Genomic DNA, 57,671 nt, shown 5'->3' with positions numbered 1-57,671 from the left:
TGGGCAAGTGTGTATAAAGGAAATGACTTGCCAAAGGCAGTTTGGTCGGTTCTTTCACGAGTTCTTTGAAAAGAGCTTTTGAGGCACGCAAGGCATCGTGACGCAAGTCAATGGCTTTTAACTTGTTATTGCTAGTGATATTTTTTTGGTATTTATCGATTTGGTGTTTCGTCTGATTCATCGTTTCACGGAACAATTCGATCTCACGAGCAGTCATTCCGCTTTTCAAGTAATGGGCTTCTCGTTCTCTCGTTAAAGAAGGCAAAACTTGTGGATCGGCTGCTGGAACTTTACGCCCTCTAATACCGACGTAGACTAAAATTGCACCGACGATTAATAATAGGCTCGCAAATGAATCGCCTACTACGTTAAAAATAATACTGATGAGGACGATCGCACCAACGATCAGCCAGATGTTTTTTTTCATTTTTCCTCCTCCTAAAAATCTCTTGGACAAGTAGATTGGGTTATTCGACATCTTTATTTTAGCATGTTCACTAAAAGAAAAATATCAGACTTGGGGTGGATTTTCCGATTTTTAGTAAATTCATAAGCTTTCTTGCTATTTCTTAAGAAGATATTTTTTCTAAATTATGCTAAAGTGTTTGATAGATAAGACGTATGAGGAAAGTTAGGTGTCGATAGATGTTAGAATTTAAAGATTTTGAAGAAAAAACGATCCAACGGAATGAAATTTTCCATGGTAAGATCATTGATGTGGTCGTTGATGATGTCTCCTTGCCAAATGGCGGGACCAGTAAACGCGAACTAGTCTTTCATCCTGGTGGTGTTGCCGTGATCGCCTTGACAAGTGAGAACAAAATGCTGTTTGTTCGCCAATTCAGAAAACCGTTAGAGCGAGTGATTTTAGAGATACCAGCAGGAAAAATCGATCCAGGAGAAGGCGCTCGTCCAGATTTGACTGGCGCCCGGGAATTAGAAGAAGAGACCGGCTATCGTGCAAAAACGCTGGAGCACGTTTCTTCTATGTACCTTTCACCAGGCTTTGCTAATGAGCTCTTGCACGTCTATTATGCCAAAGAGCTGGAAAAAGTGACAAATCCCTTACCGCAAGACGAAGATGAAGTGCTGGAAGTCTATGAATTGACCTTAGAGCAAGCACAAGCCGCTATCGCTGATGGAACGATCTGTGATGCGAAGACCGTGTTTGCGATCCAATTTTGGGAGTTGCTGGAATTGAAACGGAGGAACGGACTTGCCTAAAGAACCATTGATCACCCGCAGTGAGCTTCGACGCAGACGCGAAGAAGAACAAGCGGCAGCTGAACGCAATCAGCAAATCGTAGAAAAACAAAGCAAGAAAGAATGGAAACAAAAAGAAAAACAAATTGATAACCACTACCGAAAAGTGCGCAAGAAAAACAAAGAAATCACGAAGACCCGTGCCGGTGAGAACCAGAAATCTCGGGATCTGAACCGTTTTTTAATGAAAGCCATCGTGATCGTCACTTTATTGTTAGTCGTCGTCGGTTTGGCGATCTTTTTGTTGTGATTCATCTAGTACTAAGAAAAAGCCGCCCCTGCATCTTCTGCAAGTGCGGCTTTTTTGTTATTCGGTCGGCTTTTTCAAAATAGCTAAAAACATGGCAGCTGGCTGATTCATGAACAAATGATCCGCTTCATGAAAAACGGTAAAGGAAGTGGCAGTAAACCCAGTCGTCTCTGCCAGTTGAGTCAATGCGGCAGGGTCAAACCCATTATGAACGAGCGGGTGAGACACGGCGGGATTTTTGAGAAAATCCACTAGATAAAGGGTTCCTCCTGGCTGTAGCAAGGTGTATAGTTTTTCCATCATAGCGGCTGTGTCAGGAATATGCAGCAAGACGAGGGATAGCAGCACCGCGTCTGCTTTTGCTTGTAAGGATTCTTGCAGCAGATCGTGGACAGTTGCAGCAGCATTGGCCAGCTGCAGTTGGTTGATTTTTTTTTCAGAAACCTCGATCATGTTAGGGGCAGTATCCCAGATGGCTAAGTGCTGGACATAAGCTGCTAAGGGCAGACTTACTAGGCCGGTACCGCCGCCGATATCGATCAGAGTTTGGTGCTGGTTGTCATTAAAATAAGGTTCAAGGGTTTGGGTGACTAATTGTGCTAACGCGATCCGTTCAGGGGTATCGTATTTTGCTGCCATGGCGTTGAAAATTTCAGACATAAGTGCCTCCTTTTATAATGACAAAAAACTGTTCGTTTCGTCAAAACTAGTTTATCATGAAAGGAGAAAAACACGTCAGTAGATACGTGGGAATTTCTGTTGTTTTTCATTTTAAAGGGTGAAAAATAAACGAGAAGCAGGAGGCAAACACATGAAAATTGGTATTATTGGTGCAATGGAGGAAGAAATCAAGGCGTTGCGGGAACAGTTGATTTCACCGCTTTCTTGGGAACGCGGCGGCGCACTATTTATTTCAGGAAGTATCGGCAATCATGAAGTGATCGTCGTTCGTTCAGGTATCGGCAAAGTTCTGGCATCGATCACCACTAGTTTATTGATCCAACAATACGGGGTCAATATGGTGATCAATACTGGATCAGCTGGTGGGATCGGTGCCGGCTTACAAGTAGGGGATTTAGTGATTTCAGATAAAGTGGCCTATTTTGATGTCGATGTGACGGGCTTTGGTTATGAATATGGCCAGCTGCCTGGCGGGATGCCTTTGTATTATGAAGCCAGCCGCTATTTGATCAGTGAGATGACGAAAGCCGCAGAAGCGACTCATCATACCGTGAAAAAGGGACTGATCGTTACCGGTGACAGCTTCATTCATGACCCGCAAAAAGTACAGGAGATTTTAGGACATTTTCCAGATGCCTTGGCTTGTGAGATGGAAGGCGCCGCGATCGCACAGACCGCGCAGCAATTCAATATTCCTTTCTTGATCGTGCGCGCGATCAGCGACACCGCCGATCACGCAGCAACCGTCTCTTTTGATGAGTTTATCTTAGAAGCTGGCAAGCGTTCCGCTGAAATGGTCTTGGCATTCGTTGAAACATTAAAGTAACTTAAAAAACAAGAGAGCCGATTCGTAAGAGGAGGAAGGAAGCATGAGAGCATTACTATCCATTGATTATACGTTTGATTTTGTTGCAGATGAGGGACGATTGACCACGGGTGCTGCTGGGCAAGCGATTGAAGCTGCCTTAGTGGCTCGGACGCAAGCCTTTATCGAAGCCGGTGAGTATGTCGTTTTTGCCATTGATCGTCATGAGGAAACAGACAACTATCATCCTGAAAACCGCTTGTTCCCACCCCACAATCTTGCGGGCAGTACGGGGCGACATCTCTACGGCCGTCTAGCACCGCTTTATGAAAACTATCAGGAAGCGCCAAATGTCTATTGGATCGACAAGCGTCATTACTCCGCGTTTAGCGGTACCGACTTGGACATCCGACTGCGGGAAAGAGGGATCACGGAATTGTACCTGACCGGCGTTTGTACCGACATCTGTGTCTTGCATACAGCAGTGGATGCCTATAATTTAGGCTACCAACTGGTGATCGATGCAGATACCGTTGCCAGCTTTGACGCAGTCGGACATGAATGGGCACTACGCCATTTTGAAAATACCCTGGGCGCGAAAATCATTTCTGCGAAGGAGGAAGCATAAATGGGATGGATGGATCAATTAAAAGCAAATTTCAGTTTCAGTGAACTGACTAGCCTTTATCAAGCGTATCAAAAAGGGGATCTTGATGTAAAGGCGTTGTTGAACAATGACTTCTTACAAAAGTATACGGATTTTCAGAACTTGGATGAGTTTATGGCTAAATTAGGCATCCAGAATGAAAACCAAATCTTCGACTTTCTAAAAGACCGCCCCAATCGGCAAAAAGCCGATCAAGTCGTCAATGAGCATTCCCAATTTGATTCTGTGATCAGTATGATGAAAAAAGCTTTACAGAAATAAACAACGATAGAAGAAGGAGCCTTCGAAAATCAATTGATTTTCGAAGGCTCCTTCTTTATATATTAATTGGTGGGTTATGTAACAAATTGATTTTTATTTGCTACCACATACCCCAATTATTAAGCTGTCTAAAGTTTAGCCGGCTGTTTCGTGTACCCGCTAAAGTATTGATGGCAGCAAGATCAATAATAGATACGTACATTGTCGCCATAGCGGTAACATACATGGTAGCGATTCCCGCTATCCCAATTGGATTTGCACCCATAAGTAGAAGAAAGACAGAGTCTAAAACGGTGTCATACATCCCTTTTAAAGCCTTTTTCGAAGCTTGATCGATGGTTTCTTGTGTATCGATCATCTTGGAAATTTCTTCCATGAATTTTTCTGGGGAGTTTATGGATTGTATTGAAGGAATATCTTCAGTGAAATATTCATGGAGATCCTCAATAATAGATTCCCGATCTTTTATGTCTTTATATCTCGCAATGGATTTTTTTACGTTAGATACATGATTTCCTAAGGTATATATATCTAGATTTGAAAAATAATCTTTGAGACTAGTTACCGTATCATAAGATGATAACGCAAAATTCAAGTACTTGGCTCCCGTAGTGGTTCTAAGGAAGGCATTGTAAGCATTGGTGTCATTGAAGGTGTAATACTCAGGGTAGTAACGAAGGGGAAGTCTGTCACCCACCAGCCCAGCATTGCGATCATAATCATGCACATCAAAATAATAAAGCATAAATGTGTGCATAAGTTGATCATTGGTGGGATTGTTCCCGTAAATTCTGGTGGCAAATTGTTTGACTTTAGGAAACTCAAAAGGAACGACCGGCGTAACAGCTGGTAAATTTCTTTCTGAACGCTCCTCTGTTGGCATTAGTGACTGGTACTGTAAATTTTCAAAATCGATACTCGTATTAGCAAAGATTTCCAAAGATAAACCGATTTCTACTAGCTCTTCTTCAAGGGCGACCAATAGATTCGCTTTTTCGTAATGGTCATCAGGAACATCTGCAAAATTGCCACTCTCACTGACAGCATATGCCGTGATTGGTGAGAAAAAACCACTCAGTAAAACGACAAGTAACAATATAACTGAATATTTTTGCTTCAATTTTTGCTTCATTTCAATTCCTCCTCATAATTAAAGTTTGACAACACGTGTTATACAAGTTAAATTTATCATATAAAAAGACAAAAATGAATTATTTTATTTAAATTTGATTAATTTTTTTAAAAAATGTAGGATTAGTTATTTCGCCTTAATTTTTGAAGGTATCCCTAAGCAGATAACCTTGCTTGCTAAAAGAGGAGGGAAGTGAAAAAATTCAAGATATTCGACGATGATACAACTAAAGGAAAATTGTATGCTGTGATTGATTATCTAGTGATCACCTCAGCCCTTTGTTTTAGTGCATATCATTCTTTTCCGCTTACGATTCCTAAGTATTTACATATTCCGGGGACGAACGAGTATATGGTAGGTGGCTTATTTAGCGTATTAATGTCCTACTCTCTTTATAAGACCTATTTGTTGAATGCGCATAAAAACATTCCTAAAGAAAAAAAACATAGTATAGAAATCAGTTTTTTTCTCGGCTTACTCGTCTCTTTTATTTTGCTTTTATTCAGATCAGAAAGCTTAATTAATCATTTGCTTTTTCGAAACCAATTACCTTTGGAACAGATTATGTATCACTTAGATCGATTGTATTTTCTCAATCTACTTATGTTACTGTTCGCTTTGATACGGTGTTTATTCGCTTTTGATTACTATCAAGCCTTTTATTACAAAAAAAGAAAATGCTACATGGGCTATATTTATGTATACAGCTTTTTATTTCTAGTAGGAGGTGCACTCTTCTATATGTGGATCATGTCCATAAACTTTTTATTTCGCAAATAGTGTCTTCGGAGTTTACGTCCATACCTCAGTGCCGTAGGAAAAGTTTTTTCAAAAATATACTCAGTTATGAATAGCATAGGGGGCTTTGTATTGGGGAAAACGGATCAAGTGACGTTATACAAGCGAAAAGGAAAAATCTATTCCATCATTGATCATATAATTATGGGGGCTGCAATATTATTTGAAACATATCATAGCTCCCCAATTAGACCTATAATTCGTGGGAGATCAGATATTCGTGGGATTGGGTTGTCGGCTGTGAGCGCAATGGTGTTTTTGCTAGCTTGGGAGACAACTTTAAGTTTAAACCGTCATGAGCTTGTTCCTGAATACAAAAAGCATCTCGCTGGAATTGAGCACGCTTTCTTCTTCTTGGTTGGTTTTTTTATCTTGATTTTCACTGCCGATCCCTTGATTGGTTTACTATCGCGAACGATACCGGTAGAGAAAATCACCTATCATCTGGAACGGCTCTACTTTCTTCATTTTTTTATGATGTTCTATATTTTGTTGCGGTGTGTATTGGCATTCGATTATTATCAAGCCTTATATTATGAAGATAGAAAATGCAGGATGTATTATGTCTTGCTTTGTTTTTTCGTAGGCATAGTTATCACTCGTGTTCTTCTAGGGGTTCTTTCGTTAGTTGTCTCGTTCATCTATCACTTCTAAAAAATCCATTAGCAAAAGACAAGACTCAGCTGATTAAAAGATTGTCTTTCAATCGAATAAGTTTGTTACAGGATTGCTTTATTTAAATTGTGAGGAGGTTTTTAATGTGTTGAAAAAAAGATATCAACCCCTTGATAGTTATCAGCGAAAAGGGAAGATCTATTCCATCATTGATTATGTAATCTTTGGGAGCGCAATAATTTTTGAGAAATATCATAGATTCCCACTCAGGCCTTATAGACCCCCAATCAGACCTATTGGAACTCTTGGAACTTCAGATATTCGAGAGATTGGGTTAACGGCTGTGAGTGCAATGATTATGATATTAGCCTGGAATACAACTTCAAGTTTAAACCGTCATGAGCTTGTTCCTGAATACAAAAAGCATCTCGCTGGAATTGAGCACTTTTTCTTCTTCTTGGCTGGTTTTTTTATCTTGATTTTCACTGCCGATCCCTTGATTGGTTTACTATCCCGAACGATACCCTTAGAGAAAATCACCTACCATCTGGAACGGCTCTACTTTCTTCATTTTTTTATGATGTTCTATGTTTTACTGCGGTGTGTATTGGCATTCGACTATTATAAAGCCTTTTATTATGAAGATAGAAAATGCAGGATGTACCATGTCTTGCTTTGTTTTTTCGTAAGCATAGGTATCATTCATATTCTTCTGGGGGTTCTTTCGTTAGTTGTCTCGTTCATCTATCACTTCTAAAAAATCCATAGCAAAAAGACAAACCCTAGCTATCTATGGTTTGTCTTTTTCTTACGCTATTGTTTACCAGATCTGCACACGATCTTCTGGTGCACGATACATAGGGTCACCAGGTTTGATATCAAAGGTGGTATAGAATTCATCGATGTTTTGGACTTGGATATTGGCACGTAGTTTCGCTGGTCCGTGGACATCGATCGACAGTAAGAGCTGTTGGTATTGTTCTTTGGCTTTTGTACGCCAGATCTTCGCCCAATTGGTGAAGAAGTCTGCTAAAGAAACATCGCTTTCTTTTTGCGCTGCTTCTAGCGCACAGCTTAGTCCGCCTGCATCGGCGATGTTTTCAGAAACAGTCAACGTTCCATTTACGGTACCGCCGGCAAAGGGCAGTCCATCAAACTCGTCGATCATCGCTTGAGCTAAGCGTTCAAAGTGGGCCAAATCTTCCTCTGTCCACCAATTGTTTAAATTACCATATTCATCAAATTTTGCCCCGTTGTTGTCAAAGGCGTGGGAGATCTCATGAGCAATGACCGCGCCGATCCCCCCATAATTTGCGCTGGTGGATTGTTCCAAACTATAAAAAGGTGCTTGTAAGATTGCCGCTGGGAAAACGATCACGTTTTTAAATGGGTGATAGTAGGCATTCACGGTAGCGGCGGACATTTCCCATTCCTCGCGATCCACGGGCTGCTGCCATTTTTTGAAGGCATCTTCTCGGAACAAACGATTGAAATGCAGGGCATTTGCCAGCAGACTTTTCTCTTCATCGGTATGCAATTGGTCATAAATGGCAGGAACTTGATCAGGGTACCCGACATGGATGCCTAAACGATTCAATTTGATGATCGCTTTTTGGCGGGTTTCTTCACTTAACCACGTGTTGTTGCGCAAACGATCTTGGTAGACAGCAATCATTGTTTCCACCATGTGTTTGACGTCTTTTTTCGCCGTTTCCCCAAAGTACTTGCGTCCATAATAATCACCGATCACTTGACTAAAATGACCCATCGTTAAATAATAAGCCGCTTTTTGTTGGGGAGCCGCTTCATCGATCCCTGATAAGTAGCGGCTGTAGGTTCCGCCTAACTGACGCAATTCTTCACTCAGATAGCTAGTATAGCGCAAGCTTTGGTTGACGATCATCCAGCCTTTCAAGAGTTCAAAATGGCTATCAGAAACAATAATGTCAAAGGCTTCAAAGTAAGCGGGTTCCGTTACGATCAGCTCTTCTGGTGTCCCTGGTAAAAGGGCCGTCAAGAGTTGTGTAAAATCGATCTTGCTGGCTTGCTTTGCAAATTCTTCCAAGGAGCGAGGATTGTAATTTTTGCTATAATCCGCACTTTCTTCCGCACTGCGGACATGAGGGGCGATCAATTTATCAAAAGCGATCGCTTGCTCTACCAACGATTCCGCTTCTGCTTGGTCTTTTCCATAAGCAACTAAAACGTTGACGGCCATCTCAAAGTAGACTTGCAGCATTTCGCTTGCTTGGGGATTTTCTGTGTAATAAGTTTTATCCGGCAAAATAGTAGCAGGCGGATAGACCGACAAAGTATTCATTTGCGCATTTTTCATGTCTGCATCGACATCTAGTTGGAAAGGCAAGGCAATGCCCTCTAAAACGAAACTTGCCAGTTGCTGATTCAATTCCTCATAAGAACGCAACGCTTCGATTTTTGCTAATAGTGCATTTGCTTCAGTAGCGCCAGCTGCCTCTCGTTGGTCAAAATCGCTGGCTAAGCGGTAAAAAGCCACAGCATCCTTCATGCGGCCTTTTGGCGTAGCATGGGGATCGTGTGCCATATTTTCAAATTCTGCGATCATTAAGGAATCGATTCCGTCAACGAGATCTTGGAATCCACCCGTAGCGGGTTTATCTGCTGGAATAACAGCGGTCTCCAGCCACTCGCCATTTACATAGTCATAAAAATCATCTTTTAACAAGGTTGTCATGTCTTTCGCTCCTCTCGCTTTCTACTATTATGAAACAAAATCTGTAAGGACGCAAAGAAAAGTTTTCTAGACGAAAAAGGGTTTTGATCCAAGTAGGAGGAGAATCTAAGGTATAATAAGAAAAAAGGCAGGTGAACGAGATGGAACAAGTAGAGTGGAAAGGGATCGCCGAAGAGCGGTTTCGTCCGTATAAGCAGTGGGTCACTCCTTCAGGGTATTTATGCGGCACCTATGCGGCAGCCGTCTTTTTGGCCTACTATCAAGATTACATCGATGAAACGATCATCCCGAAAGCGTTTCGTAGAAAAAAACAGCGGGATCTGACAGTAGTGACGGAAATGCTGCGGGTGCTGATTCAGCCTCATGGGTTGCCGACGATCGCTTGGCAGGTCAGTCATGGATTGACTCGGTTTTTCGATCAATTCCAATTGCCTTACCGCGGACGTGCGACTGTTGTTGGCGGCTGGCATCGAGCGTGCAAACGAATCGATGAAGGCAAACCGGTGATCATCGGTATTTTGAAGCCTTTAGGCAGCACGTATGGCAATCATTGGGTCGTGGCTTACGCCTACGCTGAAACCGCCAGCGGAGAACGCTATTTTAAAGTTCATGACAACTGGGGCAACTACAAAAAAGTAATTCCCGCCAGTTGGGTAAACGGTACCGTCACACTTCCTTGAACGAGACGGTTAAAAAAACAGTCACTTTGTGCTAGAATAGAAGAAAACAACCACATTCATTGGAGGCAATCATGGGCGAAAGTTATAAAGATAGTTCGTTGAAAATTTTTAGTTTAAATGGAAATTTACCATTAGCAGAAAACATTGCGAAAGTTTTCGGTACAGAACTAGGGAAGTCAAAAGTGACACAGTTTAGTGATGGAGAGATTGCCATCAATATTGAAGAAAGTGTGCGGGGCGACCATATTTATATCATTCAATCGACGAATGAACCCGTCAATGATCACTATTTAGAGCTATTGATCATGATCGATGCGATGAAACGGGCTAGTGCGAAGACCATCAATGTCGTTTTGCCTTATTACGCATATGCGCGGCAAGACCGAACCGCCAACCCGCATGAGCCGATCACTGCAAAATTGATTGCCAATATGCTGGTGGAAGCAGGGGCTTCTCGAATCTTGACGCTTGATCTGCATGCCGTCCAAGTTCAAGGATTTTTCGACATCCCAGTGGATAATCTCTTTACGATCCCATTGTTTGCCCATTATTATCGCGAACAAAAAATGACGGGTGACGACTATGTCGTGGTTTCACCAAAAAACAGCGGTGTCCAACGGACCCGTAGTTTGGCAGAATACTTAGATACAGCGATCGCGATCGTCGATCAAGATGAAGCCGATAGCGGCTATGTGATCGGTGATGTCGTTGGGAAAAAATGTATTTTGGTTGATGACATTTTAAATACCGGCCATACATTGGCAAAAGCGGCAGACTTGTTGAAGGAAGCTGGTGCCAGTGAAGTGTATGCATGTGTCTCTCACGCCTTGCTTTCGCCGCCTGCTAAAGAAATTTTGGATCAATCAGCGATTGAAAGTATTTGTGTCACCGATTCTTGTTGGACCAGCGAAGAACGCCATCCAGAAAAACTGCACTACATTTCTTGTGCCGAATTGATGGGGGAAGCCGTTCGCCGTATCCACGAAAATACACCAATGAGTCCATTGTTCCGCCTGGAAAGCAAAGAGTATAAATAAAAATATGAAAAGCACCCGCTATCCTTAGGGACAGCGGGTGCTTTTGCATGTAAGGGGAAGTGGATCAGACCCAGCGGATCAGTTCAACTGGTTTCGGTTTAAGACCGTTTCTCGTTTGATCAGCTTATGTGGTACGACCAGCTGTACGCCGTTTGAATCTTCGTGATTCAATTGCGCCATCAGCCGTTCGGTAGCGATTTTTCCTAAGGACAACACGTTGATATCGATACTAGTCAAATACGGATGGGTCAAAGTAGCAAAGATCGAATTGTTGAAACTGATGATGGATAAGTCGTCGGGGACTTTGTAGCCATACATCGTCGCTAATTGAATGATCCGCACAGCGAACAGATCATCGATCACGACGATGGCCGTTGCTTGGGATTCTTTGATCGTTTCTTCAAACGTGACGTAATCTTCCGCTTTTTCAAAGGTCAATGCTGGATAAAAGGGGAGATTTGCCAGCATCATGGCTTTTTGGTAGCCGAAGAAACGCTCGAAATACAGGTTTTCATGGGTCGTATTGGTAGCAAATAATATCTTCGTATGCCCTTGGGCGATCAGATGCTCGGTTGCTTGCTTGCCTAACAACTGGTTGTCATTATCGACAAAAACGATTTTGTCTTCATTGCTGTATGGTTGACCAATCAAAGTAAAAGGGACTTCTTTTTCGACCAGATAGTCGATGATGGGGTCTTTTTCATCGGAATAGACCAAGATAAAGCCATCTACTTGTTTTTGCAGGTGCATCCGTTCCACGTTTTTTAGTAATGTAGCAAAGTCACGGGCGGAGGCAACGGCAACCGTCATTTGATGATGGCGGGCCTCTTCATTGATGGCTTCGATCGTTTCTAAATAAAAGGGGTTTCCTAGTCGTTCTTTCGAATCAAGAGGCGGCAAGATCACGCCAATGGCACTGGATATCTGTTTGCCGAGATTTCGAGCCGCAAGATTGGGGACATAGCCCATTTCTGCCATTACTTTGCGCACTTTCTTCTTGGTATCTTCAGAAATGCTGGGATGATCGTTTACGACACGAGAAACCGTGGATGTAGCGACGCCAGCCTTTTTGGCGACATCTTTGACCGTAATGCTCACTGATTTCCCTCCTTTTTTAGCTTATAGTATCACAAAGTGTCGGCACAAGGGTAGAGCCAATCAAAAGAAAGAAGAAATGCAGACATTTCTTCTTTCAGAAGGCTTGTTTAGTTGATCGCTGTACTGATTTCGTCTTCTAAAACATAGTCTTTGCCATACAACTTGATTGGCAATGCCTCACCGCTGATTTTCTTCAAAGTCACCGTTGACTCATTGACGGAAACAAAGAGCAGACGTCCACGATAGTTGATGTGGAAGGCGTAGCGGCTCCAAGTTTTAGGTAAGAATGGCGCAAACCCTAAGTGATCGTGATCAGTTTTCATTTGAGCAAAACCTTGAACGATCGCTAACCAGCTGCCGGTCATAGAAGTGATGTGCAAGCCATCATCGGTATCATTGTTGTAATTGTCCAAATCAAGACGAGCAGTCCGCTCATACATTTCCAACGCTTTTTCTTCCATGCCTAATTCCGCTGCCAAAATCGCATGGATACTTGGAGAAAGGGAAGATTCATGCACTGTCATCGGCTCATAGAAATCAAAGTTCCGTTGTTTTTCTTCTTTGCTGAATTGATCGCCGAAGAAGTAGATACCTTGCAAAACATCGGCTTGTTTGATAAAGCAAGAGCGCAAGATATGATCCCACGACCAATTTTGGTTTAACGGCAAATGTTTTGGATCAAGATCGGAAACGGGCATCAAGTCTTTGTCTAAGAAGGTATCATGCTGGACGAACACACCAAGCTCTTGGTCTTCTGGGAAGTACATATTGTCGATGATGTCTTGCCATTTGGCTTGTTCTTCGTCAGAGATCGTGACAGTCGCTTCGTCTTTGAAGGCTTCATAGCTGGCTAAGGTATAAGCTAAGACCCAAGTAGCCATTTTATTGGTGTACCAGTTGTTATTGATATTGTTTTCGTATTCGTTTGGTCCTGTAACGCCATGGATCATGTATTTTTGCTGGCGTTTTGAATAGTGGACACGATCTGCCCAGAAACGTGAAATCGCGCTTAACACTTCTAATCCTTCTTTTTTCAGGTAACTTGTATCGCCAGTATAATTCGTATAGTTGTAGATGGCATAAGCGATGGCACCATTTCGGTGGATTTCTTCGAAAGTGATCTCCCACTCATTGTGGCATTCGATCCCAGTGAAGGTCACCATTGGGTAAAGGGCACCTGCTAAGCCTTGTTTTTGCGCATTGATATGGGCTTGCGGCAATTGGTTGTGACGGTATTTCAACAAGTTACGGGTCACTTCTGGTTTTGCTAATGCCAAATACAATGGAACTGCATAGGCTTCGGTATCCCAGTAAGTCGCACCGCCATATTTTTCACCAGTAAAGCCTTTCGGTCCAATGTTCAAGCGCTCATCTTCGCCATAATAGGTTGAAAACAATTGGAACAGGTTGAAACGAATCCCTTGTTGCGCTGCAGCATCGCCTTCAATGATCACATCGGCTAAATCCCAGCGGGCTTTCCAAGCAGCGACTTGTTCTGCACGCAATGCATCGTAATCTGCTTTGTATAAAGTGCCTAATTCGGTGACTTTTGCTGGATGATCATGAACGGGAACATCACGACTCGTAACGATCAAGACTTCTTTGATTAATGAGAAGGTGTCACCGGCTGTTCCAGAAAAGGCAAAGGTATCAGCAACGCAAAGCTCGCTTTTCACGGAATCGATCGGTGTTTGGCTATGACGCATAGCAGAAGTGACAGTAAAGCGTTCAATGTCAAAATTATTTTCTACGGTCCGAGTGGTCAAATAATGGAAGGTTTCGGTTTGGCCATGAGCCAATTCTTCCCAGAAACGTTCGTCGTAGTTGCTGTCTTCGTTATGGACATTGTTATCTAGTTTAGAAACGACTTTGATCTCAGCGTCGCCTTCAATGATCTCAGCGTCCATCTTAATGAGGGCAAGTTCACGTTTTACGATGCTCAAGAAGCGTTCAAAAGAGAATTTTACGGTGGCGCCTGCCAAAGTGACAGTAAAGTTGCGGCGTAAAATCCCGGTTTCCATGTCTAGTTCTAAACGGAAATCACTTGGGCTGATTTTTGCTAAGTCAACTAATTGGTCATTGACAAATAGGTCCATTGCAATAAAGTTGACCGCGTTGATCACTTTGCCAAAATAGTCAGGGTAGCCGTTTTTCCACCAGCCGACACGGGTTTTGTCTGGGTACCAGACACCAGCGATATAAGTACCTAAGTGATGATCGCCGCTGTATTGTTCTTCAAAGTTGCCGCGCATTCCCATGTAGCCATTCCCGATACTTGTTAGCGACTCTTGCAGTCGACGATTTTCTTTATCTAAGGTAGATGTCGCGATTTTCCATGGATCGATCTCGAACAATCGTTGGATTTTTTTCATGAAAGTCCCTCCAGAATCTTTTTGATATCTCTATCATAAGCGCAAACGATTGCATCGTCAAGTGAAAGTTGTTGCGTTTAAAGAATTTCCTGTTAGGAAACATTGAGAAAGAGAGATCCAGTTATATAAAGGTGAAAAAGCGAATAGAATCCCTTTTGATATTTCTGGGTTTACAAAATCTTTTTTCTCCGTTAGAATGAAATCATTAAGAAACCGATTGCGTAAATCGATTCAGGGAAGGAAGAAGGAAGATGAAAAAATTATTGAGCTTCGAATTTTGGCAAAAATTCGGAAAAGCGCTAATGGTGGTTGTCGCTGTTATGCCAGCTGCTGGTTTGATGATCAGTATTGGGAAAACGATCCCAATGATCAATGCCGACTGGGCATTTTTGATCACTACAGGAGGCGTCATTGAAAACATTGGTTGGGCAATTATTGGTAACCTGCATTTATTATTTGCATTAGCTATTGGTGGTAGTTGGGCTAAAGAGCGAGCTGGTGGGGCATTTGCTGCCGGGATCGCCTTTATTTTGATCAACCGGATCACTGGTTCGATCTTTGGCGTGACGAGCGCGATGTTAACCGAAGAAGGCGCCTTTACCCATACGTTGTTTGGGACAAAGATCATGATCGACGGTTTCTTTACTAGTGTATTAGAAGCACCTGCTTTGAACATGGGTGTCTTTGTCGGGATCATCGCCGGTTTTGTGGGGGCAACAGCTTACAACAAATACTATAATTTCCGCAAATTACCGGATGCGCTTTCCTTCTTTAACGGCAAACGCTTCGTCCCTTTCGTGGTGATTGCCCGTTCAGTAGTCGTCGCATTAGTATTATCGATCGTTTGGCCTTACATTCAAGCCGGCATCAACAACTTCGGTTTATGGATCGCGCAATCACAAGAAAGTGCGCCCGTTTTAGCACCGTTCTTGTTTGGAACCTTGGAGCGGCTGCTCTTACCATTCGGGCTGCATCATATGTTGACGATCCCGATCAATTACACCGAATTAGGTGGAACCTACACGATTCTTTCTGGGGCACAAGCCGGCACCCAAGTCTTTGGACAAGACCCATTATGGCTTGCTTGGGCAACGGATCTAGTGAATATGCGCAATGCTGGCGATACGTCACAATATCAATTTTTATTGGAAAACTTTGTTCCTGCCCGCTTTAAGGTTGGACAAATGATTGGTTCATCTGGGATCTTGATGGGCTTGTCTTATGCCATGTATCGCAATGTCGATGCGGACAAACGGCACAAATATACCTCTATGTATTTATCAGCTGCTATCGCTGTCTTCTTGACAGGGGTAACGGAACCGTTGGAGTTCATGTTTATGTTTGCTGCCGTACCGCTTTACATCGTTTATGCAGTCGTACAAGGGGCTGCGTTTGCGATGGCGGATATCGTCAACTTACGGGTCCACTCTTTTGGGAATATCGAGTTGTTGACCCGTACCCCAATGGCGATCAATGCCGGCTTAGGACAAGATTTGATCAACTTTGTGTTAGTGACCATCGTCTTTGGTGTTGGGATGTATTTCTTGGCCAACTTCTTGATCAAAAAATTCAACTTTGCAACACCAGGTAGAAACGGCAACTACGAAACAGAAGGAGCCAGCGATGCGCCAGCAACAGCTTCGGCGGATGGCAATTTGAACCCAGATTCGCAAGTCGTGAAAATCATTCATTTATTAGGCGGACGTGAAAATATCGCCGACGTTGATGCATGTATGACCCGTTTACGGGTCTCTGTGAAAAATCGAGAAGCGGTCGGCGATGAAAAAGCATGGAAAGCCGCAGGGGCTTTAGGCTTGATCGTAAAAGACAACGGCGTGCAAGCAGTCTATGGACCGAAAGCAGATGTTTTAAAATCAGACATTCAAGATATCTTAGATTCTGGTGTCACGATTCCCGAACCGACGGCTAGTCAAGCACCAGTAGAAACCACTACCCACCAAAGCCAAGGCGTGACAGCTGAACTAGCTGCCGTTGCCACTGGAGAAGTGATGCCGATCACCTCTGTCAAAGACCAAGTGTTTGCGGAAAAAATGATGGGTGACGGTTATGGCGTGCGCCCAGAGCAGACGATAGTTGTCGCACCAATCAGCGGGAAAGTCACCAACATCTTCCCAACGAAACATGCGATTGGCTTGCTTTCTGATGAAGGCATCGAAGTATTGGTTCACATGGGCTTAGATACCGTTGACTTAAACGGTGCCCCCTTTACGGTAGCTGTCACTGAAGGACAACAAGTGGCGGTGGGTGACAAGTTAGCGGAGATGGATCTCGCTGCAGTAAGTGCTGCTGGCAAAGACACCACCATCGTTGTAGTGTTGACCAACAGCGATCAAATCGATTCCTTTGAATTGACCCAAATCGGTAAGCAACAAGCAGCCGCAGTTGTTGGAATCGTAAAACTATAATAAAATGACAAGCGGGTCGACTCTTTTGTTGACCCGCTCTCTTTTATTTTTTTAAGGAATCGTACAAGCAAACCGAGAGAAGGAGCCTTATTCATGAAGGTATTAACATTGAACACCCATAGCTGGTTAGAAGAAAATCAGCTCGAAAAATGCAAGATGATCGCACAAGAGATTGCAACAGGCGACTATGACATCATCGCCTTGCAAGAAGTCAACCAAACGATCGCTGCTCAAACCATCGTTCCTGATGGGCTTTATTGCCCCACAGATACGCTGGTGGAAATCAAGGAGGACAATTTTGCTTTGCGTCTAGTGGAAGAACTACAACTGTTAGACTGTGATTACTACTGGTCATGGACCTACAGTCACGTAGGCTATGACATTTACCACGAAGGCAATGCCTTATTGTCCAAACAGCCCATCATTGCCAAAGAATACCTTGCTTCACAAGCCACGGATGTCTGGGATCATACCACACGCAAAAACCTGAGCGGCGTGACTGAAGCCGATGGACAGATCGTACAAGTCGTTAGCTGTCATTTTTCTTGGTGGCAAGACGGTAAATTTGCCTACGAGTGGCAACAGACAGAAGCATTTTTAGCAGAACGGGCAGATACCTTATTGATCCTAGGAGATTTCAACAACGATGCGGCCAGTTCTGGTCATCAACTCGTCCTTGACAGCTCCTTACAGCTGCAAGACAGCTTTTTAACGGCTACCGAAACGATCGGTGAAGCCTCTGTCGTTAAAGCCATTGATGGTTGGCAAGACAATCGAGAAGCATTGCGGATCGATTATGTTTTTGCATCCAATGACCTGCAAGCAACGGAATATGAAGTCGTTTTTGACGGAACGCGTACTCCGATCGTCAGCGATCACTTTGGAATCAAAGTGGTTTTTGCTTCAAAAACAGAGCCAAACTAGCAGAAGCGACAGCAAAAAAGCAGTGCCAACTGGCACTGCTTTTCTTTTTGGGGAAGTTAAATCGCTGATCGAACAAGGAGGAAAAAGAATAAACTCAATAAAAGAATGAATGCTAATGCCCCATAGGTAAAACTCTTTTCGCCCCAGGTTGCGTTTTCCTCCTGACTCGAAAGACTCCTTCTTGTAAAAAAGACGAGTCCTGCGCCGATGACATTCGCTGTCAGTAACTGTTGAAAGAAGATCAGGAATAAATACTGACCCAAAAGGCCTTTTTTACTCATGGAAAACCGTTGAATAAAGTACAGGCAAGCCCCTTGCAGCAAAAGGAGACTACTTAACAAGACCCCTAAAGCGGCTAACGGTTGCGAGTTGAGGTACTGGGCAAAGGTCATCCCATGGTTGAAGGCAGTCAAGGAAAGATAAAGATAGTAAGCACCGGCGATCAAAAGCCAATAACTCAGTAAAATCAATGGAAACGCCCATTTTCGTTTAGTCATGGTTGCCCTCCTGTAAAGTGAATAGTCCGTAGGAACGGATCAAATAATCAATCAAGCAGCTTAGTCCAATCAAAGACTGGCTAGGGATTTTCTTGCGACCGATTTGAAAAAAATCGCAATAATAGGTCAGGTGAAACGTTGAATGGCGAGCAAAATAATTATCTCCTGGCGCACTCAATGTCAAAACGGGAATCTGACGAATCGCAAAAGTCGTCAGATTCTCTTTGACGTTTTCTGTTTCGCCGCTCAGTGAGGCGATGATCACACAATCTTCGGCAGTGATCATCGGCATGACCATATCAAATTCCGTTTTGTTCGGCAATACGATCACTCGTTTTTCCATAGAAAGCATCATTTTGGAAAACTCCTCCAGTGCTTTCTTTTGGGAAAACCCAGTTGGGTAGCAGTAGATGGTTTTGCTGCGGTCAAACAAGCGGTTGAGGGCAGCTAAGTCTACCGTTTTTACATAGTTGAGGGTGGCGAAAATATCCTCTTGTTGCTTTTCAAAAATCGTTTTTTGCTGCGAAATCGTTGTTGTCTGTTCTTGCTGATGCCGTAGAAAATATTTGAACTCGGAATAGCCAGAAAAACCAAGTTTTTTCGTCAACCGTAAAATAGAAGACTTGGAGACGTGAACCTGCTCGGATAGCTCGACGATCCCCATAGATAGAACGGTGTCGCCGTTGGAAAGAATGTAGTTTAGAATGCCACGATCAAGTTCACTTAACTCTGATTGGTGCTGTTGAATCAAATACTGTAATTTCACAAAAACCCCTCCTTATTGATTAAGTATAGCTGAAAAGCCAGGAGGGGAGGCGAAGAACGCTGGCTAGTGTAATTCTGGCCAAAAGGCTTGATTTGCTTCAATCAATTCATCGAGTAATTCTTTGGCTACACGGGCATTTGGGACCACTTTTGAAAGAATCAGTGCTTGCCATAATTTCTGGTAAGAACCCTCTGCCCAAGCCTCCACGACTAATTTTTCTACGGCGACTTGTTGCTCCATCAATCCTTTTTGGAAGCGAGGGATCTTGCCTTGTGTGATTGGTTCTGCCCCGTTACTGCCGACGATACAAGGCACTTCCACCATTGCCTGTTCATCAAAGTTGACGATCGCTCCTTCGTTAGGCACGATCAACAGCATACGTTCTTGCGTGTTATAAGCAATCGCTCGTGCAAGGTCCACGATGTAGCTGGCGTGTTCATCCACTTCAAGCGTGGTGTCAGTCGCTGTCTGGTTTTCTACGATGCGTTGGCATTCACCAAAGACGTGTTTTTCGCGGCCAGCCATGACTTCATTTGCCCGTGTAAAAGATGGGTTGGTGTGCGCCACTTCATCTTGAGGGAAAAAGTAATATTTCAAGTAGGTATTTGGCAAAGTGGATGGATCAACTTCGTACACTTCTTTTGCTTTGTCAAAGGTGTGCATCCAGCTGGCATCAGCATGTTGGCTCGCTTCGATTTCTTCTGGCAATGAATAGCCGTATTTTGCCACATGCGCCTGGATCTGCGGCAGCAAATCATTGCCAGCTTTGTCTCGTATATCTGTCCACCAGCCAAAGTGATTCAAGCCATAATAGCGAACCACCAACTCTTTGCGAGAAGCTAAACCGATCGCTTGCGCCATCCGTTCTTCGATTCCCACTGGCATATCACAAATATTAATGATCTTGGCATCAGGGCGCAATTTACGAGTCGCTTCTGCGACGATCGCTGCAGGATTGGAATAATTCAACATCCATGCATCAGGGGAATATTTTTCCATGTAATCGACTAACTCCAATACACCGCCGATAGAACGCATCCCATAAGCGATCCCGCCAGGACCACAAGTTTCTTGGCCGACCACACCATATTTCAAAGGGATTTTTTCATCCTTTTCGCGCATCGCATACAAGCCAACTCGGATATGCGCCATCACAAAATCGACATCCTGAAATGCGGTTTCGGGATCAGTGGTTGCTAAAAATCTGATTTCTGGTGCGCGTTCTTTCAATAAAATCTCGCAAGCTTGTGCAACTTTTTCTTGTCGTTCTTCCAAATTGTCGTAAAACTTGATTTGGCGAATCGGGAAACGATCCAAGTGTTCCAAAAGCATCAAGACGATTCCTGGGGTAAAGGTACTGCCGCCTCCGGCGATCACGATTGAAAATTTTTTCATTTTTGTTTCCTCCTTAGTCTGATACAGCTAATAATTTTTCGAATTGTTCTCTCACTTGTGGCACATCCAGGCCAACGATCACTTGGAAGGCGTTGCCGTTGCGAACAACACCATGGGCACCAGCGCCTTTAAAGATGTCATCTGGCAGCACTTGGTCTTGATCTTTAACGGTGATTCTTAGGCGAGTGGCACAATTAGTGACTTTATCGATATTATCGCGACCGCCAAACCCTTCTAAGTAGACTGCGGCTTGTTCGGTGTAGCGATTGGCACCAGCAATCACTGGCGTTCCAGTGTTGGCTTGTTTTTCTTTATAATCTTTTTTGGTGTACAGTTTGACTTCGCTATTGTTTTCTTCCCGTCCTGGTGTGGCTAACTTAAATTTGAGGATCAAGAAGCGGAAAACAAGGAAATAAAGGGCAGTAAAGGCTAACCCGATCACCAGCTGCGTGAAGATCATACTGCGATGATTTTGAAATAGCGGAATCCAGACCTTCGCCAACAGATCGATCAAGCCGCCTCCCATATCTCCAACGACCCCGAAGGCAAACATCGTTGCCGCCATGGTCGCTGCTAAAACAGCGTGCACCGCAAAGAGGGGTGGTGAGATAAAGAGGAAGGTGAATTCCAATGGCTCAGTGATACCAGCTAAAACGGCAGTTAAAGTGGCAGGGATCAAAATCGCTAAGACCTTCTTTTTGTTCTCAGGCTTGGCTGTGAAATAAAAAGCAGCAGCGATTCCTGGTGCAGCAAAGATCTTAGAATTGCCATGTAAAGCAAAGCCCCCTTCAGGGAAAAGCTCTTTCAATGGTCTGGTGGATTGGGCAAATTCTTGTAAATGTGCCATCCAGTATTTGGAGATTCCTTCTTCGACGACAGCTGGACCAAAAACAAAGGGGGTATACACGAAATGATGGAGACCTGTGGGAATCAATATTCGCTCTAAGAAAGTATAGAGCCAGACCCCAAAGACCCCAGCACTTGCTAGAAACCCTTGCATGGACCCAATGCCAGCTTGGACTTTCGGCCAAATCAATGCGATCAAGAAAGCAACTGGCAGCATTAAAAAGAAACCGAGGATCACGACAAAGGAAGAGCCTTGGAAGATTCCGAGAAAATCAGGCAGCTTCGTATCGAAAAACTTGTTGTGAAGATAGACGACGATCGCCGAAATAAAAATTGCTCCGATAATACCAGTATCTAATGTTTTAATGCCAGCGATCATTTTCAAGCCACTCTCACCGCCGGGATCAGCTGCAAAGTTGACACCGAAGAAGTTACCAAAGTACTCGATCATGCCAGAAATAAAATAATTACAAGTAATATAGACGACAAAGGCTTCCATTGCCGCTCGCGCATTGGCTTTTTTTGCGAGACCGATCGGTAATCCAATGACAAATAATAATTCCATTTGGTTGAAGACCGTCCACGCTCCGTTTTCAATGATCGTCCAAATGTTGTACCAAGTAGAGCCTTCAGTGGCGATGCTCCCCACAAGCATCGGATTTTTAAAGATAATACACAGCGCGACCATGATCCCTGAAAAGGAAAACAAGAGGACCGGGGTAAACATCGCACCGCCAAACCGCTGAACTTTTTCCATCATAATTTCTTAACATCTCCTTTCAATTTTTACTACAACCTCAGTATAGAAAAGAAAGATAGCGGTTACAATAAAGCGAGGCAGCATAGGAACGTAGAAGCAAACAAAGAGAAAAAGTGGCAACTGCGGGGAAATTTCCCATAAAAAAACAAACCTGCGAAAAACAGGTTTGTTTGCTACGTACGTGTATTTAAATTTCGACGTTGCCATAACGATTGGCAAGGGCGGTGCGGATCAAGCGCTCTGCCAAATGCTCATTTCTTGCAAGGAGCGGTCCGTGGAAGTAAGAGCCGAACACATTGCGGTAAACCACGCCTTCGGTTTGGTCTTCGCCATTGTTTCCTTGTCCTTGGATAACTTTCCCCAATGGTTTTTCCCCTTTACCTAAGAAAGTACGGCCATTATGGTTTTCAAAGCCATAATAGGTCTCATCGAATTCTTCATTGTGGATCACGATGTCACCGATGAACCGATTGTTTTCTTGGCTTAAGGTGTAATGATCCAAGGCACCGATCCCATTGATTTTCTCGCCGTTGGCACCGATGTAGTAATGACCCAGTAATTGATAGCCGCCGCAGATCGCCAGCATGACGCCATCATTTTCGATATAGCTGGTCAGGGCTTCTTTTTTTGATTGGATATCTTGTGAAACGATCACTTGTTCAAAATCTTGTCCGCCACCGAAGAAGACGAGATCATATTTTTCAGGATCGAAGGGCTCGTGAATGCTGACGACCTCTGCGTTGAAGGTCACGCCTAGTTTTTCGGCCACGTAGCGCAGCATCAAGAGATTGCCGTTGTCGCCATAAGTATTCAAAAGATTTCCATACAAGTGGGCAACATTCAGTTGATACTTAGTCACGACTCATTCCTCCTTTGATATAGCCTTTTTCCGCAAGCTTTTTGCGGAGCTGCAAGACTGCAGTGTAAGTCGCTAAAATATAGACTTTTTCTGTTGGTAGGTCTTCGATTTGCTTGATGACGTTGTCAAGTTCAGGGGTTTCAATGATTTTTTCTTCAGGGATCCCCGCAACTTTTAGCCGCAACGCCATATCTTTGTGACGATCACCACCAGCGATCACTTGAGGAATCCCCATATCGGCAAACGCTTCATGGTCGCCATCCCAAATCCAGCTGACGTCGATCCCATCTGCGTAGTTGGCATTCAACAAGCTGACTAGCGAGAAAGGATAGGGTGACAGGCCGATCATATCAATGACTTGGTTCAAACCAACAGGGTTTTTAACTAAGACTAACGTACATTCTTTGTCACCAATGCGGATCACTTCTTGACGACCAAAGACTTTTTCGTCATAGGCCAAACCAGATTTGATTTTTGCAGGTGCTACGCCATAATATTCTGCAACCGCAGTTGCCGCCAGCGCATTGTAGACATTGTACATCCCACCAACTTCGATGCGATAGTCATTGCCATCGATCACAAAATCAGCAGAGGTGTTGTCCATTGCGGTCATTTCCGTCAGTTTATAATCCAATTCTGGTCGATGGAAGCCGCAATTTGGGCAGTAGTATTTTCCAAGATTGGCATAGGTGATCATTTTATAGTGTAAAATGTGATGACACTCAGGACATAACACGCCATCCGTATTGTAATGGGCCATCTGCTCTTCATCTGGCAAATGATCAAATCCATAGTATTTCCGCGGATTGACAGTTGCTACCGAATTGAACAGTGGCGAATCCCCATTGCAGAGGATCGTAGCTTCTGGTGAGTTTGCGGCACCTTCAACGATCATTTTATAGGTCGTATAGATCTCGCCATAACGGTCCATTTGATCGCGGAAAATATTGGTGAAAACGAACAATTCCGGTTTGATGTACTTCGTTACTTTGCTGAGACTGGCTTCATCGATTTCTAAAACCGCAAATTTTTTGCCTTTTTTAGGGCGTGCCGATAGAAAGGTTGAAACGATCCCTTGGACCATATTGGCGCCGGTGGGGTTCGTCAATACTTCATCAAATTCTTGGCGCAAAATATTGACAGTCAAGGCAGTCGTCAATGTTTTGCCGTTGGTGCCTGTGATCACGACGACTTGGTAATCTTTCGCCAAATGATCTAATATATGTGGATCAACTTTTAATGCTAATTTACCAGGCAGGCTTGAGCCGCCTTTGAAAAAGTTCTTTAATACCCATTGAGAGATCTTACCGACTGAAACAGCCAGATGACTTCGTATTCCCATAATGTAACCCTCCATTAGAGCGAATGCTTTCATTGTGCAAATTCAATTTATCATACCATATACCAAGAAAAAGGTTAAATTGCTTTTGCGATTCTTTAAATTTCTGCAAAGACCATTCTGATAAATGGCTCTTTTACTTGCGATGATCAAAGGCTTGAAAAGCAAAACAGCAAACCTTCTGCCAGGTTTGCTGCTGCTTTAACCGATAATGATTTTTTCCGTTGGGTACTCGTAGCCTAAGTCACGTGTTTCTTTTGGTACGAATAACATCAAGGTGTACAGCATACCGACACGGCCGATAAACATCAAAAGAGCAATCACGAGTTTGCCGATAGTTGATAAATCGCCCGTGATTCCTAAAGAAAGCCCTGTGGTTCCAAATGCCGAGGAAACTTCAACAATGATGGCGATCAAAGGGATATCCTCGATGGCGGTCAAGAATAAGACGCAAAAGAAGCACATGCCCATCGAAAGCATGAAGACCACCACTGATTTACGGACGTCATCTTGATCGATGCGGCGACCGAAGATATTGATATTGTCCTCACTTTTCAAGAAGGCATAGAGGTACAGCCCAATGATGGCAATGGTCGTCGTCCGAATCCCCCCACCAACAGAGCTGGGACTACAACCAATAAACATCAGCAAGGAGAAAACGATCAACGTCGTGGTTTGGAAGTTGCCTAAGTCATGGATCTGCAGGCCAGCATTCCGCGTTGTCATGGAATAAAACATGCTGTTCATCCACATACCACTAAAGCTGTAATCTTTGAATAAATAATCTTTCTCAAGGAAAAAGATCGCTAATGTACCGCCGACAAAGAGGATCACGAAAGCCAAAACAGCAATTTTTGTGAATAATGAAAAGCGAAACGGCAAGCGGCGGCGTTGTTTTTTCATTTTAAAAAGAACCCATTCTCGAAAGTCCATGATCACTGGAAATCCGATCCCCCCGATAAAAATCAAAATCATGATACACGTCAGGAAGAAATAATCATGGGAAAACGGCAAGATGGAATTGCCCGTCACATCAAACCCTGAGTTGGTCACAGCAGAGATCGCTTGATAAAACCCATAAAAGATCGCATCTCGCCAATTGTCATAATAGCCGTAAAGATGAAAATAAACAGCGAAGATCGTACCTGCTACCACCTGACAAACTAAAATGATTGTAAACGTCGTTCGAATCATCCGAACGATCCCACTAAGCTTTGGCTGATTCATATCCGTCATGATCAACTGGCGCTGCTTTAAACTGATTTTGCGCCGTGAGACGATCGCAAAAAAGGTCGAGATCATCATGATCCCTAAACCGCCGACTTGAAAGAGGACTTCCAATAAGATGACCCCGTGGTCGTTAAACACGTCATTAATCGGAAAAGTAGTCAGCCCAGTGACACTGACCGTGCTGACCGCCATAAAGAACAGATCGATAAACGCGACATGAGAGCCGGGTTCTCGAAAGAAGGGAAGTGAAAAAAGCCCCAAAGAGACCACCGTCATCACGATATAATAAAAAACAATCACTTGGATTGAAGATACATTCTGGGAAATAAACGTCTTGCTCCTGCGCTGCGTCAAGCGGGCAAAGCGGGTAAAGTTCATTACAAAAAACCCCTCACTAAATAAACTATCCCCAGTATACCAAAGAACCAAGTAGATTTGAAAGAAAGCAGGATAGAATTTATGTGGGGCAGAAATTGTGTAAGGAAACGTTTCTGGAGTGATTCTTTTCATTCGGGCAAAGGAGCCGCCAATCAATCCTTGTGTTTGGCAGCGATGGTCTGCCTTTGAATGATCTTCAATCATTGTAAGGATTTTTGAAAAGGTAGGCACGATTGAATGGTGTAAAGCAGTAGTCGCTTTTTTGAGAGGCACTATCCCTTCAATCGATTTTTTAGCAAGAAAAAGGATGCGGAAGTTGTATATACATGTTAAAATAATAATGTAAGAAAAACGCTTTCTTTAATGAAGAAAGCCAGAATGGAGAGAAGTAGATGAATGCCAACCCTTATGATATCAAGTTAGTAGCTGTCGATATGGATGGAACCTTTATGCGCACGGATTATACGTATGATGTTCCCCGCTTCAAGGCCGTGTTGGCCCGCATGAAAGCAGTCGGCTGTCAGTTTGTCGTTGCCAGCGGCAATCAGTATTACCAGTTGCGGGCTCAATTTCCCGGCTATGATCACGAGCTGAGTTTTGTTGCAGAAAACGGAGCACTTGTCAAAGACAAAGAAACAGTGCTTTTTGCAGCGGACATTCCCCGAGAAACGGTTCTAGCAACCTTAGAGTTGTGTAAAAAATACCCCGAAGTTAAAAATGTAATGTGTGGGCTAAATAGCGCTTATTGTGAACGGGGAACGGTCAGTGATGCTTTTTTTGAATTGACAAATAAGTATTACCACAAATTGCAATGGGTCGATGATTTTGCTCAAGTAGAGGACACGATCTTAAAATTTGCCCCAACCGTTCCTGTCGAAAAAACGGCGTATTATTCGGAACTGTTTCAAAAAGAACTAGCTGGTTTGCTAGTGCCAACAGGCAGTGGGCATGGTTCCGTGGATCTGATCGTGCCTAACTGCCACAAAGCATCAGGATTGGCACGCTTGGTAGAGCGATGGGGGATCACTCCTGAGCAATGTGTCGCTTTTGGCGATGGCGGCAATGATTTGGAAATGTTAGCCTATTGCCAGAGAGGCTATGCGATGGATAATGCGCCAGAAAATGTCAAAGCCGTTGCCACCGCTGTCTGTCCCTCAAATGATGAGGATGGAGTATTAGTCACATTAGATCAGCTGTTCCCGATAGTCTAGGTGTTCTTTAAGATTCTTAAAAAAAAGTAAGTAGTCCGATCAATTTTCTCGATTTTCAGAAGAAAACGCTGGCAATTTATGAGAAGATAAAAGAAGAAAAAGATAGCAGCGACGATCCGCACGGAACAATAGCGAGAAAGTGGACAAAAAAGCGCATCAAATTTTTTGAAAATCGAGACGGAAATGGGGAGTATCATGAAAGACGTAAAAATTATTTTTTTCGATGTTGATGGCACACTGATCGATATGAGCAAAAAGCAAATCTCTGAAAGAATGTTAGCCACATTAAAAGCCTTGAAGAAGCAAGGGATCCTGTTGTGCATTGCGACTGGCAGAAGTCCCATCGCGTTGCCGCAATTTGAAGGCGTGACCTTCGATGCGTTTTTGACCTTTAACGGATCGTATTGTTTTAATCAAGCAGAGGGGATCCACCAAAACCCCATTCCTAAAAAAGATGTTCAGCAAATCATAGAAAATGCGACAGCGCTCAAGCGTCCAGTAGCAATCGCAACGAAGGATCGAACGGTTGCCAATGGCAAAGATGCTGATTTAGTTGAGTATTTTTCCTTTGCTCACCAAGAAGTGATCGTGGCAGAAGATTTTGAAGAGTTGATCCAACAGCAAGACATTTTCCAAGTGATGTTAGGTTCAGGGAAAGAAGACTACGCCAAAGTGATGGCAAATACCACAGAGGCGAAAATCACCGCCTGGTGGGATCGGGCAGTCGATATTATTCCAGCCAGCAGCGGGAAAGGAAGCGGCATTGCCAAAATGCTGGCTTACTATGGCTTGGATAAATCCGAAGCCATTGCCTTTGGCGATGGCAACAATGATATTGAGATGCTGGAGGCAGTCGGCTGGGGTCTAGCAATGGCCAATGCTTCGGATGAGTTAAAAGCGATCGCCGACGAAGTGATTGGTCACGTAGCCGAGGAAGGCATTTATCGATACTGCTTAGAAAACAGGTTGCTGGGTGAAGTCGTGCAGTGATGGGCAATGCGCCAGTTGCTGTTGCCCGCTAAGAACATGCGCAGCCAGGATCGCTACTGCGTGTCAGTTTGATCAAATAAAAAAAACTGTTTCCGAAATGCATTAGGGAAACAGTTTTTTTATTGATATAAAGTTGTTTAGCAATGTGTACGGTTTACAGCGCCTCTACTGCTTCGATCGCCTGATAGACTTTTTCGGGTGTGATCGCAGGATCGATCAAAATAAAGGTTTCTTCTTTTTTGACAGCATAGGTCAGAACCGAGGCGAAGTAATCCCGATCAAGGCGCGTCACGTGGAGATCCTTCAGCTTCATCGGCAAGTGCAAAGCTTCGTAAAACGGCCGTAATTCTTCAATCACATCAAAATCATTGGTATAGGCAAGCTGGACCCAAATGCAGTAGGCGACTTTATTGCCGTGCAAGACACTATGGGTCTCATTCAAATAAGACAAGCCGTCATGCAGCGCATGCGCACCGGACGTGCGGCCAAACTCTACTGCAAAACCGCCAACTTCGCCTGCCAAAGCAATGATCGCGTCGGTGATGCGGGCAAAGGCGGGTGTCAGCTGCCCAGCTTCTAGGTCTTTGACAGCTTGGATCGCATCGGCAATCAGCAAGTTTTTGATCAAAAGAGCGCTTTGGAAACCTAGCCTTACTAAGGCAGTCTTGTCGTCTTCTGCCATGTTGCGGACAATGGCTTCCATTTCATAATATTTGGCTAAGGTATCAGCGATCCCTGCGATAAAGTAATCAACAGGTGTGGCTAGTAAAAAACGGGTGTCGACGATCGTCATGTAGGCACCTTTTTTGGCATAGTCGATTTTACAAATCGTATGATCGGGGTAATAGGCGACGATCACCGGGGTAAAGGGCGCACAGTTGGAAACCAATGTAGGGATCACGATCAGCTCTGCGCCAAGGGTTTGGGCGGTGATTTTTGCTGTATCAGCGACCTTGCCGCCGCCGATTGCCACCACGGCATCTGCTTGCTGGATCGCTTCAGCTAAGGTTTGCGCATTTTCATAACTCGATGATCCATCGTAGCGGTAGATCGGGTAGTCAAATGAATGAGGGTAATAGTTCAAAAACACATCGAATGACTGCTCCCCAGTGATCACAGCAACTTCTTGGAACTCACTTAAATACTCTGGCAAATCAGCTAAGACCCCATCGCCAGTAATATACCGATTAGGACCTGGACGGACTTCATTGGCTAACATCAAACAAACACTCCTTTATAATCGTCAGAATTTTCTAATCAGTGTAGCGCGAAAATGCCCTGACTGTCAATTTCCTTTTGGCAAAAGAAACAGAAAACAGCCGATCTGCCTTGAGAGCAAATCGGCTGTTAATGATGAATCGGGAGGCATGCTCCAAAAATGTTAGGCCCAGTTTTGGCGAATAAAGCCAGCTCGTCCTGAGCCTTCGCTATAAGCATTGTAATGGGCTGCATTTTTTTTGTAAAAATCTTGATGGTAGTCTTCTGCAGGATAAAAAGGTTCTGCTGGTTCGATCTTCGTTACGATCGGACGGTCAAAGCGGCCGCTAGCTTGCAACTGCGCCTTTGATTTTTCCGCAACCGCTTTTTGTTCTTCACTATTGTAAAAAATCACTGGACGATAGGAATCACCACGGTCGGCAAACTGACCAAACGCATCCGTGGGGTCTGTCTGCTGCCAATAGATGGCAACCAATTCTTCATAAGAGATGACCTCAGGATCAAAGGTGATCTCAACTGCTTCGGTGTGACCGGTGGTTCCTGTCGTTACTTGTTGGTAGGTTGGGTTAGGCACATGGCCGCCAGTAAAGCCAGAAACCACTTTGAGGATGCCTGGCTGCGAGTCAAAAGGTTTCACCATGCACCAAAAACAACCGCCAGCAAAAATTGCCGTATCTTTCATAGGTATTCCTCCTTTGCTTCTATGGTATGCTTCTAGTAGAGAAAAACAAGAGATATGCTTGTAAGAAGGAAAAAAGCAGAAAATGAGTTCTTTACGAGAAAACAAAATGAGAAAGAGAGGCACAACCAATGTTAGATAAATCAATTCCATATGCAGAAATCTGGATGAAGCGAGCGCACAAAAGCACACCGATCCAGCCTGTTCAATCCGATAACTATTCATTACGCAGCTACCAAACAGGAGACGAAAGGCATTGGGCACGGATTGAAACATCCGTCGGAGAGTTTGACAATGAGGCCGAGGCATTGGCGTATTTTGAAAAGGAATTTATGCCCGAGCAAGCACAGCTAGGACAACGAATGTTTTTTGCCCTTGATCAATCAGGTACACCGGTCGGTACGGCTACCGCTTGGAAAAAAGCCAAGCAAGACGGCACACCGGTTCCACTAGTCCATTGGGTAGCAGTAATGCCGCAAGCTCAACGTCAAGGGATCGCTCGCGGCTTGGTCACGCAAGTCGTTTCTGTCTTGGAGGCAGCCAACGAGCCGATGTATCTTCATACGCAAACCTGGAGCCATGCAGCAATCACGCTGTATCAGCAGCTCGGATTTGTGATCATTGCAACGGATATCAATGGGAATGAAAATCCAGAATATTCGCTGGCTTGTCAAGTATTGGCAGAAGTTGCTCAAAAAGCCAGAAACGAGTAAGAGATGCTGGCGGCAAAAAATCCGTTAATTTTTCGTAAAACTCTTGCGTAAAAGGCGGCAGATGTCGAATTTAAGTCTGTAAAAATTCTCCTTTTTCAAGTATAATACCAAAGGAGTATGAGGAAGGATGGGCGAGATGGCACAGCTTTTTTTTAAATATGGCGCAATGAATAGTGGGAAAACGATCGAGATACTGAAAGTTGCTCACAACTATGAAGAACAAGACAAACCAGTCGTGATCATGACAAGTGGATTGGACACGAGAAGCGGTGTGGGAAATGTTTCGAGCCGCATCGGCTTAGAACGAGACGCGATCCCGATTTTTGATGAAACGGATCTGTTCCATTTGATCAAAGACCTCGGTTACAAACCTTATTGTATTTTGATCGACGAAGCACAGTTCCTAAAGAAGCATCACGTGTTGGCTTTCACCAAAATCGTGGACGAGCTAGGTATCCCTGTGATGGCCTTTGGTTTGAAAAATGATTTCCGCAATGAATTATTTGAAGGCTCAAAATACTTGCTGCTTTACGCAGATAAAATCGAAGAGATGAAAACCATCTGCTGGTTCTGTCATAAAAAAGCAACCATGAACTTGCACTATATCGACGGAAAACCCGTTTACGAGGGCGACCAAGTACAAATCGGCGGTAACGAAGCGTATTATCCTGTTTGCCGCAAACATTACTTTCACCCGGGAATGAAAAAAGAAGGAGAATAATCAATGTACGATCAGTTACAAGCAATCGAAGACCGTTACGAAGAATTAGGCGAATTACTAAGTGATCCAGCCGTGATCTCTGACACCAAACGCTTCATGCAGCTTTCAAAAGAAGAAGCCAATACACGGGAAACGGTGGAAGTCTACCGTCGTTACAAAGAAGTCGTTGAGGGAATCAAGGATACCGAAGAAATGCTTGGGGAAAACCTTGATGCGGAAATGGCAGAGATGGCCAAAGAAGAACTCTCTGACTTGAAAAAAGAAAAAGATGTTTTAGAAGAACGCATCAAAATCTTGTTATTGCCCAAAGATCCGAATGATGACAAAAACATCATCATGGAGATCCGTGGTGCAGCAGGCGGCGATGAAGCAGCCTTATTTGCTGGCGATCTTTTCAATATGTATCAAAAATATGCGGAAAACCAAGGCTGGAAAGTCGAAGTCATGGATGCCAACGTCACTGGGATCGGTGGGTACAAAGAAGTCATCATGATGATCACTGGCGACAACGTCTTTTCAAAATTGAAATATGAGAGCGGCGCCCACCGAGTGCAGCGGGTACCGTCTACCGAATCACAAGGCCGAATCCATACGTCTACGGCAACGGTCGTGGTTATGCCCGAAGCTGAAGAAGTCGAAATCGATATCGCAGACAAAGATATTCGGACCGATATTTACCATGCCTCTGGTGCTGGTGGTCAGCACGTCAACAAAACAGCTTCTGCTGTTCGTCTGACGCACTTGCCAACAGGGATCGCTGTTGCGATGCAAGATGAGCGTTCACAGCTGAAAAACCGTGAGAAAGCGATGAAAGTCTTGCGGGCACGGGTCTATGACCAAATGCAGCAAGAAGCACAAAGTGAATACGATGCAAACCGTAAATCAGCAGTGGGTACCGGCGATCGTTCTGAACGGATTCGCACCTATAACTTCCCGCAAAACCGCGTAACAGATCACCGTATCGGGTTGACTATTCAAAAATTGGATCAAATTTTAGCTGGAAAACTCGATGAAATTGTTGATGCACTGATCGTTTACGATCAAACATCAAAATTAGATGAGATGCAAAATGGCTAAAACCTATCGAGAAGTCCTTTCACGGGCTTCTTCTTTTTTAGAAACGAAAGGGCTGGACGGGTATGCGATCCAATACCTGTTTTTACAGCGAAAAAACTGGCAGCAACTCGATTGGCTGCTGCAGATGGACCAACCCATCTTAAGGGAAGATGAGGCACAGATCGCAGCAGATCTTGAACAGCTGTTGCAGCATGAACCACCGCAATATTTATTAGGGTATGAAGAATTTTATGGGCATCGCTTAAAAGTGACCCCTGCAACCTTGATCCCGCGTCCAGAAACCGAAGAGCTGGTGGAAAAGTGTTTGGCAAAATTACCAGCAGATCAGCCGCTGCGAGTCGTAGACATCGGCACAGGTACTGGAGCGATCGCCATTGCCTTAAAATTGGCACGTCCGCAGTGGGCCGTAAGTGCCGTGGATCTTTCAGCAGAGGCATTAGCCGTTGCTAAAGAAAATGCGGCAGCCTTAGGCGCGGAGATTCGCTTTTTCCAAGGAGATACCTTAGAACCCGTGGCAGATCAGCAATGGGATCTGATCGTTTCCAACCCGCCATATATCAGCGCTGAAGAGTGGCCGCTGATGGATATCAGCGTAAGAGAAAAAGAGCCTAAAATGGCGCTTTTTGCTCAAGAACAAGGATTGGCGATCTATAAGCAATTGGCACAGCAAGCACCGAATTGTTTGGCGCCTAACGGGCAAATGGCGCTAGAAATCGGCTTTCAGCAAGGGTTAGCTGTTCAACAGCTTTTTGCAGCCGCTTTTCCCAACAAAGAAGTCACCGTAGTAAAAGATCTTGCGGGTCAAGACCGGATGGTGTTCGTCAGTCATCCACAAGATGTGGATAAATAAATTTTTTTTGCTACAGAAAAATTGCAAAAACCTTATGAAATGAACGACTTCTAAATAAACCGAGTTATAAACAGGGTTATCCACACTTGACAAACGACTTATCCACAAAATGTGGATAAGAAATGAGAAAATGTTGATAAGTGTGGAAACTTCTCAAAAAAGGATGTGGATAAATTGTGGAAACAAAAATTTTTGATCAATCACAGTTAAACGAAGCAGCAGCTATCTTAGCTGAGGGGGGATTGGTGGCGTTCCCGACGGAAACTGTCTATGGACTAGGGGCTAGCGCGCTTTTGCCAAAGGCTGTCGCGCAAGTGTATCAAGTCAAAGGACGACCTAGTGACAACCCTTTGATCGTTCATATTGCCGAGCCAGAGCAGTTGGAACCGTTTGTGGATAACAAGCATCCTTTTGCTGATAAATTGATGGAAACTTTCTGGCCTGGGCCCTTAACCTTGATCTTTTCGATCAAAAAAGACAGCTTACCTAGCATCGTTACTGGCGGCTTATCCACAGCGGCGTTTCGGATGCCCAACAACACCAAGACGTTAGCGTTGATCAAACAAGCCCAACAGCCATTGGTTGGTCCTAGCGCAAATACATCTGGTAAACCAAGCCCAACATCAGCTGCGCATGTTCAGCATGATCTGGCAGGCAAAATCGCTGGCATCTTGGACGATGGGGTGACACAGATCGGTGTCGAATCAACGGTCTTAGATTTGAGTGACCCAACGGCACCGCCGATCATCTTACGCCCTGGTGCGATCTCTAAAGAACAGCTTGAAGCAGTCTTACAAACAAAAGTCCTCGTCGATCAGCATTTAGTAACAGAAAGTGAAGCACCCAAAGCGCCGGGCATGAAATATAAGCACTATGCACCGAATACCAACGTCATGATGGTCAATGACCAAGATTGGTCGGCAGCCATGGCTTGGGCGAGAGAACAGCAGCTTAAGGTAGGTGTTTTAGCTGGACCGACGATCGCCGAGCAGGTCCGCTTCGAAGCTGCAGCCATCTATTTATTTTTTGATGACAGTGTGGAAGCCGCGACAAAAGGGCTGTTTGCTGGTTTACGGGCGTTAGATGAATCGATTGCTGAGCTAGATGTCTTATTCGCACCCACGTTTCCAGAAAGCGGCTTAGGGGCTGCTTATATGAATCGGTTGAAAAAAGCTGCAAATCAAAGTTTCTTTCAAGAAAATTAGCAAAAAACCAGAATTCATTATAGGTAGCTTATGAAGAAATGTGATACAATGCTACCATTAAGGTAAAGGGGTGTTGTAAGCATGGATTATCAAACGTTTGATCCCGAATTGTGGCAAGCGATCGAAAAAGAAACGAATCGTCAACAAAACAATTTGGAATTGATTGCGTCTGAAAATATCGTTTCAGAAGGTGTAATGGCTGCGCAAGGTAGTATTTTGACAAATAAATACGCTGAGGGTTATCCAGGTCGTCGTTACTATGGCGGTTGTGAATTTGTTGATGTGGTAGAAAACTTAGCAATTGAACGGGCGAAAAGTATTTTTGGTGCGGCATATGCCAATGTTCAACCGCATTCTGGTTCTCAAGCCAACACAGCAGCTTATTTAGCGTTGATCGAAACAGGCGATACAGTATTAGGGATGGATCTTTCCGCAGGCGGTCATTTGACTCATGGCTCACCAGTGAATTTCAGCGGCAAGACCTATAATTTTGTTAGTTATGGTGTTGATCCTGCAACAGAAGTCATCGACTACAATGTCGTTCGTATTTTGGCGCGTAAGCATCAACCGAAACTGATCGTTGCTGGTGCCAGTGCTTACTCACGTACGATCGATTTTGCGAAGTTCCGTGAAATCGCTGATGAAGTTGGCGCAAAATTGATGGTGGATATGGCGCATATCGCTGGTTTAGTAGCGGCTGGTCTTCATCCAAACCCAGTTCCTTATGCGGACATCACGACTTCTACGACCCATAAAACATTACGCGGCCCTCGAGGCGGCTTGATTTTAACAAATGATGAAGACTTAGCGAAAAAAATCAATAGTGCCGTTTTCCCTGGTATCCAAGGCGGCCCATTAGAGCACGTGATCGCAGCGAAAGCTGTTGCTTTTAAAGAAGCACAAGATGAGTCGTTCAAAGAGTACTCTGAACAAGTCATCCGCAATGCGCAAGCAATGGCGAAAGTCTTCAACCAAGCACCACAAGCCCGCTTGGTCTCTGGTGCAACAGACAATCACCTATTATTGATCGATGTGCGCGGCTTTGACTTGAACGGAAAAGAAGCAGAAGCATTGCTGGATCAAGTCAATATCACCGTCAATAAAAACTCGATTCCTTTCGAATCATTAAGTCCTTTCAAAACGAGTGGGATTCGCGTGGGGACACCAGCGATCACTAGTCGTGGCTTTAAAGAAGAAGATTGTGTCGAAGTGGCGAAATTGATCGTCAAAGTTTTAGAAAAACCAAATGATGAAGCCGTTTTGGCAGAAGTAGCGGCGCAAGTCAAAGAATTGACGGACAACTATCCACTTTACAAAAACAAATAAAATGGGACTGTGACAGAAGTTAAGGTCAGACAAGACGTCTCACGCGTTTTTCCTGCGCATCAGCTCCTTTGATCACTGAAAGTGAAAAAGGGGCTGGAATGAACGCAGAGGCGTGTTACATGCCGTCTTGTCTCCTTTCTTCTAACACAATCCTTTTTTTGAGGAAAAGCAGCATTGCCTGTGGCAGATGGTTGTAACAAGAGCCGATTTGCTTTAAAATAAGAGAAAAACCAAAGGAGATTTTTTTAAATGGGTAAATTTCAAGTAATCGATCACCCGCTGATCCAACACAAATTAACAATGATCCGCGACAAGAACTGTGGAACAAAGGTTTTCCGTGAAGTTGTTAATGAAATCGCAATGTTGATGGCGTATGAAGTGTCTCGCGACATGCCGCTTGAAGATCTAGTGATTGAAACACCAATTGAAGAATCAACACAAAAAACACTATCTGGTAAAAAGGTAGCGATCATTCCGATCCTGCGCGCAGGTCTAGGCATGGTTGATGGTATCCTTGAATTGATCCCAGCCGCAAAAGTTGGTCATATCGGGATGTACCGTGATGAAGAAACGCTAGAACCACACGAATACTTCGTAAAATTACCTGAAGATATCGATGAACGTCAATTATTTATCGTTGACCCAATGTTAGCTACGGGCGGCTCAGCGATCATGGCGATCGACGCACTGAAAAAACGCGGCGCTTCAAACATGAAATTCGTCTGTTTAGTTGCTGCACCAGAAGGCGTAAAAGCATTGCAAGATGCCCATCCAGATGTTGACATCTATACTGCAAATCTTGATGAACGCCTAAATGAACACGGCTATATCGTTCCTGGTTTGGGCGATGCTGGTGACCGTCTATTCGGTACAAAATAAATCAATACAAATAAGACAAAGGCAACTGAAGTTTTGCCTCGTCAATGATGCCATGGAAGAAGATCGACAGCCAAAACGGTTCGATCGGTTATCCATGGCTTTTTTGTGCTTTTTAAAAAATCAGACAATGAAAAAAGGAGAAAATCAACTGATTTTCTCCTTGCATTAAACGGGTTATAGTTTGGTTAATTGTTTGTAATTGATGATCAATACACCATTACTTTGCGAAACTAATTTCTGGTTTTCTGGGGTTTCGTTCAGCTCGACCACCGCAGAGTTTTTCAACTGCTTTGTGATGGTACCAGTTTGTTTCTTCCCATGGAACGTGAACATGACAGGAGTAGCGACCTCAAACGTTGAACCTTCTTGTGACGGGACAATTGTTGTTTCGAATTTACCAAATGTTGCCATGTAAAAACCTCCTTGATACTTCTATTATATCACAATTTTCGGAAAATTTCAGTAAGTAGATTTTTTTCAGCAGACCTCTTTACAAAACAACCGTTTTTGCATATAATTTTCTTTGTGCCATACAACGCCAGCTTAGCTCAGTTGGTAGAGCAACGCACTCGTAACGCGTAGGTCACAGGTTCGAATCCTGCAGCTGGCATAATTAGAAAAGGTCGTCACATCAAGGTTTATCCAAGATGTTGACGACTTTTTTTATGCTCTTCTTTTCGTTCGTGGGCAGAAACGTGGGCAGAGAATTTATTTTATAGCCAATAGTTACTCTAAGCCTAAATGTGCTGCTTGGTAATTTTCTTCAGTATCTTTCTCAATAGATAGATTATTTTTACAACTTCTTAGATTTGGTACAATAGTGACGACTAAATAAGCCTGTTGTTTATTTCTGCTGCACGCACTCCGACTTCCAAGAAAGAGGAGCGTGTTTTTTTACCTTAATTCAAAATCTACTTCATGCTGAGGTCTAAAGAAATTTCCTTCATATCTAAGCTTAAGTTTTGTACCAGGAGGAGCTTCACCGACAACATTTCCTGTTACGCTGGCACCGACATCTAAATCGCCTGAACTTAGCGTTTCTACCACGTCGGTTAATGTGAAGCCCATGGTGCTAGAAACACCATCAACGTTAAGTGTGTAATCCAGAGGATTAAACGATTGCTTATCTGAAGTGTTGTTGGTGATTGTAATGTTAACTATTACATACTCATTTCCTTCACTTGGTTTCATCCACTCACCACCGCTCGAATATTCCACACTATTTACGCGAATCTCGTATCCATCAATGCTTGCTGTTTCTCATATTACAAAGATGGTTTTTTCGTCATTTGAATTATCTTCATTGGCTTCAGCACTAGGGGCATTTGAACCATCAGTTGGAACAAGTTTTGGCGATGAATCGTCATTCTCTAAAGCATAAATGACAAAACATAAGAAAATAAAGGTAATCCAAAAGCCCTTTCTCTTAAAGATACTTTTTTTCTTTTTGTTATAGTAATTATCGTAGGGTGAAGACGTTTGGTATCGAACTGGCTGCTCATTTACTGGAACTTGACGAGGTGTTATTTTAGATCGATTTGTTTTATTTGGGTTCTGTTTAACTTTACGAATTATTCTAGAACCATCTTCATCTTTTGTTATCCTAACCCGGTCACCTTTGACGGGATCATAAGCAAAGTCATCGTAATCAACCTTTACGATTTTGCCATCTAATTTTTCGATAAAGACTTTCTCATTACCGATTTTTGTTACAACGCCAACATTTTTGGATTTTATTTTCCTTTTCTCCATAATACACTCCTTTTCTTTTGATTATTGTTTCTAATTAACCTATATTATTTATCAAATAAAATTAAAGATATTGTTTATAATGTAGTTTATTGACTAAAAGTTCTTTTTTAGCGCAAAAAAAGTTATTGTTAATGAATACACAAACTTATATTGATAGCGCATCATAGTAAGGGGTGGCATGTATAATTTCGTTCTTCAAATTCCAAACTGTAGCCAACATTTTCCTTTCGCTATTTTTCTTCATTCTTCGATTTGACATACTTTTTTAGGTAACAAGGTGAGGTTCCATTTTCAATTCATATATCAGAACCAAAACAGCAAGTAAATTTGCAGAGGTGCAAATAATCGCTTGAAATTCAGATGAAATATCGGCAAATGGATATGCGAGAGCTTCTTCTCTAAATAATGATTTTGGTTTCTAGTGAGCTTGTATCTCCATCGGTTTTGACTGATCGTTGATTATTCTATCGAGCTCTCGATCTGAGTATGTTCTTAAAGTAAAGCAGGTACTATAATGTTCCTTTTTCGTCTTTATTATGTAGCAGCTACATATATTTTAACAGAAATGAGTTGCATTTTGCTCTGATATTACAAAATCAAGAATCATATTTTTGAATAAAATAGCAAGTATTGGTTTTTCCTAGAACCAGCTCAAAATAGAAATTAATACAAGTAATGCCAAAAATGCATTCTTGTGATTCAGATATCGTATCTGGAAACTCCTTGATAAACGTTTCGAAGTCTATATATATTTGTTCATACATATCGTAATATGCTAAGGAGTCCGCTAGATACACACGGATTTTGTCATGACCCTTTAACAAACCCACAACACCAGATTGAAACAATTCAGTTACGGCATAGTTCAATGGGGGAGTGGGGGGTGATGATTTATCGCTGCTTGTGAGAAATCTTTTTCGTCTATTTCTCGTTCTAGGGGATAGAGATAGTTTAGATTATTTCCCATTTTCACTAGATCTGCATTATGTACAGACAAAAAGAAGTCTATCGGTTTTAAATTTTTACTATCCGCGTATGGCTTCATTATAGGCATGATTTTCACTCCTCTTCGTTTAATTTTGCGAACGTTTGTTCTTTTTTAAGTGAACATCGTCTTAAAGTACTTGATTCTTCAAATTATATATGACAAGAAATACCATGCAGGTTTTAATAAAACTTGATAACTTAAACTTAAAGAGAATGAAATCCGTTTTCCTAACCTATTCCAACATATCAAGTTCCGATTTGCCTGCAACTGGCTCAACAAAAACCATCCTCTCATAAACAACCTATGGGAGGATGGTTTTTGTTGAGCACATTTAGCTGATTGATTACAAGGTGAATAAATCTGTTCAAAGAGAAATTCAACTGCATTGAATATTTTTTCCAATACAACGGACTATAAAATAACTAAGAAAAAGCTGTTTTTAGCCTTTTATTTGCAGTTTTTTTCTGAAAAAAGAGTCTCTATTCGTTACATTTGTTTCGTTATCTTATAATTATTGTTTCGGAATCTTATAGCTTGCAAATAATTTTAAACTTACAATTATTTTAACCTAATAGAAAACGCTTACTTGATCCTTAAAACTATCTTAATATTTTTATTAATAGTTTTAATGACCAAAAAAACGTTTTTATCATTATTCGTCCATTTTGTTTAAATTCTAGGCTTTGTTTTAATTTTCTTTTCTGTTTTACAAATCCGTCTGTCCCTCAGTTTTTTTATTTATCCTATCCTACTCGCTTCCAAAAATTTTTCATTGAAGGAATCGATTCTTTAGAATAAGACGTCAGCTTCCCAATTCTTTTCATTTATCATCACATTTCATTTTACTAGATGAGCACCAAGAATGCTAACACCAAAGCAATTATTCGGTCAATTATTATTTATAAAAAGAAAGAGGAAAAAATTGAGCAATTTAAGAAATAGTGTCATTACTGGTGAAAACCGTATCGAGATAGTCCTCGATCCAAACAAAGAATATCAAACCATTGATAGTTTCGGCGCAAGTGGTGCCTGGTGGGCACAGGTTATTGGCGGATGGACTGAAGAAGAAGCTCACGGACTATCGAAGCGAGACTTCATAGCGGAATTATTATTTGATTCAAAGAAAGGGATCGGATTATCTTCCTATCGGTATAATTTAGGCGCTGGAAGTGCGGATGATAAACACAGCCCGAAGATAAAAGATCCGTGGCGTAGAGCACATAATTTTGAGATCGCGCCTAAAATTTACGATTGGGATAGAGATGAAAACGCACAATATATTTTAAAAAAAGCCGTATCTTATGGCATCGATCAAATTTATCTTTTTGCCAATAGCCCTTTAGCTAGGCTAACGAAAAACAAAGCTGCATACGGTCAGATACAAGGAGACTCTTTTAGTAATTTACACACAAGTCAGTTTCAACCATTTATCGATTATTTGTTTGATGTGACGGAGCATTTTTTAGAAATAGGAATACCTGTAAGATTTCTATCCCCGATCAATGAGCCTCAATGGGATTGGTCTGAGGGGCAAGAAGGAGCCCATTATGAACCTGAAGAAATGGTTGCTTTTTCGAAGCAAATCTATCGTGAGAAAAAGAAACGGAAAAAGTTAGCTGGTGTTGAAATTTCTCTACCAGAATTAGGAGAATGGTCAAATTCTAGCGTACGTTATTTAGAGGCGATGATAAAGGACCCTGAATTTATGAGCTACTATTCAACATGGGATATTCACTCCTATTGGTCTAGTACTAAGGATAAAAAAGCATTCCTGATGATTTTAAAAGAAAACCAGCTAGATGTCCGCGTAAAAATGAGCGAATGGACGGAAATGCGCCACGGTCGAGATTTGACAATGGACTCTGCTCTGATACTGGCTAATGTGATCCTTCAAGACTTGACTTTGTTAAATGTAACAGATTGGCAGTACTGGATCGCCGTGAGTGCTTATGATTACCGTGATGGCTTAATCTACGTTGATAACGATAGTAAAAAGATTCAACTGACAAAACGTTTGTGGGTTTTTGGAAATTTTAGTAAGTATTTTCGACCAGGTTGTCGGAGGATCGATGCGCAAGTTGATGACGAAGACATAGAAGTCGTTGCATGCATTAATCCTCAAAACGAATTGATCTTAGTAGTCATAAATAACAGTTTGACAGATAAAAAACTATATTTACCAAATTGTTACAAAATCAAAGAAGCAGTCGTCACTACTGACGATAAATCCTTGGCACCTATATCGTGGGTAGACAATGAAATCAGCTTTGAGGAGAGAGCTGTTTTAACAATGAAAGCAACTTTATAGGCTCAATCAAAGCACAAGTGGGGATCAGCTGAATGATTCTATCAAATATCTTAAAAATTTCGTTCTCTAATGAATAAGTCACATGTGAAGAAAGGCATGGGGTCAATGAAAAAAACAGTTATTAATGCAAGTGCTCGTTTATTGATCGGCTTTTTGATTTTATTTTTTATTCCTGTGGTAAGCGCGACGGAAGAAAGTGATTATCACCATTTTTATCAGGAACAAAGTGCGCTTCTTTACCAAGGAGATGAGATAGTGGTCTCTTTAGAAAGTGCTATTTATGTAGAAAATCAAGAATCAGTCACTATTTCCGTAGTTGTGGAAGAGGAGGGGATGTATTACCCGTTCTTTACCTATCTCATCGAGAGTGATAGTGTTCTACCTACCCAAATGCACCTTCAAGTGAATGATTCCCTACAGTTTAAAGAATTAAACAATGTGATTTTTAGAAGCAATTGGCAGCGATCATCGGAAACTGTAACTGATCGATATGGCAATGAAATAGTTGGAGAAATTACTAAGCTAAAAGAAGCTATCAATAGTTATCTTTATGATAGTACGGGTCTTTATGATCGTCCGTTGGCAATTTACTTGAAAAAAGGCGAAAACAAACTCCATTTCACTAGTCTTGAAGGAGAGCTGACTATCAGTGAACTACAATTACACTCGGAGAAAAGTTTGAATATTCTTAATATTGAAAAAGATCAAGTGGGAGAGGTTGCTGGTACTAACAAAGTTTCCGCTCAAGGTGAGTTTCCTGTGGAACAAAATGCCTCCTCTATTAGACCTGGAGCGATTTTTGATAGTTCAGTAACACCTTATGATCCGAAAAAAAGAGTCTTAAACATTTTAGATAGCGCTTCCTTCTATTCTAACGGTGATTCGGTTACTTATGAGTTAGTGATTCCTGAAGATGGGTACTACTATCTCTCTCTTCATTATCGCCAAGATTCACGGATTGATTTTCCGGTTTTTCTAAACATCTATATAGATGGAAAGATTCCCTCAGAAAGTTTCTTTCGTCAACCAATGCCTTATACGACAAAGTTTGCCCACAAAACTATCTCAAATAAAGAAGAGCAGATGATCCCGATTTACTTAGAGTCAGGGGCACGCAAAGTGACTTTTGAAATTTCAGGTGAGCCCTCTGCAGCTATTTTTCGTGGTGTCACAACAATTATCTCAGAAATCCAAGAGCTATCGTTGCAAATCACTGATTTGTTAGGTGGGACAGTGGATCGAAACCGAGATGTCAATATCGAAGAATATTTACCTGGAACGAAAGATCAATTAGTGAACTGGGCCAATGAACTTGCCGAATTGGGAGAGTATGCGACTGACTTGGCTGGAGGCAATAGACTACCAGGAGCGTACTCTCAATTGGCTATTGCTGAAAGGCAATTGTTGGAGTTGGAAAAAGACTATCGATATTTTGCGAATCGATATGATGAGCTTACTTCAATAGTTACTGCTAATCTGTCGACTCTCTTACAAGAATCAGTAAGAACTGGATTGTCTATTGATGAAATCACTTTCCATCAAGAAGCGTTAGGAAAGCAAAGAAATAGTGTGATCCTTGCAATAAGAAATTTTTTTACCCGTTTCTTCCATTCTTTTACTAATGATGACTATGAGGTTAGAAGGGATTCAGCGAATTTGCAAGTTTGGGTAAACAGACCAAGACAATACGTTGAGGTTCTGCAACAGATGATCGACCAACAATTCACCCCTACTACAGGGATTCAAGTCGACATTTCAATTATGCCAGATGAAAATAAATTGATTTTAGTAAATGCATCGGGAACTTCTCCAGATGTAGCGTTAAGTGTTAACTCCTCTTTGCCTTTTGATATGGGCATTCGAAATGCTTTAGTCGATCTTTCAGCTATGGATGATTTTGATTTATTGATGGAATCATTTCCAGATAATATTGCAACACCTTATACAATTGGAGATAGTGTCTACGCTTTACCTGAAACGATGAATTTTTATGTCATGTTTTATCGAAGAGATATTTTAGACGCGTTAGGACTAACTGTCCCTGATACATTAGAAGAATTAGTGAATATGTTGCCAGCGTTAAGTCAGCAAGGAATGAGTGCTTTTTACCCTACAGCTATTAATGGGTACAAAGGCTTCCCGGTCACAATGCCAATCGTTTATCAATATGGCGGTAGTTTTTATACTGACGATATAAGAAGGACAGGGATCAATCAAGAGCAAACAATTCAAAGCCTGCGGTATTTAACAGATCTTTTTACAATCTACAATCTGCCCAAAGAAGTACCTAGCTTCTATCAGCAATTTAGAGACGGCTCGATCCCGATTGGGGTGTCTGATTACAATACCTATAACATGATTTTAAATGCGGCTCCAGAAATCAGTAACCTATGGGATATAGCTTTGATTCCAGGAATCCCAGACGAAGAAGGAACTGTACGTCGTTATTCTTCAGGTGCAGCAGAAACAAGTGTTGTTTTTAAATCGAGTGACAGGAAAGAAGATTCCTGGGAATTTCTACAGTGGTGGCATTCGGCGGAAACACAAGTTGCGTTTGGTATCGAACTACAGACCACAAATGGAAAAGAATATATCTGGAATACGGCAAACATTGAGGCATTTGAACAACTCCCATTTATCACCAAGCATAAGCAAGTTATTTTAGAACAAACAAAATGGAATGCAGAAGTACCACGAAGTGTAAGTAGTTACATGATTGAACGGGAGGTAAATGCAATTTATAACGGAGTAGTGATTGATGGGAAAAATCTTCGTCGTCTGACGGATCGTTCTGCTAAGATAATTGACCGAGAAACAATGAGGAAATTAGAAGAATTTGGGTTTTACTCAAATAACGAAATGCAAAAACCTTATCCTTCGATAGCGGAGGTGACCCATGATGCAGAGGATTAAACAACCGAAAAAAAAGCACAGCAAGGCGGCATATATTTTTCTGCTCCCGTATAGTTTACTTTTTCTTTCATTCATTATTCTGCCAGTAATCATTGCTATCAGTTTATCATTCACCAATTTCAATACGATTGAACGTCCGAACCTAGTTGGCTTTATGAACTATATTAATTTGTTGACTCAAGACGATGTATTCATGCAAAAAGTATTGCCAAACACGATTATTTACTCGTTGATCGTTGGGCCAGGAGGATATGTCTTAGGGTTTCTATTGGCATGGATTTTGGCTCAGTTACCAAAAGTACCGAGAACAATTTTTTCCCTGATTTTTTATTTACCTTCAATGACTGGCGGAGTAGCAATGACCGTTGTTTGGCGAATCTTATTTTCAGGGAATCAAAATGGCTATATCAACGGATTGTTAATGAATTTAGGACTAATAAATAATCCGGTCGTTTGGACTTTAGATGAACGATTCATCTTACCGATTATGATAATGATTGGTTTATGGGGCAGTATGGGTGTAGGATTTTTAGCGATGATGGCGGGGGTATTAGGTGGGGATAAAGAAATTTATGAAGCCGCAACGATCGATGGTGTCTCGAATCGAGTGCAAGAATTGATTTATATTACTATTCCCTCCATGAAACCCCAAATGTTATTCGGAGCTGTGATGGCGATCGTCGGTGCGTTTTCAAATGGCGCGATAGGTGTTCAGCTGACAGGATCAAATCCGGTAACAGGTTCCTATGCCGGGCAATTAGTCGCAAATCATATCGACGATTATGGTTTTTTAAGATATGAGATGGGGTACGCAGCTGCTGTATCAGTTATCTTATTGTTGATGATTTACGTTTTTAGTTATTTTGCGAAGAAACTGTTATCTGAATGAAAGGAGTAGGTGTATGGCTATCCGTAAAACTAGTATTGATCCTAAAAAATTCGATAAAAGTCAGATCAAACTATATATTCTCTTAGTGCCCTTTGCAGCATTCATGATTTTGCCGTTAATTTTTATTATTAATCATGCGTTTAAACCGATGCACGAACTATTTGCCTTTCCACCTCGCTTCTTTGTCGAGCAACCGACTTTTGAAAACTTCCATAATTTAGTGAAATTAACTCAAAACTCCACCATACCAATCAGTCGTTATATTTTTAATAGTCTTATTGTGACGATCATTGTTATTATTTTTTCTACATTGTTTTCTTCGATGGCTGCCTATGCTTTATCTAAAAAGAATTTTCGTGGAAAGACGTTTGGAATGGAGCTCAACAATGCTGCGTTAATGTTTGTAGCAACAGCAGTAACTATTCCTAGATATTTGATTATTAATGGGATGAATATTGAAAACTCTTATTGGGCACATATTTTGCCTTTGTTAGCTTTACCAGTATCTGTCTTTTTATTAAAACAATTTATTGATCAAGTTCCTGATTCATTGATCGAGGCATCAGTTATAGATGGAGCTAGTGAATTTCAAATTTACTGGTCAGTGATTTTGCCATTGATTCGTCCTGCGTTGGCAACATCTGCATTACTGGTTTTCCAGGGTGTCTGGAACAATCTCGAAACTTCCCAACTATTTATTACGAATGATTCTTTACGAACACTGGCATTTTATTTAAGTACTTTTGCTTCACAAACAAATACAGTGGTGGGACAAGGGATAGCAGCTGCGGCATCACTGATTATTTTTATTCCCAATTTATTATTATTTGTCTTTATGCAAAGCAAAGTGATCAATACGATGGCTCATTCTGGATTGAAGTAGGAGGCAAGGCAAGTGAAAAAAAAGCGATATCTTTTTTTGATAGCTATAGTTGCAATGACTTGTTTGTTTCCACGTCAAAAAGTTTTTGCAAATGAAGCATACAAAACATTTACAGTTGATGGGAATCAATACTTTGTTGAGTCACAGACTGGCTATTCAGCAGTGAAAGCCATTAATCGGATTGGAGATACACGCTTGAGTAGTCCGTCTGATATGAGGTTTGGCAAGGATGGTAATCTCTATATAGCCGATACTGGAAATCGTCGAGTTTTAGTCGCGACGAAAGAAGGGGACTATTTGAATGAATTCACTCACGAAGAGTTGATATCACCAGTGGGGATTTTTCCGCATACTTCAGGAAAAATTTTTGTAGCAGATGATGCTGCTGGAAAAATTTTTGTTTTTACTGAAGATGGAGCATTAGAACACACTTTTGAAAAACCTACTGCCCTTTCTTTTGGGCAGAGAAACACCTTTCAACCAACAAAGGTAGTTGTAGATGAGCGAGAAAATGTCTATGCCTTGTCTCGTGGAAACAATAATGGCATTATTATGCTCAATGCCAATACACCGGGGGAATTTCTAGGCTATTTCGCCCCAAATGTTTCTCAGCTAAGCTTATTGACTCGTTTCAGAAGGGCAATTTTTTCTGAAGAGCAGTTGGATAAGATGATCCGTGCGATCCCTAATAGTGCGGAAAATTTAGCAATTGATGACCGAGGACTAATATACACGGTCACAACGACTGAAAATGAAAAAGAACCACTTAAGAAGCTAAATCTCGGAGGAACTAATTTGTTACCGCCAAACTTCGCTTTCCTACCTAGAAGTGTTGCTGTAGGAGAACAAGGGAACATCTATGTGTTAAGCGAATTAGGATTTATTTTTGAATACACTGAAGAAGGAGAATTACTATTCATGTTTGCTGGTATTGATGAAGGATACCAGCGAAATGGTCTTCTGGGACAAGGCGTAGCGATTGATGTTGACGAAAACAATCACATTTATACCTTGGATTCACAAAAAAATGAAATTCAGATTTTCCAACCGACTGCCTTCGCCAATAAAGTACACCATGCATTAAGTTTGTATCAAAACGGATTGTATGTAGAAAGTAAGCCCGTATGGGAAGAGATTCTGGACATGAATTCCCAGCTTGATCTTGCAAATAAAGGACTAGGGTATGCCTTTTACGAGGAAGAAGACTATCAAAATTCACAGATAGCGTTTAGGCAGGCGCAAAATATTGAAGGATTTTCCGATGCATACTGGGAAGTACGAAATTTGTGGATTAAAGACAATATAGTGACAATGGTGATCGGAGTAGGTATTTTTGGTCTGGGGCTATTAAGTATCAAGTGGCTGGATAAAAAGAGCGCTATCTTTTTGCCAATAAAAAAAGGAAAAGTTTTGCGTTTAACGCTTGTTAAACAAATTGTCTATATTTTTTACTTTATGAAGCATCCCATCGATGGGGCTTATGGATTAAAAAAAGAAAACAAAACAAGTGGCTTCGCTGCGCTTATTCTGCTATTCATGACATTGCTTGTTTATATAAGTGAAAAGTACTTCAGTGGCTTCATTTTTAAACGTGTAGCAGATGGGCGATTTATGGTTGCTCAGGATTTGATGCTGTTCTTTGCACTTTTTAGTTCGGTCATCATCTGTACGTATTTGGTTGTAACGATCAATGATGCGGAGATTAATTCCCTTCAAATGTATCAGGGCTTTATTTACTGTTTGGGACCGTATCTTTTGATCAAACCATTTTTGATCGTAATTAGTCATGTTTTGACATTGAATGAAGCGTTCATTTTACAATTCACTAATTTGATCATCTATTTATGGGTTTTTGTGCTGATCGTTGTGATGATCAAGGAATTAAATAGTTATACCGTTAGAGTAACGATCAAATTATTATTCTTAACTTTGTTTACCATTTTTATAAGTTGGTTGACGTTATTTGTTATCTATTCTCTAGCTGCTCAAGTGGGCTCATTCATTGTATCGTTTTATGGAGAGGTGGTCGCACGCATTGAAAATTTTTAATTTTTTGAAGACAAATTTTCGTTTAGTTGCTTTCTTTGGTGGCATGCTTGTTCTCACGATTTTTTTACTTGCAACAACACAAATAGAAGAACAAAAGACAATCTCTCAGCCAAATCCAGTAACAGAACCAAGCGACGAAGAGGAGGAAGCGGAAGAAGAGACACAAGTAGAGGAAAATGAAGAACTTGAAGAAATCCCCCAGATTGATATGGATGATTTTGAACCAGAGAAGCGACTATCGTATTTTCCAGACGAAACAACAGAAATAGACGGGCATCGGTTGTTGACCGAAAATGAAGATTTACAGCTCTTTTTCCAAAGAGAGACACTGTCGATGATTATACGTGAAAAAAAGAATGGGAAGGTCATGTACTCAACGGTTCAAACACCACAAGGTGGAAATGCAAGCTGGTCAAACTTTATGCGGTCGCCGATCGTGATCAATTATATCACCGAAAACAACACCGGATTTAATCAATTGGATCTCTATTCAGGAAATCCCGAAATAGCTGTTAATGAAACGCCGACAGGGTTTGAAGCAGAGCTCTTTTTTCCAGAGCAAGAAATCGGAATGCTGGTAAAAGTCGATTTGACAAACGATGGGGTGGTTGTTGAATTGCCAGATCATACTATTAGGGAAGAAAGCAGTCGATTTACGATCGGAGAAGTTTTCTTGTATCCATTTATGGGGTACACCTTCATGGACAATGAAGCTGGTTACATGTTTATTCCCGACGGTAGTGGTTCGCTGATTTATTTGGAAGATAATAATGAACAATATAGTCAACCTTTTTCGCAGCCATTTTATGATATTGACTTGGGGGTGGATATTCCCAAAAGCCAAAGTATGGTAAATGACATGGCAATGCTCAACAACGCAAAACCGATGTATGCACCTATCTGGGGAATGGTCCATACGGAAAATGAGATCGGTTACTTGGCGACCATTGAAAGTGGAGATGAGAATGGGACTTTACAAGCTTATCCGAATGGCGCCATCTTGCCATACAATTGGATAACCACTAAATTCCGTTACCGTAGTGTATATTCTCAGGCAACGAGTCGTTCAGAAGGTTCTGTAATGATTTTGCAGCAAAATCGGAATGAAGTGAATGCAAAAATTTCTTATCGATTTGTAAGCGGGGATCAAGCAGATTATTTTGGACTTTCCCAAACGTATCGTCAGTATTTAATAGACAATCACTTTATAAATGAGACATCATCTGATCGCCTGATGCGTATCGATTTATTTGGTGCAGATAGTGAAAAATCATTAGTTTCAAATAAAATCGTTGAAATGACGAGTTTTGCTGAAATGGGGGAGATTTTAGAAAGGTTATATCAAAATGATGTGACACGAATCGATGTTGGGATCAGAGGCTGGCAAGCAGGTGGCGAATATGGCAGCTTAGGGTTGAATCGTTTTCGAGCAGAAAATAAATTAGGGGGGAATCGTGGGTTAAATGAATTACTAGAAAAAAGCCAAGAACACTTCGATCTCTTTTTATATAACGATTTACTCTTATTCAATCCCAGTACTAGAAACTCGGTGAGGTATGACTTATTTACTAGACTAAATAAGCAACTGTATCGGGAAAGTATAGCCAGTCCAGTTTTCCCTGAGTTGAATTATGTGATACCTGAACAAAGTCAAAAAATGCTAAGAGATTTTTCGAACCAAGATGAAAAAAATCATCCTGCTGGCGTGGTGATTACTGGTATATCCAATAAACTGTTCTCTTACTCATATAAGGGGGAAAACTTTGACCGTCACCATGCATTGTCTTTGTATGAAGAAATATTTGAAGAAGCGTCGCAGACAAGTAGACTCTTTTTGGATAATCCTTTTCAAGCATATTGGAAATATGCAGAGGCGCTGATAGATTTCCCGATTCGTTCCAACAATTATATTTTTGAAAGTCAGGAGATCCCGTTTTTTGGTTTGGCTTTAAATAATCTCATTCCGTTGTATGCACCTTATTTTAATTTTGAAGAAAATAGAGATGCTTATTTCTTAAAGCTACTGGAATCTGGTATTCGCCCATCATTTCTTATCACAGAAGAAGATTCAAGAGCTTTACAATACACGAGTTCTGCGGAGATTTATTCGTCGAAATATACAGTATTTGAGCGTGAGATACTAGAAATGTATACCAAGCTTGCTGAGGTGCAAGAGCAAATCGCAGGAGCTTCGATTAGCCAACATACAACTCAAGGAACAGTGGTTGATATCAGGTATGAGAATGGCATCAGGCTATTATTGAACAAAGGAGAAGCCGCTAGTTCTTATGACGGACATTCTTTGGAGGCATACGCATATAAGGTGGTGAGGGAATGAGGCTAACGACAAAAAGAGCCGGGCGTACGAAGCATCGTAAAACATTGGCAGGTATAAGCTTTATTTTTCCTTGGCTAATTGGCTTTGCGGTATTCGTATGTTGGCCAATGGCACAATCTTTCTGGTACAGCTTAAACACTGTCCGAGTCAGGCCAACTGGAAGAGCGTTTCGCTTTGCTGGTGTAACCAACTATCAAGATATATTTTTTAAAGATATGCTTTTTGTACAAGAGCTAGGGGCTTTTTTGATCAGTACATTATTAAGAGTGCCAATCATCATTATTTTTTCAATGATCATCGCCATGCTTTTGAATGGTCGTATGAAATTTAAGAGTTTTTTTCGAACGATCTTTTTCTTACCAGTGATCATCGCAAGTGGGCCAGTAATGAATGAATTGATCAATCAAGGAGCAGCGACTGTTCCAGTTCTTGATCAAGGGTCTATTAGTGGCATTTTAAACTCTTTCTTACCTCTATGGCTAGCATCACCAATCGTTGATCTTTTCGGGCAACTGATTATCATACTATGGTATTCCGGCGTCCAGATATTGATTTTTATTGCTGGTCTTCAAAAGATCGATAAAAGCTTATATGAAGCTGCAAGAATTGACGGGGGCTCCAGCTGGGAATGCTTTTGGAAGATTACATTGCCAATGCTAAAGCCAATGATTTTATTAAATGCAATCTATACGATCGTATTGTTATCCAACAATAGTCAAAACAATATCATTAATTTGATTTATCGAAATATGTTTTCAGCCAATCGAGGGTACGGTTTTGCTTCTGCACAAGCATGGATGTATGCGCTCATTGTGCTGATAATTGTAGGCATTGTTTTCTCGATGTTTAAAGAAGGGTCCTCGGGAACGAAAAAGCGAAAGCCAAAAAAAAGTTTCCGTAGACTGAAACTTTCAAAGAAAGCGAGGGAATGATGATGGAAACAAGAATGAAATCTAAGCAAATCGATGTAAGAGGGTTTTTATTGAAAATCCATAAGCGTTTACTTGGACGTAATGACAAACCTGGATGGATACAGCAAACGATCAAGTACGGATTATTGATCATTTTAGGCTTTGTTTACATTTATCCACTTATCTATATGCTGGCTACAAGCTTTAAGTCCTTGGAAGATTTATTGAATACTTCTGTTAAGTGGCTACCAACACAGATTTATTGGCAAAACTATATTCAAGCCTTCAATGTGTTGGACATCCGACAGTCCTTATTAGGCAGTCTTTTGATCTCTATGATTCCTACCGTCTTTCAGGTAGCTGTGTGCGGCTTAGTAGGCTATGGCTTTGCTCGTTTTGACTTTCCTTTTAAACGAACGCTTTTCTTTTTATTGGTATTTAGTTTTATTGTGCCACCACAAATCTTGATGATGCCGACATACGTTTTATATAGTGAATTGAATTTTTTAGGAAAATTAACGGTATTTATCGTACCAGCCGCTTTAGGAAATGGCTTAAAAAGTACCTTGTTTATATTGATTTACTATTCGTTTTTTAAGCAAACCCCAAATTCCTTGTATGAAGCAGCAGAAGTAGATGGCGCAAGCGAATGGACCTGCTTTACACGAATTGGGATTCCAATGGCGATTCCTGCAATTATTATCGTGTTTTTATTCTCATTTGTTTGGTACTGGAATGAAACATACTTAGTGAATTTGTATTTGCAAAGTCAGCCGGGAAATACACGATGGATTACGTTACTAACCCAGTTACAAGGGTTTAAAGATAGTTACAGTTCAATGGCAAGTAGCAGCTCGGCGGCTAGTGTAGGTGTTGTTGACAAGCTAAATGAAGGGATTACGATGGCAGCAACAATGATTACACTGGTACCTTTGTTGATCACCTATTTCGTATTACAAAAGTATTTTGTAGAAAGTGTTGATCGATCAGGTATTACCGGTGAGTAATAACGAACTTTTAAATCAAGGGTTAGAAAAATTAACTATAAAGGAATATGGAGGGAATAAAATGAAGTTTGAAAAGTTATGTTTCAAAGTAGGAATAGTTGCCCTTTCAACGATGCTACTGGCTGCGTGTGGAGATTCAGAAGAGCCCAACGTTGATGAAGCTGAAGGTGGAGGCGGCGGAAATATCGTTGAAGAATTAACCGACGAAGATATTACGTTGACTTTTTCGGCTTGGTTTGAGTATGAGTGGATGGAGCATATGGCTCAAAAATTTACAGAGCTATATCCGAATATCAAAGTAGATATTATTGATTTGCGGGAAACAGATTATAATGATGGCTTAAACAATTTAGCAGCAGATGGACAGTTGCCTGACGTATTTGGTTACAATTCAAATGTTGATATGCCAATCATGAATGGTTGGTTTTACGATTATACTGATTATTGGGAAGCTGATCCAGATAAAGACATTATGTTAGAAACACTGAAAGATCAAGGAAGATTTGATGGAGAACGGATGATGGCTTCACCTATCAATTATTATCCTTATGCAGTATTTATTGATGAAAACTTATTAGAAAAAGAAAACGTTGAGATGCCGCCAGGGGATTACACGTATAACGATTTAGTAGAACTAGTGAGACGTATGACTGTCCCTGAGAAAAATTTATTTGGTTATGAAGGTGGCAGCCAATGGTTAACAATGGCACCAATTATTCATCAAGACTCCATTGGAGAATTTGGCTGGGATGGGACAGAATATGACTTGACGAAAGATTGGGCAGATGCATTACAACTAATGGCTGAATTCGAGCGAACAGGAGTCAAAGCGCCTGCTGGAGACGACCGAGCAGAAGCCGCATATGGAGACCGTGAGTTGTGGCCACCACTATCAGGACAAGTTGCTGTTAAATTAGGCGCATGGTGGGATAAGGACTCTTTTGAAACTGCAGAGTATAAAGATAAAGGAATCAACTATGTTCCTTATACGATTCCAAAAGGAGATGGCGACAAGGAACATAAGCCAGCCTACGTCGATTTTGGAGGAATTTCATCCGCAACTGAATATCCGAGAGAAGCATTTGAGCTATTGAAATTCATGAGTTGGGGAAGTGAAGGCTGGGATGCTCGAATGGAATTCTATAATCAAGAAGCAGAAGCTAACCCTAACTATTTACCACCAATTCTTCCACTGACTAATGAGCAAAAATATTGGGATGCAATCTATGCCCTGCTGCCACAAAATCAATATTACAGTGACTTCTTGCAGCATGCTAGGGAACCGATCCCGTTAGGCGGTCGTGTATTGCCAGGGTTTGAAACATGGATTTCCGAGGTATACTTTGATGGTGAATTCGGAAATGTAGAGCAAGCTGTGATCGAGGGAACTGTCAATGCTCATGATGTAGCGCCTGAATTAACAGAGAAAGCGAATGTCTACTATCAAGAAGCGATCGAAGAATTATTCAGTCAGTGATAAGAACTAGCATTTTAGATTTTTTTCTAGGAAAAAGTTATGTTATATAAATTTTGTAATTAAATAGCGTGATGGGGAATGCTGGGTCTAAAAAACAGCCTGCTTGATTAGATAGTAGTGATAGGTGCTTCTGATCAAAAGAATATAAGACTGTATGTGTTTGACAACAAATCTTTTCTTATAACATTAAGAACGTTTCACTCTAGTTTCGTCGGCTAGAAAGAGACGTTCTTTTATTTATTTGCTAAAGCAGCAACCTATGTAAAGAAGTTTAAAATAACAAATGCAATCAAGTTTTATCAGGATCGAGTAGGTCTACACCTTTAGGATGTTTGATGCAACAAATCAATAACGCTTATTTTTGTCTTTAAGAATGATGAATATCTTGCGACATGTTTTTTATTGACCAAAAACTCAAAAATGCGTTGACAACGCTTACAAGAGGATGTTAAAGTTTACCCATCAAGAATAAACCGGTTTAGTTGAAGGTGAGGTCCTTCCTAAATTTTTTTATTAATTGATAAACCGGTTTAGTAAATAGGAGGTACGGTAGTGTACAAAAAAGAATTTAGCGTTGCTCCAAATGAGTTTTTCACAGAATTCATGCGCTCGGAAATTCAATTTGAAGAGTACAGCAGTGATAAAAAAACTTTTTCTAACAAGCTAAGAGCAAGTCCCTACGAGCATGAATATCATATTTCTTATCCATGTCGGGAAAAATTTATTCAGGAGCAGCCGATTCGAGAGGCTGATTATCCAGATGTAATCACAGATCAATTAGTGGAGACTTTTGAAGATACGAGAGTGACATTTTCCTCATTTATGACGAATCCCACGTATATGAAAGTTGTGATGAGGGTATTTGTAACTGTAGGATCAGCGGTTACACTTCCGTTTTTATTAGAGACGTATGGGGGCTTGAAGATTTGGGTAAACGGCAATGAACAAGTTTCATTTCTTTCATATCTTCGTAATACGCCTATTAAGCAAGAGGTAGAGCTAACGTTTGGTGAAGGAGAAAATGAGATCGTTGTTTTGTTGGATGATTTAGGTGAACGAGATGTTAATTTCGGTTTTTCAATGAAAAATACGAGCGAGCAAATGATCAATGGCTTTTGTCTTTTGCCTTTCCCGAGCGATGAAGCACAAAAAGCCAAACAATTGTTGAACTCCATATACTTTGCCAAAGATTATTACACAGAGGGTGAGATTGCGTTTTATGCAAAAGCTCAGAGAGATAGTCAATTACGGGTCCGCTTCAATCCTTTAGTAAATCGGCCCAAAACAAAGATGCAAGATGGCAATATCACAGAATTTACTAACCAAGACAGATACATCGAGATTCAAGCAACAAACGAACAATACAGTATAGGAAATGTATCTGATTATCAATTTGCTAGTACTACAAAAGTAGAATTTGGAGTTAGGTTATCTGACGGTCAATATTTGACAAGAATCATTCCAATCGCTATCTATCATCAAGAAAAATATGAAAATACGATCACCTCAAATACATTGGATGGTCGGAAAAAGAAAGCGCTCACCTATTACGCAGGATTGTCGTTAGATGATATCAATGTTGGATTGTGCCGCTTGCTCTTAGACGAGATTTCGCCAGCGGATGAATTGTTTGATCAACCAGGATTTACTAGCGGACTTAGTTTGATTGAACATAAAGGGGATTGTGCAGACTTCGTTTTTGTCCCGCTACTGATGTTTTATCAACGGTTTCCAGAGAAGGTTCCTGACTTGTTAGCACAAAAAATCAAGGAACTCAGCTTAAATTTTCGTTATTGGATCGATGAGCCAGGTAATGACGTAATGTGGTATTTCAGTGAAAATCATGCCTTACTTTTCCATATCGCTCAATATCTCGCTGGAAATTTGTTTCCAAATGACATTTTTGTCGTGAGCGGTAGGACAGGAGAAGAGCAAGCCGAATTAGGAAAAAAACGGATCGAACAATGGTTTGAGCACTTCTTGCGTTATGGATTAGCGGAATGGAATTCTGTAACGTATATCCCCATTGATTTCATTGGCTTTTTCGCATTATATATTGGGGCGCCTGATGAAGAAATCAAAGCTTTAGCGAAACAAGCATTAGATTCAACCTTTGAATTGGTTTCAATCAATAGTTTCCAACAAATTTATGCTTCAACGTACGGACGCGTTTATGAACACAATCTAAAATCCATTGCGATGAATGAGATCGGTGCTTTAACAAAAATTGCTTATGGAATCGGCCACTTTAGTGATGCATTACGAGCAGCAGCATTATTTTCCTTATCTGACTATGTGCCACCTGCCAATTTACAAGAAAACTTCGCACCCCAAAATCATTTGATCGCAAGATATAGACAAGGCATTAACGAAGCTGAAACCTATTTATACAAAACCCCCCAGTATTCGATGGTGAGTTGCCAAGATTATCATTTTCAAAAGCAGGGGTATCAGCAACATATGATGAACATCACATTAGATACCTGTCAATCCGCTATCTGGATCAATCATCCTGGAGAATACAAGTATAGTGGTGAAAATCGCCCGAGCTATTGGGCAGGAAATGGGTCCCTCCCTAGAATTTATCAAGAAAAGAATAGAATGGTCATGCGCTATTCTATTCCAGAAGAAGAGATCCCCTTCATCCACTTGTACTATCCTTATTGGGAGTTTACTTTTTCTATCCAAAAGGACCATTGGCTGTACTTCGGGAACCAAACAAGTGCTTGTCTGATCTATTTTTCAGAGGTACCGAAGTTAACCAAAGAAGGAGCAAATGCTTATCGGGAATATATCGTTTCTGGAACAGATCATTTTGTTTTTGTAAAATGCATGGCACGTAAACCCAATGACCCGATTGATATCGATCAACAACTAAAGGAGCTCAAGATAACCAAAGAGAATGGTTTTCAGGTGCAGGATGCAGAAGTAGCATTCTCTTTGATCAATGAAAAACTTTTAATCAAACAATAACATTAAAGAGGTGAAAGAAGTGCAAGAAAAGCAAGTCAACAAAAAGAAGCGCAAGCAAAGTAAAAAATTTCATTACTCGTTTTGGTTATTCATTCTCCCCTGTGCCTTGTTGTTTCTATTGTTTTTTATTGTTCCATTGGCTTTAAACTTCTTCTATTCATTTACGGACTATGATGGGTTTCGGCAAATGAATCAGATTGGCTTTGCAAATTATCAAGAACTGTTTCAAGACCGAGAGTTTTATCAAACACTTAGACGCACCTTCATCTATACCTTCATTTCATTGCCCTTTAAGGTTATTTTACCACTTGGTTTAGCGGTACTGATGGTATCTAAGGTAGTCCGCTTCAAGACATTGACGCGTGGATTGATTTATCTTCCTGTACTTCTATCTTCTCTCGTTGTCGGTTTAACAATGAATTGGATGTTTGGCGAGCAATATGGACTCGTAAACTTTTTATTGGAGCAATTGGGGTTTGCTCGTGTACAGTGGGCGACCAATCCTTTTTTTACAAAAATGCT

Annotated in this window: 49 protein-coding genes and 1 tRNA gene (2 of these 50 only partly in view); 32 read left to right on the top strand and 18 right to left on the bottom strand. The window is 41.6% G+C overall.

Annotated features, from left to right (window positions below):
- Nucleotides 1-427, bottom strand: the 5' portion of a protein-coding gene (locus IGI82_RS15865; protein WP_010749055.1) for a 5-bromo-4-chloroindolyl phosphate hydrolysis family protein. Its footprint begins 215 nt before the window's first position; only the first 427 of its 642 coding nucleotides appear in the window; its start codon is at nt 425-427; the stop codon falls past the left edge of the window.
- Between the two features lie 218 nt (nt 428-645).
- Here IGI82_RS15865 and IGI82_RS15860 point away from each other — a divergent pair, with 218 nt between their 5' ends.
- Both IGI82_RS15860 and macP read left to right on the top strand, forming a co-directional pair.
- Nucleotides 646-1,224 (top strand): NUDIX hydrolase, encoded by a 579-nt coding sequence (locus tag IGI82_RS15860; RefSeq protein WP_005227818.1) that lies wholly within the window; start codon nt 646-648, stop codon nt 1,222-1,224.
- Nucleotides 1,217-1,513, top strand: a complete 297-nt coding sequence (gene macP, locus IGI82_RS15855; protein WP_005227820.1) for a cell wall synthase accessory phosphoprotein MacP — start codon at nt 1,217-1,219, stop codon at nt 1,511-1,513. The genes IGI82_RS15860 and macP overlap by 8 nt, the downstream gene beginning before the upstream one ends.
- A gap of 57 nt (nt 1,514-1,570) precedes the next feature.
- Here macP and IGI82_RS15850 read toward each other — a convergent pair whose 3' ends face one another.
- Nucleotides 1,571-2,173 carry a class I SAM-dependent methyltransferase gene (locus IGI82_RS15850; RefSeq protein ID WP_016609996.1) on the bottom strand — a complete coding sequence of 201 codons (603 nt, stop codon included), beginning with the start codon at nt 2,171-2,173 and terminating at the stop codon, nt 1,571-1,573.
- Nucleotides 2,174-2,324: 151 nt separating this feature from the next.
- Here IGI82_RS15850 and IGI82_RS15845 point away from each other — a divergent pair, with 151 nt between their 5' ends.
- The 3 genes from IGI82_RS15845 to IGI82_RS15835 are packed head-to-tail and all read left to right on the top strand — an operon-like array spanning nt 2,325 to nt 3,927.
- Nucleotides 2,325-3,020 carry a 5'-methylthioadenosine/adenosylhomocysteine nucleosidase gene (locus IGI82_RS15845; protein ID WP_005227823.1) on the top strand — a complete coding sequence of 232 codons (696 nt, stop codon included), beginning with the start codon at nt 2,325-2,327 and terminating at the stop codon, nt 3,018-3,020.
- A gap of 43 nt (nt 3,021-3,063) precedes the next feature.
- On the top strand, nt 3,064-3,627 hold the full coding sequence (locus tag IGI82_RS15840) for a cysteine hydrolase family protein (protein WP_005227824.1): 564 nt from the start codon (nt 3,064-3,066) through the stop codon (nt 3,625-3,627).
- Complete coding sequence (locus IGI82_RS15835) at nt 3,628-3,927, top strand: hypothetical protein (protein WP_005227832.1); 300 nt, start codon at nt 3,628-3,630, stop codon at nt 3,925-3,927.
- A 100-nt stretch (nt 3,928-4,027) separates the two neighbouring features.
- Here the strand turns inward: IGI82_RS15835 and IGI82_RS15830 are convergent, their stop codons facing one another.
- Nucleotides 4,028-5,059 carry a hypothetical protein gene (locus IGI82_RS15830; RefSeq protein WP_258317262.1) on the bottom strand — a complete coding sequence of 344 codons (1,032 nt, stop codon included), beginning with the start codon at nt 5,057-5,059 and terminating at the stop codon, nt 4,028-4,030.
- An 870-nt stretch (nt 5,060-5,929) separates the two neighbouring features.
- Here IGI82_RS15830 and IGI82_RS15825 point away from each other — a divergent pair.
- Together IGI82_RS15825 and IGI82_RS15820 are read left to right on the top strand one after the other, a co-directional pair.
- A complete protein-coding gene (locus IGI82_RS15825; RefSeq protein WP_438842482.1) occupies nt 5,930-6,511 on the top strand; it encodes a hypothetical protein in 582 nt (193 codons plus the stop codon).
- A 106-nt stretch (nt 6,512-6,617) separates the two neighbouring features.
- On the top strand, nt 6,618-7,229 hold the full coding sequence (locus IGI82_RS15820) for a hypothetical protein (RefSeq protein WP_438842481.1): 612 nt from the start codon (nt 6,618-6,620) through the stop codon (nt 7,227-7,229).
- Nucleotides 7,230-7,292: 63 nt separating this feature from the next.
- Here IGI82_RS15820 and IGI82_RS15815 read toward each other — a convergent pair whose 3' ends face one another.
- Entirely contained in the window at nt 7,293-9,185 is a 1,893-nt protein-coding gene (locus IGI82_RS15815; protein WP_438842480.1) for a M13 family metallopeptidase, read from the bottom strand.
- 140 nt (nt 9,186-9,325) lie between these two features.
- Here IGI82_RS15815 and IGI82_RS15810 point away from each other — a divergent pair, with 140 nt between their 5' ends.
- Nucleotides 9,326-9,865, top strand: coding sequence for a C39 family peptidase (locus tag IGI82_RS15810; protein WP_005233534.1), 540 nt, complete (start codon nt 9,326-9,328; stop codon nt 9,863-9,865).
- A gap of 71 nt (nt 9,866-9,936) precedes the next feature.
- Nucleotides 9,937-10,902, top strand: a complete 966-nt coding sequence (locus tag IGI82_RS15805; protein WP_438842479.1) for a ribose-phosphate diphosphokinase — start codon at nt 9,937-9,939, stop codon at nt 10,900-10,902.
- 78 nt (nt 10,903-10,980) lie between these two features.
- Here IGI82_RS15805 and IGI82_RS15800 read toward each other — a convergent pair whose 3' ends face one another.
- Together IGI82_RS15800 and IGI82_RS15795 are read right to left on the bottom strand one after the other, a co-directional pair.
- Entirely contained in the window at nt 10,981-12,000 is a 1,020-nt protein-coding gene (locus tag IGI82_RS15800) for a LacI family DNA-binding transcriptional regulator (RefSeq protein ID WP_005227844.1), read from the bottom strand.
- 107 nt (nt 12,001-12,107) lie between these two features.
- Complete coding sequence (locus tag IGI82_RS15795) at nt 12,108-14,372, bottom strand: glycoside hydrolase family 65 protein (protein WP_438842478.1); 2,265 nt, start codon at nt 14,370-14,372, stop codon at nt 12,108-12,110.
- Nucleotides 14,373-14,623: 251 nt separating this feature from the next.
- On the opposite strand from IGI82_RS15795, the gene IGI82_RS15790 reads away from it, so the two are divergent.
- Nucleotides 14,624-16,798 carry a PTS transporter subunit IIBC gene (locus IGI82_RS15790; RefSeq protein ID WP_074536166.1) on the top strand — a complete coding sequence of 725 codons (2,175 nt, stop codon included), beginning with the start codon at nt 14,624-14,626 and terminating at the stop codon, nt 16,796-16,798.
- Between the two features lie 93 nt (nt 16,799-16,891).
- Complete coding sequence (locus IGI82_RS15785; protein ID WP_074934055.1) at nt 16,892-17,722, top strand: endonuclease/exonuclease/phosphatase family protein; 831 nt, start codon at nt 16,892-16,894, stop codon at nt 17,720-17,722.
- 56 nt (nt 17,723-17,778) lie between these two features.
- Here IGI82_RS15785 and IGI82_RS15780 read toward each other — a convergent pair whose 3' ends face one another.
- The 7 genes from IGI82_RS15780 to IGI82_RS15750 form a co-directional block, all read right to left on the bottom strand.
- A complete protein-coding gene (locus tag IGI82_RS15780) occupies nt 17,779-18,219 on the bottom strand; it encodes a hypothetical protein (RefSeq protein ID WP_005233546.1) in 441 nt (146 codons plus the stop codon).
- Nucleotides 18,212-18,985: a MurR/RpiR family transcriptional regulator gene (locus IGI82_RS15775; RefSeq protein WP_194193487.1), complete on the bottom strand. Its 774-nt coding sequence runs from the start codon at nt 18,983-18,985 to the stop codon at nt 18,212-18,214. The genes IGI82_RS15780 and IGI82_RS15775 overlap by 8 nt, the downstream gene beginning before the upstream one ends.
- A 63-nt stretch (nt 18,986-19,048) precedes the next feature.
- Nucleotides 19,049-20,380, bottom strand: coding sequence for a 6-phospho-alpha-glucosidase (locus IGI82_RS15770; protein WP_438842477.1), 1,332 nt, complete (start codon nt 20,378-20,380; stop codon nt 19,049-19,051).
- 13 nt (nt 20,381-20,393) lie between these two features.
- Entirely contained in the window at nt 20,394-21,986 is a 1,593-nt protein-coding gene (locus IGI82_RS15765) for an alpha-glucoside-specific PTS transporter subunit IIBC (RefSeq protein WP_016609922.1), read from the bottom strand.
- Between the two features lie 187 nt (nt 21,987-22,173).
- Nucleotides 22,174-22,845 (bottom strand): type 1 glutamine amidotransferase, encoded by a 672-nt coding sequence (locus IGI82_RS15760; RefSeq protein WP_005227859.1) that lies wholly within the window; start codon nt 22,843-22,845, stop codon nt 22,174-22,176.
- Nucleotides 22,838-24,187 (bottom strand): MurT ligase domain-containing protein, encoded by a 1,350-nt coding sequence (locus IGI82_RS15755; protein ID WP_438842476.1) that lies wholly within the window; start codon nt 24,185-24,187, stop codon nt 22,838-22,840. The genes IGI82_RS15760 and IGI82_RS15755 overlap by 8 nt, the downstream gene beginning before the upstream one ends.
- A gap of 198 nt (nt 24,188-24,385) precedes the next feature.
- Entirely contained in the window at nt 24,386-26,065 is a 1,680-nt protein-coding gene (locus tag IGI82_RS15750) for a TrkH family potassium uptake protein (RefSeq protein ID WP_438842475.1), read from the bottom strand.
- Between the two features lie 119 nt (nt 26,066-26,184).
- On the opposite strand from IGI82_RS15750, the gene IGI82_RS15745 reads away from it, so the two are divergent.
- Nucleotides 26,185-27,003 carry a Cof-type HAD-IIB family hydrolase gene (locus IGI82_RS15745; protein ID WP_438842474.1) on the top strand — a complete coding sequence of 273 codons (819 nt, stop codon included), beginning with the start codon at nt 26,185-26,187 and terminating at the stop codon, nt 27,001-27,003.
- 195 nt (nt 27,004-27,198) lie between these two features.
- Nucleotides 27,199-27,993 (top strand): HAD family hydrolase, encoded by a 795-nt coding sequence (locus IGI82_RS15740; protein WP_438842473.1) that lies wholly within the window; start codon nt 27,199-27,201, stop codon nt 27,991-27,993.
- 154 nt (nt 27,994-28,147) lie between these two features.
- Here IGI82_RS15740 and IGI82_RS15735 read toward each other — a convergent pair whose 3' ends face one another.
- Together IGI82_RS15735 and msrA are read right to left on the bottom strand one after the other, a co-directional pair.
- Nucleotides 28,148-29,212 (bottom strand): iron-containing alcohol dehydrogenase family protein, encoded by a 1,065-nt coding sequence (locus IGI82_RS15735; protein ID WP_438842472.1) that lies wholly within the window; start codon nt 29,210-29,212, stop codon nt 28,148-28,150.
- Between the two features lie 162 nt (nt 29,213-29,374).
- Nucleotides 29,375-29,893, bottom strand: coding sequence for a peptide-methionine (S)-S-oxide reductase MsrA (gene msrA / locus IGI82_RS15730; protein WP_005227878.1), 519 nt, complete (start codon nt 29,891-29,893; stop codon nt 29,375-29,377).
- 128 nt (nt 29,894-30,021) lie between these two features.
- On the opposite strand from msrA, the gene IGI82_RS15725 reads away from it, so the two are divergent.
- The 7 genes from IGI82_RS15725 to upp all read left to right on the top strand — a co-directional run bounded on the left by IGI82_RS15725 (nt 30,022) and on the right by upp (nt 36,661).
- Nucleotides 30,022-30,603 (top strand): GNAT family N-acetyltransferase, encoded by a 582-nt coding sequence (locus IGI82_RS15725; protein WP_015510449.1) that lies wholly within the window; start codon nt 30,022-30,024, stop codon nt 30,601-30,603.
- A gap of 136 nt (nt 30,604-30,739) precedes the next feature.
- The gene (locus IGI82_RS15720) at nt 30,740-31,324 is read left to right on the top strand and encodes a thymidine kinase (protein WP_005227882.1); all 585 of its coding nucleotides are present in this window, start codon (nt 30,740-30,742) and stop codon (nt 31,322-31,324) included.
- A 3-nt stretch (nt 31,325-31,327) separates the two neighbouring features.
- Nucleotides 31,328-32,401 carry a peptide chain release factor 1 gene (prfA, locus tag IGI82_RS15715; RefSeq protein ID WP_005227884.1) on the top strand — a complete coding sequence of 358 codons (1,074 nt, stop codon included), beginning with the start codon at nt 31,328-31,330 and terminating at the stop codon, nt 32,399-32,401.
- Nucleotides 32,394-33,251 carry a peptide chain release factor N(5)-glutamine methyltransferase gene (gene prmC, locus IGI82_RS15710; RefSeq protein ID WP_060791560.1) on the top strand — a complete coding sequence of 286 codons (858 nt, stop codon included), beginning with the start codon at nt 32,394-32,396 and terminating at the stop codon, nt 33,249-33,251. Before prfA ends, prmC begins: the two co-directional genes overlap by 8 nt.
- Before the next feature lie 176 nt (nt 33,252-33,427).
- Nucleotides 33,428-34,456, top strand: coding sequence for an L-threonylcarbamoyladenylate synthase (locus IGI82_RS15705; protein WP_086298302.1), 1,029 nt, complete (start codon nt 33,428-33,430; stop codon nt 34,454-34,456).
- A gap of 81 nt (nt 34,457-34,537) precedes the next feature.
- On the top strand, nt 34,538-35,782 hold the full coding sequence (gene glyA / locus IGI82_RS15700) for a serine hydroxymethyltransferase (RefSeq protein WP_142437369.1): 1,245 nt from the start codon (nt 34,538-34,540) through the stop codon (nt 35,780-35,782).
- A gap of 249 nt (nt 35,783-36,031) precedes the next feature.
- The gene (gene upp / locus IGI82_RS15695) at nt 36,032-36,661 is read left to right on the top strand and encodes a uracil phosphoribosyltransferase (RefSeq protein WP_005227894.1); all 630 of its coding nucleotides are present in this window, start codon (nt 36,032-36,034) and stop codon (nt 36,659-36,661) included.
- A gap of 174 nt (nt 36,662-36,835) precedes the next feature.
- On the opposite strand, the gene IGI82_RS15690 is transcribed toward upp, so the two are convergent.
- Entirely contained in the window at nt 36,836-37,072 is a 237-nt protein-coding gene (locus tag IGI82_RS15690) for a hypothetical protein (protein ID WP_005227896.1), read from the bottom strand.
- 126 nt (nt 37,073-37,198) lie between these two features.
- On the opposite strand from IGI82_RS15690, the gene IGI82_RS15685 reads away from it, so the two are divergent.
- A tRNA-Thr gene (locus tag IGI82_RS15685) sits at nt 37,199-37,271 on the top strand.
- A 284-nt stretch (nt 37,272-37,555) separates the two neighbouring features.
- Here the strand turns inward: IGI82_RS15685 and IGI82_RS15680 are convergent.
- Together IGI82_RS15680 and IGI82_RS15675 are read right to left on the bottom strand one after the other, a co-directional pair.
- Nucleotides 37,556-37,909 carry a DUF4352 domain-containing protein gene (locus IGI82_RS15680; RefSeq protein ID WP_438842613.1) on the bottom strand — a complete coding sequence of 118 codons (354 nt, stop codon included), beginning with the start codon at nt 37,907-37,909 and terminating at the stop codon, nt 37,556-37,558.
- A 12-nt stretch (nt 37,910-37,921) separates the two neighbouring features.
- Nucleotides 37,922-38,413, bottom strand: a complete 492-nt coding sequence (locus IGI82_RS15675) for a hypothetical protein (protein ID WP_438842471.1) — start codon at nt 38,411-38,413, stop codon at nt 37,922-37,924.
- 1,850 nt (nt 38,414-40,263) lie between these two features.
- On the opposite strand from IGI82_RS15675, the gene IGI82_RS15670 reads away from it, so the two are divergent.
- The 11 genes from IGI82_RS15670 to IGI82_RS15620 form a co-directional block, all read left to right on the top strand.
- Entirely contained in the window at nt 40,264-41,709 is a 1,446-nt protein-coding gene (locus IGI82_RS15670; protein WP_438842470.1) for a glycoside hydrolase family 30 protein, read from the top strand.
- Between the two features lie 105 nt (nt 41,710-41,814).
- Nucleotides 41,815-44,622 (top strand): extracellular solute-binding protein, encoded by a 2,808-nt coding sequence (locus IGI82_RS15665; protein WP_438842469.1) that lies wholly within the window; start codon nt 41,815-41,817, stop codon nt 44,620-44,622.
- Nucleotides 44,606-45,511: a carbohydrate ABC transporter permease gene (locus IGI82_RS15660; protein ID WP_212648500.1), complete on the top strand. Its 906-nt coding sequence runs from the start codon at nt 44,606-44,608 to the stop codon at nt 45,509-45,511. Before IGI82_RS15665 ends, IGI82_RS15660 begins: the two co-directional genes overlap by 17 nt.
- 13 nt (nt 45,512-45,524) lie before the next feature.
- A complete protein-coding gene (locus IGI82_RS15655; protein WP_087628049.1) occupies nt 45,525-46,394 on the top strand; it encodes a carbohydrate ABC transporter permease in 870 nt (289 codons plus the stop codon).
- Between the two features lie 12 nt (nt 46,395-46,406).
- Nucleotides 46,407-48,443: a hypothetical protein gene (locus tag IGI82_RS15650; RefSeq protein ID WP_438842468.1), complete on the top strand. Its 2,037-nt coding sequence runs from the start codon at nt 46,407-46,409 to the stop codon at nt 48,441-48,443.
- The gene (locus IGI82_RS15645) at nt 48,430-50,781 is read left to right on the top strand and encodes a DUF5696 domain-containing protein (protein WP_438842467.1); all 2,352 of its coding nucleotides are present in this window, start codon (nt 48,430-48,432) and stop codon (nt 50,779-50,781) included. The genes IGI82_RS15650 and IGI82_RS15645 overlap by 14 nt, the downstream gene beginning before the upstream one ends.
- Nucleotides 50,778-51,713, top strand: coding sequence for a carbohydrate ABC transporter permease (locus tag IGI82_RS15640; protein ID WP_438842466.1), 936 nt, complete (start codon nt 50,778-50,780; stop codon nt 51,711-51,713). Before IGI82_RS15645 ends, IGI82_RS15640 begins: the two co-directional genes overlap by 4 nt.
- Nucleotides 51,714-51,715: 2 nt before the next feature.
- Nucleotides 51,716-52,699: a carbohydrate ABC transporter permease gene (locus tag IGI82_RS15635; RefSeq protein WP_438842465.1), complete on the top strand. Its 984-nt coding sequence runs from the start codon at nt 51,716-51,718 to the stop codon at nt 52,697-52,699.
- Between the two features lie 61 nt (nt 52,700-52,760).
- On the top strand, nt 52,761-54,176 hold the full coding sequence (locus tag IGI82_RS15630; protein ID WP_087628045.1) for an ABC transporter substrate-binding protein: 1,416 nt from the start codon (nt 52,761-52,763) through the stop codon (nt 54,174-54,176).
- Between the two features lie 552 nt (nt 54,177-54,728).
- Nucleotides 54,729-57,149, top strand: a complete 2,421-nt coding sequence (locus IGI82_RS15625; protein WP_438842464.1) for a hypothetical protein — start codon at nt 54,729-54,731, stop codon at nt 57,147-57,149.
- Nucleotides 57,150-57,168: 19 nt separating this feature from the next.
- Nucleotides 57,169-57,671 carry the 5' portion of a carbohydrate ABC transporter permease gene (locus IGI82_RS15620; RefSeq protein ID WP_087628043.1) on the top strand. The gene runs 406 nt beyond the window's last position, so only the first 503 of its 909 coding nucleotides appear in the window; its start codon is at nt 57,169-57,171; its stop codon lies off the right edge, out of view.

This window comes from Enterococcus sp. AZ067 (assembly GCF_051715005.1).
GTDB lineage: Bacteria > Bacillota > Bacilli > Lactobacillales > Enterococcaceae > Enterococcus_D > Enterococcus_D casseliflavus.
This window is presented reverse-complemented; position numbering and strand designations above follow the sequence as displayed.

Excerpts from the sequence above, each read along its gene's own strand:
- IGI82_RS15665 (WP_438842469.1), top strand. The coding sequence starts at position 41,815 with ATGAAAAAAACAGTTATTAATGCAAGTGCTCGTTTATTGATCGGCTTT.
- IGI82_RS15790 (WP_074536166.1), top strand. The coding sequence starts at position 14,624 with ATGAAAAAATTATTGAGCTTCGAATTTTGGCAAAAATTCGGAAAAGCG.
- IGI82_RS15690 (WP_005227896.1), bottom strand. The coding sequence starts at position 37,072 with ATGGCAACATTTGGTAAATTCGAAACAACAATTGTCCCGTCACAAGAA.
- msrA (WP_005227878.1), bottom strand. The coding sequence starts at position 29,893 with ATGAAAGATACGGCAATTTTTGCTGGCGGTTGTTTTTGGTGCATGGTG.
- IGI82_RS15795 (WP_438842478.1), bottom strand. The coding sequence starts at position 14,372 with ATGAAAAAAATCCAACGATTGTTCGAGATCGATCCATGGAAAATCGCG.
- IGI82_RS15830 (WP_258317262.1), bottom strand. The coding sequence starts at position 5,059 with ATGAAGCAAAAATTGAAGCAAAAATATTCAGTTATATTGTTACTTGTC.
- IGI82_RS15780 (WP_005233546.1), bottom strand. The coding sequence starts at position 18,219 with ATGACTAAACGAAAATGGGCGTTTCCATTGATTTTACTGAGTTATTGG.
- IGI82_RS15675 (WP_438842471.1), bottom strand. The coding sequence starts at position 38,413 with ATGGAGAAAAGGAAAATAAAATCCAAAAATGTTGGCGTTGTAACAAAA.
- IGI82_RS15785 (WP_074934055.1), top strand. The coding sequence starts at position 16,892 with ATGAAGGTATTAACATTGAACACCCATAGCTGGTTAGAAGAAAATCAG.
- upp (WP_005227894.1), top strand. The coding sequence starts at position 36,032 with ATGGGTAAATTTCAAGTAATCGATCACCCGCTGATCCAACACAAATTA.
- IGI82_RS15845 (WP_005227823.1), top strand. The coding sequence starts at position 2,325 with ATGAAAATTGGTATTATTGGTGCAATGGAGGAAGAAATCAAGGCGTTG.
- IGI82_RS15670 (WP_438842470.1), top strand. The coding sequence starts at position 40,264 with ATGCTAACACCAAAGCAATTATTCGGTCAATTATTATTTATAAAAAGA.
- IGI82_RS15635 (WP_438842465.1), top strand. The coding sequence starts at position 51,716 with ATGGAAACAAGAATGAAATCTAAGCAAATCGATGTAAGAGGGTTTTTA.
- IGI82_RS15765 (WP_016609922.1), bottom strand. The coding sequence starts at position 21,986 with ATGATGGAAAAAGTTCAGCGGTTTGGCGGTGCGATGTTTACCCCGGTC.
- IGI82_RS15640 (WP_438842466.1), top strand. The coding sequence starts at position 50,778 with ATGAGGCTAACGACAAAAAGAGCCGGGCGTACGAAGCATCGTAAAACA.
- prmC (WP_060791560.1), top strand. The coding sequence starts at position 32,394 with ATGGCTAAAACCTATCGAGAAGTCCTTTCACGGGCTTCTTCTTTTTTA.
- IGI82_RS15745 (WP_438842474.1), top strand. The coding sequence starts at position 26,185 with ATGAATGCCAACCCTTATGATATCAAGTTAGTAGCTGTCGATATGGAT.
- IGI82_RS15835 (WP_005227832.1), top strand. The coding sequence starts at position 3,628 with ATGGGATGGATGGATCAATTAAAAGCAAATTTCAGTTTCAGTGAACTG.
- IGI82_RS15860 (WP_005227818.1), top strand. The coding sequence starts at position 646 with ATGTTAGAATTTAAAGATTTTGAAGAAAAAACGATCCAACGGAATGAA.
- IGI82_RS15655 (WP_087628049.1), top strand. The coding sequence starts at position 45,525 with ATGGCTATCCGTAAAACTAGTATTGATCCTAAAAAATTCGATAAAAGT.
- IGI82_RS15850 (WP_016609996.1), bottom strand. The coding sequence starts at position 2,173 with ATGTCTGAAATTTTCAACGCCATGGCAGCAAAATACGATACCCCTGAA.
- IGI82_RS15720 (WP_005227882.1), top strand. The coding sequence starts at position 30,740 with ATGGCACAGCTTTTTTTTAAATATGGCGCAATGAATAGTGGGAAAACG.
- IGI82_RS15660 (WP_212648500.1), top strand. The coding sequence starts at position 44,606 with ATGATGCAGAGGATTAAACAACCGAAAAAAAAGCACAGCAAGGCGGCA.
- IGI82_RS15740 (WP_438842473.1), top strand. The coding sequence starts at position 27,199 with ATGAAAGACGTAAAAATTATTTTTTTCGATGTTGATGGCACACTGATC.
- IGI82_RS15815 (WP_438842480.1), bottom strand. The coding sequence starts at position 9,185 with ATGACAACCTTGTTAAAAGATGATTTTTATGACTATGTAAATGGCGAG.
- IGI82_RS15630 (WP_087628045.1), top strand. The coding sequence starts at position 52,761 with ATGAAGTTTGAAAAGTTATGTTTCAAAGTAGGAATAGTTGCCCTTTCA.
- glyA (WP_142437369.1), top strand. The coding sequence starts at position 34,538 with ATGGATTATCAAACGTTTGATCCCGAATTGTGGCAAGCGATCGAAAAA.
- IGI82_RS15725 (WP_015510449.1), top strand. The coding sequence starts at position 30,022 with ATGTTAGATAAATCAATTCCATATGCAGAAATCTGGATGAAGCGAGCG.
- prfA (WP_005227884.1), top strand. The coding sequence starts at position 31,328 with ATGTACGATCAGTTACAAGCAATCGAAGACCGTTACGAAGAATTAGGC.
- IGI82_RS15805 (WP_438842479.1), top strand. The coding sequence starts at position 9,937 with ATGGGCGAAAGTTATAAAGATAGTTCGTTGAAAATTTTTAGTTTAAAT.
- IGI82_RS15840 (WP_005227824.1), top strand. The coding sequence starts at position 3,064 with ATGAGAGCATTACTATCCATTGATTATACGTTTGATTTTGTTGCAGAT.
- IGI82_RS15755 (WP_438842476.1), bottom strand. The coding sequence starts at position 24,187 with ATGGGAATACGAAGTCATCTGGCTGTTTCAGTCGGTAAGATCTCTCAA.
- IGI82_RS15810 (WP_005233534.1), top strand. The coding sequence starts at position 9,326 with ATGGAACAAGTAGAGTGGAAAGGGATCGCCGAAGAGCGGTTTCGTCCG.
- IGI82_RS15735 (WP_438842472.1), bottom strand. The coding sequence starts at position 29,212 with ATGTTAGCCAATGAAGTCCGTCCAGGTCCTAATCGGTATATTACTGGC.
- IGI82_RS15770 (WP_438842477.1), bottom strand. The coding sequence starts at position 20,380 with ATGAAAAAATTTTCAATCGTGATCGCCGGAGGCGGCAGTACCTTTACC.